At 58.8% G+C, this 46016-nt stretch carries 39 protein-coding genes and 1 tRNA gene; 24 read left to right on the forward strand and 16 right to left on the reverse strand.

The features are described from left to right. The 3 genes from BF99_RS0112190 to puuE all read left to right on the forward strand — a co-directional run. Window positions 1-1110, forward strand: a 1110-nt coding sequence (locus BF99_RS0112190) for a molybdopterin molybdotransferase MoeA (protein ID WP_038098250.1), incomplete at its 5' end; no start/stop codon positions are given. Next, window positions 1107-1592, forward strand: a complete 486-nt coding sequence (locus tag BF99_RS0112195; RefSeq protein ID WP_025771077.1) for a molybdenum cofactor biosynthesis protein MoaE — start codon at window positions 1107-1109, stop codon at window positions 1590-1592. The genes BF99_RS0112190 and BF99_RS0112195, both read left to right, overlap by 4 nt. Window positions 1593-1922: 330 nt before the next feature. Further along, window positions 1923-2849 (forward strand): allantoinase PuuE, encoded by a 927-nt coding sequence (gene puuE / locus BF99_RS0112210; protein ID WP_025771078.1) that lies wholly within the window; start codon window positions 1923-1925, stop codon window positions 2847-2849. 83 nt (window positions 2850-2932) lie between these two features. Here puuE and BF99_RS22060 read toward each other — a convergent pair whose 3' ends face one another. The 4 genes from BF99_RS22060 to bmt all read right to left on the reverse strand — a co-directional run bounded on the left by BF99_RS22060 (window position 2933) and on the right by bmt (window position 7924). Further along, the gene (locus BF99_RS22060; protein WP_051482899.1) at window positions 2933-3964 is read right to left on the reverse strand and encodes a hypothetical protein; all 1032 of its coding nucleotides are present in this window, start codon (window positions 3962-3964) and stop codon (window positions 2933-2935) included. A gap of 1180 nt (window positions 3965-5144) precedes the next feature. Then, window positions 5145-6119, reverse strand: a complete 975-nt coding sequence (locus BF99_RS0112230; protein ID WP_156013297.1) for a hypothetical protein — start codon at window positions 6117-6119, stop codon at window positions 5145-5147. A gap of 44 nt (window positions 6120-6163) precedes the next feature. Beyond that, on the reverse strand, window positions 6164-6595 hold the full coding sequence (locus BF99_RS0112235) for a hypothetical protein (RefSeq protein WP_025771082.1): 432 nt from the start codon (window positions 6593-6595) through the stop codon (window positions 6164-6166). 276 nt (window positions 6596-6871) lie between these two features. Further along, window positions 6872-7924 (reverse strand): betaine--homocysteine S-methyltransferase, encoded by a 1053-nt coding sequence (bmt, locus tag BF99_RS0112240; protein ID WP_051482900.1) that lies wholly within the window; start codon window positions 7922-7924, stop codon window positions 6872-6874. 594 nt (window positions 7925-8518) lie between these two features. On the opposite strand from bmt, the gene BF99_RS0112250 reads away from it, so the two are divergent. From BF99_RS0112250 to BF99_RS0112305, 7 genes are all read left to right on the forward strand, one after another. Beyond that, window positions 8519-8959 carry a 4Fe-4S dicluster domain-containing protein gene (locus tag BF99_RS0112250; protein ID WP_025771084.1) on the forward strand — a complete coding sequence of 147 codons (441 nt, stop codon included), beginning with the start codon at window positions 8519-8521 and terminating at the stop codon, window positions 8957-8959. Between the two features lie 76 nt (window positions 8960-9035). Then, window positions 9036-10862: an aldehyde ferredoxin oxidoreductase family protein gene (locus tag BF99_RS0112255; RefSeq protein ID WP_025771085.1), complete on the forward strand. Its 1827-nt coding sequence runs from the start codon at window positions 9036-9038 to the stop codon at window positions 10860-10862. A gap of 155 nt (window positions 10863-11017) precedes the next feature. Next, window positions 11018-11290 carry a hypothetical protein gene (locus BF99_RS0112265; protein ID WP_025771086.1) on the forward strand — a complete coding sequence of 91 codons (273 nt, stop codon included), beginning with the start codon at window positions 11018-11020 and terminating at the stop codon, window positions 11288-11290. 286 nt (window positions 11291-11576) lie between these two features. Beyond that, window positions 11577-11831, forward strand: coding sequence for a hypothetical protein (locus BF99_RS0112270; RefSeq protein ID WP_025771087.1), 255 nt, complete (start codon window positions 11577-11579; stop codon window positions 11829-11831). A gap of 537 nt (window positions 11832-12368) precedes the next feature. Then, entirely contained in the window at window positions 12369-15329 is a 2961-nt protein-coding gene (locus BF99_RS0112285; RefSeq protein WP_025771090.1) for an FAD-binding and (Fe-S)-binding domain-containing protein, read from the forward strand. Window positions 15330-15538: 209 nt separating this feature from the next. Then, window positions 15539-16405, forward strand: coding sequence for a TauD/TfdA dioxygenase family protein (locus BF99_RS22065; protein WP_025771091.1), 867 nt, complete (start codon window positions 15539-15541; stop codon window positions 16403-16405). Between the two features lie 235 nt (window positions 16406-16640). Beyond that, window positions 16641-19133 (forward strand): efflux RND transporter permease subunit, encoded by a 2493-nt coding sequence (locus BF99_RS0112305; protein WP_038098263.1) that lies wholly within the window; start codon window positions 16641-16643, stop codon window positions 19131-19133. A gap of 45 nt (window positions 19134-19178) precedes the next feature. Here the strand turns inward: BF99_RS0112305 and BF99_RS0112310 are convergent, their stop codons facing one another. The 3 genes from BF99_RS0112310 to BF99_RS0112320 form a co-directional block, all read right to left on the reverse strand. Then, the gene (locus BF99_RS0112310; RefSeq protein WP_081759251.1) at window positions 19179-20084 is read right to left on the reverse strand and encodes an ABC transporter ATP-binding protein; all 906 of its coding nucleotides are present in this window, start codon (window positions 20082-20084) and stop codon (window positions 19179-19181) included. Further along, a complete protein-coding gene (locus BF99_RS0112315) occupies window positions 20081-20710 on the reverse strand; it encodes an ABC transporter permease (protein ID WP_081759254.1) in 630 nt (209 codons plus the stop codon). Before BF99_RS0112315 ends, BF99_RS0112310 begins: the two co-directional genes overlap by 4 nt. A gap of 119 nt (window positions 20711-20829) precedes the next feature. Beyond that, window positions 20830-21855 carry an ABC transporter substrate-binding protein gene (locus BF99_RS0112320; protein WP_197019130.1) on the reverse strand — a complete coding sequence of 342 codons (1026 nt, stop codon included), beginning with the start codon at window positions 21853-21855 and terminating at the stop codon, window positions 20830-20832. Window positions 21856-22573: 718 nt separating this feature from the next. On the opposite strand from BF99_RS0112320, the gene BF99_RS0112335 reads away from it, so the two are divergent. The 5 genes from BF99_RS0112335 to BF99_RS0112360 all read left to right on the forward strand — a co-directional run bounded on the left by BF99_RS0112335 (window position 22574) and on the right by BF99_RS0112360 (window position 27028). Then, complete coding sequence (locus BF99_RS0112335; RefSeq protein WP_025771099.1) at window positions 22574-23845, forward strand: PQQ-dependent sugar dehydrogenase; 1272 nt, start codon at window positions 22574-22576, stop codon at window positions 23843-23845. Window positions 23846-23919: 74 nt separating this feature from the next. Further along, complete coding sequence (locus BF99_RS0112340) at window positions 23920-24252, forward strand: c-type cytochrome (protein ID WP_025771100.1); 333 nt, start codon at window positions 23920-23922, stop codon at window positions 24250-24252. Between the two features lie 209 nt (window positions 24253-24461). Next, the gene (locus BF99_RS0112350) at window positions 24462-25571 is read left to right on the forward strand and encodes an S-(hydroxymethyl)glutathione dehydrogenase/class III alcohol dehydrogenase (protein WP_025771102.1); all 1110 of its coding nucleotides are present in this window, start codon (window positions 24462-24464) and stop codon (window positions 25569-25571) included. Window positions 25572-25583: 12 nt separating this feature from the next. Further along, window positions 25584-26429 (forward strand): S-formylglutathione hydrolase, encoded by an 846-nt coding sequence (fghA, locus tag BF99_RS0112355; RefSeq protein WP_197019132.1) that lies wholly within the window; start codon window positions 25584-25586, stop codon window positions 26427-26429. Between the two features lie 101 nt (window positions 26430-26530). Further along, on the forward strand, window positions 26531-27028 hold the full coding sequence (locus BF99_RS0112360) for a hypothetical protein (RefSeq protein WP_156013298.1): 498 nt from the start codon (window positions 26531-26533) through the stop codon (window positions 27026-27028). A 102-nt stretch (window positions 27029-27130) separates the two neighbouring features. Here the strand turns inward: BF99_RS0112360 and BF99_RS0112365 are convergent, their stop codons facing one another. Next, window positions 27131-27493 carry a putative quinol monooxygenase gene (locus BF99_RS0112365; protein ID WP_025771106.1) on the reverse strand — a complete coding sequence of 121 codons (363 nt, stop codon included), beginning with the start codon at window positions 27491-27493 and terminating at the stop codon, window positions 27131-27133. Window positions 27494-27788: 295 nt separating this feature from the next. On the opposite strand from BF99_RS0112365, the gene BF99_RS0112375 reads away from it, so the two are divergent. Then, complete coding sequence (locus tag BF99_RS0112375) at window positions 27789-28367, forward strand: hypothetical protein (RefSeq protein ID WP_156013299.1); 579 nt, start codon at window positions 27789-27791, stop codon at window positions 28365-28367. On the opposite strand, the gene BF99_RS22070 is transcribed toward BF99_RS0112375, so the two are convergent. From BF99_RS22070 to BF99_RS0112410, 4 genes are all read right to left on the reverse strand, one after another. Further along, window positions 28348-29364 (reverse strand): alpha/beta fold hydrolase, encoded by a 1017-nt coding sequence (locus BF99_RS22070; protein WP_197019131.1) that lies wholly within the window; start codon window positions 29362-29364, stop codon window positions 28348-28350. The two genes, BF99_RS0112375 and BF99_RS22070, sit on opposite strands and share 20 nt — an antisense overlap. 253 nt (window positions 29365-29617) lie before the next feature. After that, the gene (locus BF99_RS22545) at window positions 29618-30574 is read right to left on the reverse strand and encodes a quinoprotein dehydrogenase-associated putative ABC transporter substrate-binding protein (protein WP_081759252.1); all 957 of its coding nucleotides are present in this window, start codon (window positions 30572-30574) and stop codon (window positions 29618-29620) included. Further along, window positions 30571-31092, reverse strand: coding sequence for a c-type cytochrome (locus BF99_RS22075; protein WP_025771112.1), 522 nt, complete (start codon window positions 31090-31092; stop codon window positions 30571-30573). The genes BF99_RS22545 and BF99_RS22075 overlap by 4 nt, the downstream gene beginning before the upstream one ends. Before the next feature lie 495 nt (window positions 31093-31587). Continuing rightward, the gene (locus tag BF99_RS0112410) at window positions 31588-33402 is read right to left on the reverse strand and encodes a methanol/ethanol family PQQ-dependent dehydrogenase (protein ID WP_025771113.1); all 1815 of its coding nucleotides are present in this window, start codon (window positions 33400-33402) and stop codon (window positions 31588-31590) included. Between the two features lie 712 nt (window positions 33403-34114). On the opposite strand from BF99_RS0112410, the gene rplM reads away from it, so the two are divergent. The 3 genes from rplM to BF99_RS0112440 all read left to right on the forward strand — a co-directional run bounded on the left by rplM (window position 34115) and on the right by BF99_RS0112440 (window position 35389). Further along, entirely contained in the window at window positions 34115-34567 is a 453-nt protein-coding gene (gene rplM / locus BF99_RS0112425; RefSeq protein WP_025771117.1) for a 50S ribosomal protein L13, read from the forward strand. A 122-nt stretch (window positions 34568-34689) separates the two neighbouring features. Then, entirely contained in the window at window positions 34690-35082 is a 393-nt protein-coding gene (gene rpsI / locus BF99_RS0112430; protein WP_025771118.1) for a 30S ribosomal protein S9, read from the forward strand. Window positions 35083-35315: 233 nt separating this feature from the next. Continuing rightward, window positions 35316-35389, forward strand: a tRNA-Gln gene (locus BF99_RS0112440). A 305-nt stretch (window positions 35390-35694) separates the two neighbouring features. On the opposite strand, the gene BF99_RS0112445 is transcribed toward BF99_RS0112440, so the two are convergent. Next, window positions 35695-36357 carry a 2-hydroxychromene-2-carboxylate isomerase gene (locus BF99_RS0112445; protein ID WP_038098273.1) on the reverse strand — a complete coding sequence of 221 codons (663 nt, stop codon included), beginning with the start codon at window positions 36355-36357 and terminating at the stop codon, window positions 35695-35697. Between the two features lie 194 nt (window positions 36358-36551). Between BF99_RS0112445 and BF99_RS0112455 the strand changes: the two genes are divergently transcribed. The 4 genes from BF99_RS0112455 to aroC all read left to right on the forward strand — a co-directional run bounded on the left by BF99_RS0112455 (window position 36552) and on the right by aroC (window position 40593). Beyond that, window positions 36552-38006: an amidase gene (locus BF99_RS0112455; RefSeq protein WP_025771121.1), complete on the forward strand. Its 1455-nt coding sequence runs from the start codon at window positions 36552-36554 to the stop codon at window positions 38004-38006. Between the two features lie 31 nt (window positions 38007-38037). Next, window positions 38038-38256, forward strand: a complete 219-nt coding sequence (locus tag BF99_RS0112460) for a hypothetical protein (protein WP_025771122.1) — start codon at window positions 38038-38040, stop codon at window positions 38254-38256. A gap of 255 nt (window positions 38257-38511) precedes the next feature. Beyond that, entirely contained in the window at window positions 38512-39465 is a 954-nt protein-coding gene (locus BF99_RS0112470; RefSeq protein WP_081759253.1) for a TatD family hydrolase, read from the forward strand. Window positions 39466-39474: 9 nt separating this feature from the next. Further along, window positions 39475-40593 carry a chorismate synthase gene (gene aroC / locus BF99_RS0112475; protein ID WP_025771125.1) on the forward strand — a complete coding sequence of 373 codons (1119 nt, stop codon included), beginning with the start codon at window positions 39475-39477 and terminating at the stop codon, window positions 40591-40593. Between the two features lie 225 nt (window positions 40594-40818). On the opposite strand, the gene BF99_RS0112480 is transcribed toward aroC, so the two are convergent. The 3 genes from BF99_RS0112480 to tldD all read right to left on the reverse strand — a co-directional run bounded on the left by BF99_RS0112480 (window position 40819) and on the right by tldD (window position 44098). Further along, complete coding sequence (locus BF99_RS0112480) at window positions 40819-41742, reverse strand: hypothetical protein (protein ID WP_025771126.1); 924 nt, start codon at window positions 41740-41742, stop codon at window positions 40819-40821. Window positions 41743-41794: 52 nt separating this feature from the next. Continuing rightward, window positions 41795-42445, reverse strand: coding sequence for a YaaW family protein (locus BF99_RS0112485; protein WP_156013300.1), 651 nt, complete (start codon window positions 42443-42445; stop codon window positions 41795-41797). 201 nt (window positions 42446-42646) lie between these two features. Continuing rightward, window positions 42647-44098 (reverse strand): metalloprotease TldD, encoded by a 1452-nt coding sequence (gene tldD / locus BF99_RS0112495; protein WP_025771129.1) that lies wholly within the window; start codon window positions 44096-44098, stop codon window positions 42647-42649. 266 nt (window positions 44099-44364) lie between these two features. Here tldD and BF99_RS0112505 point away from each other — a divergent pair, with 266 nt between their 5' ends. Continuing rightward, window positions 44365-45678, forward strand: a complete 1314-nt coding sequence (locus BF99_RS0112505; protein ID WP_025771130.1) for a homoserine dehydrogenase — start codon at window positions 44365-44367, stop codon at window positions 45676-45678. Window positions 45679-46016 lie beyond the last annotated feature (338 nt).

The following is a 46016-nucleotide window of genomic DNA, read 5'->3' on the forward strand; positions in this document are numbered from 1 at the left end:
GGGGACGTTCCAGGTCACGCCAATAGCGCGATGGACGGCTATGCGGTCCGCACCGCCGATATCCCGGATCGAGGCGAGGCGATCCTGACCGTGGTGCAAAGAATCACGGCGGGGTCGGCAGGCGAGGCGCTCGCCCCCGGCGAAGCGGCCCGTATCTTCACCGGCGCTCCGATCCCCGAAGGGGCCGACGCCATCGCCATTCAGGAGAACTGTCGGCGAGAAGGCGATAAGGTCATCGTCCCCGCTCCGCTGGCGGCGGGCACCTTCGTGCGTCCGCGCGGGAACGATATTAGGGCCGGGGATGTCGTGATCGCCGAGGGCGCTCGCATCCGTCCGCAGGAAATGGGGGCGATCGCATCGTTAGGCGCCGACACCGTCGAAGTCCGGAGACGGATAAGGGTTGCGATCCTCGCCACCGGTGACGAATTGCGCGAGCCCGGCGAGGATTTGGCTCCCGGGCAGATCTACAACTCCAATCGCTTCACCCTGATCGGCCTGCTAGAGCGAGCCGGATGCGACATCGTCGATCTCGGGGTCGTCGCCGACCGTATCGATGCGACCTGCGATGCCCTTCGCACCGGAGCGAGCCGCGCCGATGTGCTGATCACCACCGGCGGGGTTTCGGTGGGCGAAGAGGATCATATTCGGCATGCCGTGGAATCGATGGGCGAGATCTTCATCCGCAAGGTTGCGGTTCGCCCGGGAAAGCCGATCGTCCACGGACGCATCGAGCAATGCGACCTGATCGGACTGCCCGGCAATCCGGTCTCCACCCTCGTGGGATTTTGCCTCTTCGTGCGCCCCTTCCTCCTGTGTCGATCGGGGGTCGATGCCGCACGCGCCTTCCCGATGCCGATCCCCGTCCCCGCCGATTTCGCTTGGCCCGTCGCCCAAAGCCGTCGGGAATTCGCCCGCGCTCGACTGATCCCGAGCCAGGGAAATTCCCCGACCGGGCCCGACATGCCAAGAGCGGAAATCCACCCCCGACAAGGATCCGATGTCCTCTCGGCGGCGACATGGGCCGGCGGTTTGGTCGAGATCCCCGAGGGGCGTACCCTTGTCCCCGGCGATATGGTGCTCTATCACTCCTTCGGAGATCTCCTCGATTGACCCCTTATATCCGCATCCAGCAAGCGCCCTTCGATGCCGGTTCGATCATCGAGGATACCGGCCGCAGCACCCCCAAGACCGGGGCGGTCGCCGCCTTCGTCGGGCGGATGCGCGATATCAATGTCGGGAACGAGATCGCGCAAATGACGCTGGAACACTACCCCGGGATGACCGAACGCGCCATCGAGGGCATCTGCCAAGAGGCGTCCGAACGCTGGGATCTTCTGGATATCCGCGTGGTGCACCGAACGGGGACGATAAAGCCGCTCGATACCATCGTCCTCGTGGCGGTCGCAAGCGCCCACCGGCAAAATGCCTTCCTCGCCTGCGAGTTCATCATGGACTTCCTCAAAACCCGCGCCCCCTTTTGGAAAAAGGAAACCACCGAGGACGGCACCGAACACTGGGTCGAATCCCGCACAAGCGACGACTTGGCCGCCGAACGATGGCATGAGCGAACATCATCCGGATTGCGAAGATAAACACCGAGCGGCGAAGTGCTCAGCCCACAAAAACGACAATCCTTCAATATAGCAATCCCCCTCGAAATACCTGCCCTCATCGAGGCGATTCGAATATCGAAAATATCCCGAAATATCCTTATCCGCCATGGCAAGAACGATCGTTCCAATCGATCTATTTCGGCATGAACGGCACAAGCCACAACCTTCTTTCAAGCGATGCGTCAAGATCGAATGACAATGGATTCGGGTATATCCTGACGCGGTTCAAGGCATCATCGATCCCCGGCCCCCAGCCCGCCGAAGCGATGGTTTCGGCATATTGAAAATTCACTTCACAAGGTCATCGCCATGTCTTCCTCCGATTCCTTCTTGCAGGACTATCCCCGCGATATGGTCGGCTACGGCCGCAATCCGCCTCATCCTCGCTGGCCGCAGGGCGCGAAGATAGCGGTGCAATTCGTCATCAACTACGAAGAGGGGGGAGAGAACTGCATCCTGCACGGCGACCCGGCATCCGAGACATTTCTTTCCGAGATCATCGGGGCCCAACCCTTCGTCGGGCAACGACATCTCAATATGGAATCGTTCTACGAATTCGGCTCGCGCGCCGGATTTTGGAGATTGCACCGGCTGTTCACTTCAAGGGATTTACCGGTGACGGTCTACGGGGTCGCGATGGCCTTGGCGAGAAACCCCGAGGCCACCTCGGCGATGGTCGAGGCCGGATGGGAGATCGCAAGCCACGGCTGGCGTTGGATCGACTATCAAAACCTGAGCATCGAGACCGAGCGAGAACACCTCGATCGAGCCATCGAGGTACAAACCCGGATCACCGGCGAACGCCCGCTCGGTTGGTATACCGGTCGCTGCAGCCCCTTCACCCGCCGGCTTGTCGTCGAGGAAGGCGGCTTCGTCTACGACTCCGATTCCTACGCCGACGATCTTCCCTACTGGACGAAAGAATTCGGGCGGGGGCACCTCGTCATCCCCTATACCCTCGACAACAACGATATGCGTTTTGCCACCGCTCAAGGATTCAACTCCGGCGATCAATTTTTCGCCTACCTCAAAGACTCTTTCGACGTGCTCTACGCCGAGGGTGTGGATTGCCCGAAGATGATGTCGATCGGATTGCACTGCCGACTCGCCGGTCGCCCGGGACGCACCGCCGCTCTCGCCCGCTTCCTCGATTACGTCGCCAATCACGATCGGGTTTGGGTGTGCCGTCGCATCGACATCGCTCGTCACTGGCAAGAACATCATCCTTGTCCATAGCAAGAAGGCGCCCGGGATAAAAGCGGCGGAGAGCAAGCCGCCGCGTTGAGCCTTGTATTCCAAAAAACCCGGGATGCCAAGCCTTAGGATGAATGAAAGAAAGCGAGATAGATGGAGACCGCCACGGAAGCAGCGGTGATCAACACCATCGTCTTGCTCACTTTCCATTTCCTCTCGGATTTCCGACCCATCAAGTAGCCCTCGATCTTGGAAATTTGGGTCTGCATCTCCATCAGAGTGTCATTGATTTTGTCGGCGAACTTGTCGAACTTTTCATCGGATTTATCGGCGAACTTGTCGAACTTTTCGTCGATCTTATCGACTAACTTATCAAACTTTTCGTCGGATTTATCGAATCTTTTGTCGACACTCTTGGCGGCTTTATCGAACCTTTCATCGACACCATCGGTGAGTTCGTCGAATCTTTCGTTGACCTTGTCGAACCTCTCGTCGACCTTGTCGAACCTCTCGTCGACCTTGTCGAACCTCTCGTCAACCTTGTCGAACCTCTCGTCAACCTTGTCGAACCTCTCGTCAACCTTGTCAACGAACCTATCAAACCTGTCGTCGGATTTATCGAGCCTTTTGTCAATGTTATCGGCGAATTTATCGAACCTTTCATCGACACTCTCGGTGAGTTTGTCGAACCTTTCGTCGACCTTGTCGAGTCTCCCATCGACCTTGTCGAACCTCTTTTCCAACCACTGCCTATCGAGATTGGGATCCATCGCTATCACCTCGGTGTCGTATGTCTCTTTAGACGATTGAATCAATGCCGGGTTTGCGGCGTCCATCGCTCGGTAGGATATACCGGACTCGTCGGTGATACCCACAAAATCGACATCGAGCCTGACCATGATATCGACCGAGCCTTTCCCGTTCCATTCCCACTTCACCTTCACATCTTCTTCTTCGATGTCGAAATTCGTTTTCCATTGGCCAATCCTACTGCGCAGTATATCCCCCATTTCGCACTGTGACGACTCGACGCTGATATGACAAAAGCACTCGTTATCGAAGCAGCACGACTTCCTACCTTGCACCGTCAGAGAACCCGACTCCCTCAATCCATCTTCCAATGCGTTGAACAGCATCAATGCTCGACCGCGATCCATGATGAATCTCCTTGCCTATCTTTGAAGCCGATTCCCGATCACCCTCTTGGAACTCACTCGCTCTCGCTCTTGTCGTTCCGGCATCGCTGGTGATACTCTCAAAAATTGAATTCTCTTTACAACGCCATCACGTCCTCTTCTCGGATATCCTTCGTTGCATCCTTGAACCAACTCCCGGTTCGTCCAATACACTTGCTCCTTGATTGATACCGACAGTCGAATTCGCCCGGATCGTCTTCGCTCGGGTGGAAATTCCTTCGGCTAGCATCTCATTCACCATCGCAATGAAATCTTAGTGTAGCATTTAAATTACTCTCGATGATCGAAATAACCTCATATTTTTTTCGAATTGCACGATACGAATAACCGTTGCAAAACATATTGCAAATGCTTTTCAACACCATATACCGCATCCTCTCGCAGGCTTGCCTCAGCCTGCACTGCAGTTGGGGTTTGCTGCGAAATATCCTCTTAAAGGGCTTACAATAAAATCTAAACGACTTATGATAAAAAACAACGAAACATATAATACATTTGTGTCAATGAAATCTGCACCATGATCTTTTCGATTTTATTTCACCTGGTCTAGCAAGCGATCATCGAAGCAAGGTATTTCTTCCTTCCATCGGCCTTTGGTGAAATAAGTGATATAAAGAATCTAAACAGATACAAGACATCGATAGCGAACTTCGATATCGAATACATCTATATAATTTCAATACGATCGGATAATCAGATTGCGTATCCGAGTCGATTCCTTGGCCAAATCTTAGCCTGCTTCGGAAAGATATATCATATTGAGATATATCAAAAATTTATCCATATAAAATTCAGAGTTTCAAAAATACATAAAGAGCCACCGATAATGTTACCCTATGTCAATTTATATTTTGTCTTGGGCATCGGTCGGCCGCATAAATCGCTTCGGCGTCTGATCGATTTTGCCGGCATCATTTTAGTAATAACTATCGAGATCATGATTCTTTTTCATTGCCTTGTCGATATCATCCAAACCATCCCAAACCATCAAGAACGATATCAATGAGGGAGGGATATAGAACGCTCTTTGATCAATTAGATAATCATTTGTCGCCGGGTCTGCGAAAGCATTCACAGACCCGGCGACAAATTAGCAAAGCCGAAATCCACTAACCCAGCATAACGACATAATCCCTATGTTTCAGATAATCAACTTTCGCGTCCGAGTCAGTACTTTGGCCGAATCACTGCTCAGATTGCCGGCATCATCCAAAATGGGGGTACTTAATATGCTAACGACACCACGTACCAAAGTGCCTGCTGCAGAAAATCGATCCAAATCCTCGGAGCGAGAGGAGTCGAAGTCATCGGGATCGATCTTTTTCATCGCCACCTTGGCGCGATCGGAAAGACCTTTTAGGACCTTCTCCAACTCGTCTACACGCTTCTTCGATTTTTCCATGAGATCGCGCAAAGTTTTCAGTTCTTCGCAAGCAATATTGACCTTGCACTCATCATCGCGAGCCTGCGATAGTGCCTTCTGACCCTGCGTAGCGAGCACGAGACCGCCCACAAGCATGGCCGGGACCAACACGACTCCTCCGAGGACGAAAGTACCCAAGGCCACGCCACCCCCACCGCTCGCGAGCGTCCCGCCCCCAAGCCAAGCCAGTGTAGCGGACTGAGCCGCGGCGCCGCTCAATGAACCGATGGAAGTGCCGGTGCCGGCCGATGCAAAGAGACCCACAAGGCCCACAGTGGCAGTCGAAGCCGTCCCTCCGGCCGTCGCCGCGGATGCCGCACCGCCCAAGAGAGCATTGGCATGTTCGATGATTCCACGATATTCACGGATCTCGGTCGGATTGATCCGAAGATCGTCAAGCAAATGTGCGTCTCGGCTCCGGCCCTTGAGATTCAACTTATCAAGCAAGCGCAAAAATTCCCCCACGGTATCGTGCGCAACTTCGATCTGCACCTTACCGTAGTCATCGGCATGGCGCATGAATCGCTTACGCGTATCCTCGGTCTTGTCGACATTATTGTCGTAACGATCCTTGGCCTTGCGACTCTTTTCTTTGGCTTTGTAAGTGTCATCGAAACCCTTCACGCCCTTGTAGATACCATAGCCACCAGCGGCTACACCAACGGCGAGCCAGACGATAAGAGGGATTGGCATGGGAGACTCCTTTATGAATCGAGTGGCAAATGATGAAGAAAGGATCAAAGATCAAAGGGTTCTTCCGGGCGATCTTCGATATGACTCCTCAGATCTTTTATATTGGCGAAAGGATTGTCTTTGACGATCTCGGTCAGCGCATCGGTGAGTTTGGTCACCGCCTCGTTATTGTCCTTGGACAGTGCTTCGTCCAAGAACACAAGCAAGCCATCAAATATCTTGGCTCTCTCTTCGAAGGATCGATCGAGTGCCTCGATGATGATATCTCGCTCGCTTTGGATACGGGCGATGGCTTTGCGCTCCTCGAAGCGGATCTCCTCTCTGCGGGTACGCTCCCGCTCTCTGGTATCGAGGTAGTCGAAGAATTTCTCAGTGATCTCCCGTATGGGAGCCGTGGGATCAAGAGCTGCACCGGCCTTTTGAGCCAACGCTTTTCCCGTGTACTTGGCAAAGAATCGCTTATTTTTGAGATCCATTCATGCCTCCCCAAGATCGCAGATATACCGTCATCTCGATCAATCGATGAATCCAAAATACCGATTTCATAGAATACTAAAAAAAAAAAAAAAAAAGTCAATATTCGTATTCCAGATCGATTCTTGCTGTATCCATTTTGGTTTCATGCACTTCTTAACGCCAAGGGCCGAGCGCATCCGGCGTGGCGGATATCGGACAACCAGCATCATCATCTTGCTTAGGTAGCGCCTAGGGGATATCTCTACTTCTACGAATGCTTTTTATCGGTCTCCGGATCAAGACCGTCGGCGGCGACGGCGCTTTGGGGGGGCGTCAAGGGAGATGTCGTTCGTATCGCCTTGAAGTTGGGCTTGGGCGCCCGAGGTGATGCTGCCTAGTTCGTGGATGACCGCTTCCAAGTCCGGGGGCGGACCTTTGGGGTGGTTGTCGAGGGCTTCTCGCATCGCTTTCAGGTGGGTCGGGGTGGTGCCGCAGCAGCCGCCGATGATGCGGGCGCCGGCATCGAGGGCGAGGCAGGCGTAGCGGGCCATCAGTTCGGGGGTGCCGTTGTGGACGCTTTTTCCGTCGACGAACTCCGGGATGCCGCAGTTGGCCTTGGCGGTGATGGGGATTTCCTCGGCGCAGGCCTGCGCAAGGCTGATGACCCCCGCCAATGTTTCGGCGGGGCCCAAGCCGCAGTTGGATCCGAGGGAAATCGGGGGATGGGGCAGGGATCGGCAGAAATTCACGAAGGCCGTCGGGGAAATCCCCATCATGGTGTGTCCGTGGGTATCGAAACTCAAGGTGCAAACGGTGGCAAGGCCGGTCGTGGCGGCACCGGCCAGAGCCGCTTCGACCTCCTCGTAGGAGGACATCGTTTCCACCCAAAGCAAATCGGCTCCCCCGGCTTTCAAGGCGCGAGCTTGGGCTGCGAATATCTCGCGCGCCGCCTCGGGTTCGAGTGTGCCCAAGGGGGCGAATATCTCACCGGTCGGGCCTATCGAACCCGCAACCAGTGTCCCTTGCGAACCGGCGGAGGCTGACTCCTTGGCGATACACGCCGCCGCTTGGTTCAGCTCCTCCACTCGATCTTGCGCCTTATGCAGTGCAAGGCGGCAGGCGTTGGCCCCGAAGCTGTTGGTCAAGATGATATCGGCTCCGGCCTCGACGAATCGACCGTGCAGATCGGCTATTCGCTCGGGGCGCTCGATATTCCAAAGCTCGGGGGCATCCCCGGGGGGAAGGCCGGCTTGGAAGAGATTGGTGCCGATGGCTCCGTCCGCCAACAGGAAGGATCGCTCTTGCAACCGCCTTTCAAACGCAGACAAGGGATGTGATTCTTCGTTCATGTTCTTGCAGATTCACTCGACGACGGCACCCGGGGGCACCCGATACCCGATGCGAATTATGCGAATTATCGGCATCGAGACCCTTCCGATCCGACTCGGAGGCTCCGTTGCCGCTCCCGACAAGAGCATATCCTCATGAATCGCCCGAATCGAGATGTCCGAATCCGAGGCGATTCGAAGCGACTTTCGTATGATTTTCCCGATTCCGCCGCCCGCAATGCGGTGAGATCGTGTCGGCAGTATACGCTTTGGGATCGAGATCGAAGCGGCATCGACCCTAAGGGATACCGGATATCACGATGGCTACCCGGGCCAAACGAAGATCGTCCCCGACCGAAGAGTCATGAGCGCTTAGGGCAATCCATTACGGATTTTTGCCTGCCGGCGCGCGAGCGAGACGATGATTCGCCATCGAATCGCCGCCTTTGGATACCGCTGCGCTTCGACCTGAAAAAGCGCCGCCGAATCGCTATACTTGCCACCTTGGAAGGATCATTGAAAATATCGGGCTATCCTCGCGCGCAGCGATCTTCCGCGCATCGACGCATCACCGAAAAATCGGCCCCCGCACACCGCCCCCATCGGAAAAACGCCATGCACAAAAGCCTGCTGATCGACCCCCATAAATGCACCGGCTGCCTGCAATGCGAACTGGCCTGCTCCTTCGAGCATACCGGTGCTTTCAACCCCGCCCGATCGCGTATCAAAGTCTTCGAATTCGAGCATGGGGCGCTTTCGGCCCCCTACACCTGCACCCAATGCGAAGAGGCATGGTGCATGCATGCTTGCCCCGTGGACGCGATCTCGATCAATTTCGCAACCGGCGCCAAGGAGGTCGATGTCAATCTTTGCGTCGGCTGCAAAGTTTGCACCACCGCCTGCCCCTACGGCACCGTCAACTACCACGCCGACAGCGGCAAGGTCGTCAAATGCGATCTGTGCGGCGGTCGCCCGCAATGCTCCGAGGCCTGCCCGACCGGCGCGATCATCTATGCGCAACCCGAAATGCCGAGCGTGGCGGTGAGCGCGGCCTAAAGCCTCGGGCCGCGAAAAGCCCGAATCGGTCCGAAGCGGAAAATCCTTCGCGCCTTCGATAAGGAGAATTCCTCAAATGGGATGGCAAAAAAGAATCCTTAGAGTCGATCTCACCGCCGGCACCTGCACGCCGGAGCCGCTGAATATGGAATGGGCCCAAGCCTACCTCGGCGAACGCGGTTTGGCCGCCAAATACTTGAAGGAATCGATGGATCCGAAGGCGGATCCGCTCTCGCCGGAAAATGTTCTGATCTTCGCCACCGGCCCGCTCACCGGCACCATGGCATCGACCAGCGGACGCTATGCAGTGGTCACCAAAGGTCCGCTGACCGGGGCGATCGCATGCTCGAACTCGGGCGGCAAATTCGGCGCCGAGCTCAAATTCGCTGGCTACGACCTGCTCATCATCCATGGCCGAGCGGAACGCCCGGTCTATCTGCACATCGTCGACGACAAGGTCGAGATCGTGGATGCCGAGCCCTTGTGGGGAAAGAGCGTTTGGGAAACCGAGCGGTGGCTGCGCGATCAACACCGAGATCCGCAGATCAAGGTCGCCTCCATCGGTGTCGCCGGGGAGCGACTGGTGCGCTACGCCTGCGTGATCAACGATCTTCATCGCGCCGCCGGTCGTTCCGGGGTCGGCGCGGTGATGGGGTCGAAGAACCTCAAAGCGGTGGCGGCCCGCGGCACGAAGGGTGTGAGGGTCGACGATCCGCGCCGCTTCATGGAGGCCGTCTCGCAGACCAAGGCCGTGCTGTGGGATACCGGTCATCGGCGCGGGCTGGAAAAATACGGCACCCTCCCGATGATCGACAACCAGCATGAGTTCGGGGGGCTGCCGACCCGCAACTCCCTCGATGTGCAGTTCGATGGCACCTCGAAGATCAACGCGCGGGCGATGCGCGCCGTCGGCGAGGACGGGCATCGCAATCTCGTCACCAACAAGGCTTGTTTCGGCTGTACCATCGCCTGCGGACGCATCGCGAAGATCAATCCCAATCACTATACGGTGGTCAACCGCAAGGAATACCAGATCGCTTCCGGGGGTTTGGAATACGAAACGGCTTTCGCCTTCGGCGCCGAATTGGGCATCGACGATATCGACGCCCTGACCTTCGCCAACTTCATCATGAACGAACAGGGGATGGATCCGATCTCCTTCGGCGGCACCTTGGCGGCGGCGATGGAACTCTACGAGATGGGAGTCATCACCGACGCCGATACCGACGGCGTCCCCTTGCGCTTCGGCAATGCACAGGCCTTGACGATCATGGCCGAGAAAACCGGCAAATACGAGGGTTTCGGTCAGGTGCTGGCGATGGGATCGAAACTGATGGCGGAAAAATACGGCCATCCCGAGGTCTCGATCACCATCAAAGGGCAGGAGATCCCCGGCTACGACGGCCGCGCCCTGCAAGGAATGGGACTCGGCTACGCCACCTCCCCCCGCGGCGCCTGCCACCTCAAACACGATCTCTTTCATGAGGATATGAACAGCGGCGAGATCACCGGCAAGGGCAAAGCCGAACGCTGCAAGGTCACCCAGGACGAGGTCGCGGCGGTGGATTCGACCGGGCTTTGTCTGTTCACCACCGGGGCATGGAAAATGGATGCGTTCGCTCGTCAACTCGATGCCGCCTGCGAGGGCGGGTGGACGACGAAAAAACTCGAAGAGGTCGGCGAGCGCATTTTCAATCTGGAACGCACCTTCAATCTCGCCGCCGGTTTGACCCGCGCCGATGACACCCTACCCAAGCGCTTTCTCGAAACCCCGGCGCCGAGCGGCACCGCCAAAGGCAAGGTCAGCGAATTGCCGATGATGCTCCCCGCCTACTATAAAGAGCGCGGCTGGACCGAGGAGGGCATTCCCACCAACGAGACCTTGGATCGTCTGCGGCTTTGAGCGCCCGCCTTGGGCCGACAGCGAAGCCAATCATCGACAAGTCATATCATGAACGCAGGGGATCGTTTCGATCCCCTGTCGCTTTTTCGCATCGGTGCACCGATCACGCAAGGCTTTCGATAGAGACCGATATCGAACAATTCGAGGAATCAATCATGAAAGTCACGGTCAGCGCCTCGATCATATTGGAAGACTATCTCCCGACCACCGATACCGATGGTCATAACGAGAACGATGAACGCATCATCACCCTCGATGTCCCGGCGGACAGCGGGGCGCTCGACGTGATGAAAGCGGCGGGGATCCCCGAGGATATCACCCCTTTGATCTCCCTCAACGGCACCATCATCCCTCTCGGTCGACAATCCGAGCAGGTCATCAACGAAGGCGACCATCTCCATTTCATGCCGAGTCTCAAAGGCGGCTGATCCTTGGGCCAACGATCGCGACCTGCTTTTATATCGAAAAACCGAAAACCTTGAAAGGGATATGAACGAATATCGATAAAGGAGGGCGAAGCGATCACCTGAAATGACAAGATCGATGACTCTCCTGTCGATGAGGTGGGACATCGGTCAAAAGACAGCGAGGAAGGGATGATGGAAGGGTAGATCGTGTCGGCAATACGGTGTAAAATGCCCGAAGATAAAGGATGGATCGAGTGAAACAGGCGCCGGATTCCCCCGCAGGAAGCAAGCGACGAGGTAAGGTCTCATGAGCGAAGAGAAAAGGATCGACCGTCTTGAAAAGGTCTGCGATCAAAATACCAAAGAGATCGGTGAACTTCGTCTGATCATGACGGAGACCCTTTCGAAGATCATGATCGATAACGCAGAAACCAGAGAAACCCTTCATAAAGGCTTTTCCAAGCTATCCCGGGACAATGCCATTCTATCGAGATGGCTCATCGCCGCTTCCGCCGTCGGCGGGGCGGTTGCGGGCATCATCGCGATCCTCTTCGGGAAATAGTCTTCGGCCTCGCTCTTCCCTCCTTACGATAGCCCCCTTCCGAGAAAGCCATTGCCTTCATCGATCAAGCGGACGGCTCTTTTTATCCCGCTTGATTCGTCGATCTTGTCTTTTTTGCGTCGATATTCCCGACGATAACTCCCGCAGAAGAACGCATTCGATCCGGTGAAATCCCGGCCGCCGATCGATATCCGAGCGGATTTCCGATAAATCCCGATGGCGCGGACCCGAGCGCGGATACAACGGATTCGGCAGCCCCATCCCGCCTGATCGATACGGATTTCACTCGGCCCGCCTCTAGGTGGACTGCTGCACGGATTCGAACTTGCACGGGATGAAAGGATCGCCCGTTTTTGGATCGATCCCCGTCCTTCCTTTCGTCCGCCTCGCCACGCAATCCCTTTATCATCCTTTGACATCGGATCCGAATCGGCCTTTCGGAAAAGCCCCGATGCAAGGGGTACACTTTCAGCGTTTCGGTCGGCGAGTCCGCGAGCCGACAAGCCTTATGAACTTGGAAGGACGGATAGACGAAAGATGAGGCATCGAGCGCAACTTCGTCCGGGAAATCCCGGGCTCGCCCGGCTTTTCGAGCGAGAGATCGAGGGGGAAACGCTCTTCGATCCCGCTAGCCGAGGGCGCTATGCAACGGATGCGTCCATCTATCAGATCGAACCTTTGGGGGTGGTGGTTCCCCGCCATGTCGAGGATATCCGTCGCACCATCGATATCTGCAAGGATGCGGGGGTGCCGGTGCTACCTCGAGGGGCGGGTACCTCGCAATGCGGCCAAACGGTGGGCGAGGCGATCGTCGTCGATACCGGCAAATACCTCGACCGGATGCTCCACCTTGACGAGGAATCGCGCCGGGTGCGGGTCGAACCCGGGATCGTTCTCGACCGCCTCAACGCTCTTTTGAAACCGAAGGGTCTGTTCTTCCCCGTCGATGTCTCGACCGCCAGTCGAGCCACGATCGGGGGGATGACCGGAAACAACTCCTGCGGCGCCCGTTCCATTCGCTACGGCAATATGGTGCATAACGTCCGCGCCATCGATGCGATCCTGGCCGACGGCAGCACGCTGCACGCCCGCGAAATACCCGAAAATCTCTCGGGGAACGAAAGCCATCTCGACCTGATCAAGCGTCTGCGGGCGCTGGGGGCGCAAGAAGCCGAGGAGATCGAAAGCCGCTTCCCCAAACTCCTGCGCCGGGTCGGCGGCTACAACATCGACAGCCTCGTGCCTTCGAACGATACCCATAATCTGGCTCATCTATTGGTCGGCTCCGAAGGCACCTTGGGATTTTTCACCGCAGTGGAGCTCGACCTGCAGGCGATCCCGACCCATCGGATGCTCGGGGTCTGCCACTTCCCGACCTTTTACGAATCGATGGAAGCCGTGCGCCATATCACCGCCCTCGATCCGAGCGCGGTGGAACTCGTCGACCGCCGTCTGATCGAACTTGCGCGGCAGATCGAGCTCTTTCGTCCGACGGTGGAGCGCTTCGTCAGCGGCGATCCCGATGCCCTGCTGCTGGTGGAATTCGCAGGGGAGGATCGCGACGATCTGATCGCCAAAATCAACGATCTGGACGAAAGGCTGGCGGATCTCGGCTTCCCCGATGCCGTGGTCAAGGCGGAGCGGGACTCTTTCCAATCTGAGATCTGGGAGGTCCGCAAGGCCGGTCTGAACATCATGATGTCGATGAAGGGGGACGGAAAGCCGATCTCCTTCGTCGAGGATTGCGCGGTCCGATTGGAAGATCTTGCGGAATACACCCGCCGCTTGGATGCGATCTTCGCCCGCCACGGCACCCGCGGCACTTGGTATGCCCATGCCTCGGTCGGTACCTTGCATGTGCGCCCGATCATCGACCTGAAAGTCCCCGAAGGGGCTCGCACCATGCGCGCCATCGCCGAGGAATGTTTCGAGATGGTGCGCGAATACGAGGGTTCGCACTCCGGCGAGCACGGGGACGGAATCGTGCGCAGCGAGTTCCACGAGGCGATGTTCGGGGCTCGGCTCGTGGCCGCCTTCGAGGAGGTCAAAAAGACCTTCGATCCCCGAGGATTGTTCAACCCCGGCAAGATCGTGCAGCCCGAAAAGATGGACGATCGCACCCTCTTTCGCTACCCGCCCGACTATCGCCACCCGCCTTTGTCGACGGGGCTCGACTGGTCGGGCTGGGGCGGCTTCCAGCGCGCGGTCGAGATGTGCAATAACAACGGAGCCTGCCGCAAGACGAATCCCGGGGTGATGTGCCCCTCTTTTCGGGCGACCGCCGACGAGCGCCACCTCACCCGAGGTCGCGCCAATACCCTGCGCTTGGCCATGAGCGGTCAACTCGGCGCCGACGGGCTCGTATCGAGGGCGATGGACGAAGCCATGGACCTGTGCGTCGGCTGCAAGGGCTGCAAACGGGAATGCCCCACCGGGGTGGACATGGCGCGGATGAAGATCGAATACCTTCACCAGCGTCGCAAGCGATACGGTTCGAAGATGCGCGATCGCCTGTTCGCTTTCCTGCCGCGCTATGCGCCGTACGCCGCCGCTTTCGCCGGGGTGTTGAATCTGCGCAACCGCATTCCGATGCTGGCGGCATCGCTCGAGATGGCGTGGGGGATCGGCAAAAAGCGGCCGCTTCCGAAGTGGCGGCGCGATCCCTTCCTGGCACTCGAAGAATCGAGCGGCGATGAGGGGTCGATGCCTCCTCGGGTGTTTCACCGCGCCACGCTTGCCCGCTCGGCGACCAAGAGAACCCCCCGAGACGAGGTGGTCCTTTTCGTCGACACCTTCAATACGTGGTTCGAGCCGGAAAACGCCCGCGCGGTGAAAAGGGTGCTTCGAGCGGCGGGGGTAGAAGTCCATTTGGCCACCCCGCCCGAGGGCGAACGCCGCCCCCTTTGCTGCGGTCGCACCTTTTTATCGGCCGGAATGCTCGACGAGGCTCGACACGAAATGTTGCGCTCGATCGCGAGCATGACCCCTTTCATCAAACGCGGGGTGCCGGTGGTCGGGCTCGAACCCTCGTGCATGCTGACCTTCAAAGACGAGGCTTCGGCCTTGGGCGTGGACTTGGGGGGCGAGGCGGAGAATTTCCTCCTCTTCGAGGAATTCCTGGGCAGAAACGAACCCGATATCCCCCTTGAGAGTCTGGGGCCGCGCCGTGCCTTGCTCCACGGCCACTGCCATCAAAAAGCCTTCGGGATCATGCCCCGGGCGGAGGCGACGTTGCGGCTCGTCCCCGACCTCGAAGTGCAAACCATTCCCTCCGGCTGCTGCGGCATGGCGGGCTCTTTCGGCTACGAAGCCGCGCACTACGATATCTCGATGAAGATGGCCGAGCTCGATCTGCTTCCGGCGATCCGAAAGGCGAAGGACGACGCCCTGATCGTCGCTGCGGGAACCAGCTGTCGCCACCAGATCGCCCACGGCAGCGGACGAACGGCGCTTCATCCCGGACGGGTGCTCGAAATGGCCCTTCGATCGTCGAAGTGAAGGAACGAACCTCCCGAAGGCTCGGAAGGGGATCTCGAAAATGCGGTGAACTCGCCTCCCGATCAAGGCATCTCGCCTTGCGTCAATGGGGCGAAGAGATCGATCCTTGAGCGAGGCTCTTTCCGATTCTCGAAGGCTCGGCCGAGCGAGGGCTTGGAACGCCGAGCGACTTGCAAACTTGCAAATCAGCCAAAAGGAGCCGAAAACGAATGAGCCGGATCGCTTTCGAACCTCTGCACGATGAATTCGGGGCTCGCGTCCTCGGGGTGGATCTCGTCCTCGGTCTTCGACCGGATATCGTGCAATCCATCCGCGAGGCTTTGGACACTTGGTCTTTGCTGTGCTTTCCCGACCAAGCGATGAACGACGATGCCCATCTCGCCCTCACCCGTCATCTCGGCGAGCCCGAAGCCGAGCACGTCACCTTGGGGAGCACCGGCAAGGTGGTGTATTTCGGTACCGTCGGCAATGTGGCCGACGACGGCAGCAAGCAAGATGCGGTGCACCCCCGCACCCGCTACCAAACGGGCAACGAGCTTTGGCATTCGGACTCGTCCTTCCGGGCGGTACCGACCCTTTACTCCATCAACCATGCCTACGAGGTCCCGGGCGAGGGCGGCGGAACCTGCTTCGCCAGCATGCGCACCGCTTGGGATCGGCTGCCCGAAAAGACGCAAGATGACATCGAGCCGCTTCGGGTGATCCACGATTATGTCTTTTCTCGTACGCAGGTCGCACCGGTGAACTTGGCGCATGCCGCCTCCCTTCCCCCGGTGGTGCATCGGCTGGTGCGGCGCAATCCGGCCAACGGGCGCAAGAACTACTATGTGGGATCCCATGCCCGCTCCGTCCTCGGCTGGACTTGCGGGGCCAAAAGCCGAGAACTGATCGACGATCTCATGGATCGAGCAACCAGAAGCGAGCATGTCTACACCCATCCTTGGAAGGCCGGGGATACCGTGATCTGGGATAATCGTTGCCTGTTGCACCGAGGGGCGGGCTACGATGCCGACCGGTGGCGGCGACGAATGCGCCAAACCCGGGTATGCGGAGCCGGTCCGACGCTCGAGGAGTGATCGCCGGGCGTCGATGGGCGAGGGCTCGACACATCTCGCTCGACCCTCATCACCGCCTTCGACGAGTCCGAAAAAGCCTCGATCTCGATCGCCGAAAAGCCCGAGGCTCGATCAGGGCGAGATGGCGACGACGATCCGTCATCGATGATCGACGCTCGAAGCCTTGACCCGAAGCCGCCACCGAGACGATCGAGCGATCCGACGATCTTCCGGCCATCGCTTGCGGATTGATATCTTGACCTCCACCCTCTTTTCCCTTTACCGACGTCTCGTATTGGCGCATCCCGGGCGGACGCTGGCGCTGCTGATCGTCTTGCTCGTCTTTTCCGCTTGGCAGGCTCGGCACTTCACCCTCGACGCCTCCGCCGACTCCTTGTTGCTGGAATCGGATCCCGACTACTTGGTCTTTTCCGATGTTCAGGCGCGCTACTCGCAACAAAGCCCGCTGATCATCACCTTCACGCCGAAAACGGGCGATGTCTTCGACGAACCCGCCCTTGCCACCTTGCGCACCCTGCGCAAGCGGCTGCGCGAGATCCCGGGGGTCGCTTCGGTCTTCTGTCTGCTCGATGTGCCTTTGGTGGGATCCGCCCAAGGCCTCACCGGTCTTGCGAGCATCGCCGCCAGAGGGCTGCGCACCCTCGACGACCCCGAAGTCGATCGCGCTTCGGCCCGCAAAGAACTCCTCGAAAGCCCCTATTTCAGCGAATACGTGATCAGCGCCGATGCCCGCACCACCGCCATCAGCATCATTCTGAAAAGCGATGCGGCCCACACCGAAGCCATCGCCGAACGCGACCGACTACGGCTCGCCGAGAGCCAACGATCGCTTTCGAGCGCCGAGCGCGCCGATCTCGCACGGATCGAGGAAATCGTCGATCGAGGCAATCGCCGCTCGGCGAAGGAGCGCCGAGATCGCATCGCAACCATTCGGGGGCTGCTCGATGAATTCGAGAACGCCGGGGAGATCCACCTCGGCGGCGTACCGATGATCGTCGACGACATGATCACCTTCATCCGCAACGATCTAGTGGTCTTCGGGGTCGGCGTCGCCCTTTTCATCGCCTCGATGTTGGGGTTGATTTTTCGCTCTTGGCGCTGGATCGCCCTGCCGCTTTCGGGTTGCATCATCAGCGGGCTGGTCATGATCGGCGGGCTGGGATTTGCGGGATTGAAGGTGACGGTGATCTCGTCGAATTTCCTCGCCTTGATGTTGATCATCGCCCTGTCGATGCATATCCATCTTGCGGTTCGTTATCGCCAGCTCCATCGGGACCGACCCGACGCCTCCCATCGGGAGCTGGTCGAGCAGACCGTCCGGCGCATGGCCAAGCCTTGCCTCTATGCGGCATTGACCACCATCATCGGCTTTGCTTCGCTGGTGTTCAGCGATATCAAGCCGGTCATCGACTTCGGGCTGATGATGAGCGCCGGACTCTTGGTGAGTTTCGCCGTCGCCTTCACCGCCTTTCCCGCCCTCTTGCTGTGGATCGGCAAAAGCCCCGAGCCCTCCTCGACCGCAACCGTCGGCTCTCGCCTCACCCACGATCTTGCCCGAATCGCCAAGCGATATCGCAAGGCGACGATCCCGATCGCCGGGGGATTGTTCGCGCTGTCGATCATCGGCGCCTTGCGACTCGATGTGGAGAACAGCTTCGTCGATTATTTCGGCGAGAACACCGATATCCACCGGGGGCTTTCGCTCATCGATCGCGAACTGGGCGGAACCACTCCCTTGGAAATCCTGCTCGATCTGGACGAGGGGCGGATCTTCGACGACGAACCCTCGCCGAGGCCGCAAAATGCCGAGGAAAAAGCGGCCAAGGCCACCTATTGGTTCACCGGCTTCAAGATCGATCGCATCAAGGAGGTTCACGACTGGCTGGCGAAGCAAGAGGGGGTCGGCAAGGTGCATTCGCTGGCCTCGCTGATCCGGGTGCTGGAAAAGGTCAACGGCGAAAAGCCCTTCGGCGATTTGGAACTGGCGCTGATCTACAAGATGGCGCCCGATGAAATCAAAGGGCTGATCGACGACTATGTCGATGTCTCGCAGGACGAGGCCCGAATCGTGCTGCGGATCGAAGATACCGCACCCGATCTGAAGCGGCGGGAATTGTTGGAGCGGATCGAAACCGGATTGGCCCTCGAGTTCGAACTCGGACCCCGAGACGTCACCATCAGCGGATTGATGGTGCTTTATAACAATATGTTGCAAAGCCTCTTCGTTTCCCAGATTGCAAGCCTAGGCGCGGTGTTGATCGGCGTGGGGCTGATGCTCCTTGCGCTTTTTCGCTCGCCGACGATCGCCCTGCTCGGACTCCTGCCCAACCTGCTGGCCGCAGGGGCGGTGCTGGGGACGATGGGATTTTTATCGATCCCCTTGGATCTGATGACCATCACCGTGGCCGCCATCACCATCGGCATCGCCGTCGACAACGCCATCCACTACCTCTATCGCTTCCGCGAGGAATTCGCCCGCGGCGGCGACTATACGAAAGCCCTGTACATCTCCCACGGGAATATCGGACGAGCGGTGTTCTACAACTCCGCCGCCATCGTCTTCGGTTTCTCGATCCTTTTATTGTCGAATTTCCTGCCCACCATCCACTTCGGATTGCTGACCGGCTTGGCGATGGGCATCGCCTTGATCGCGACCTTGACTCTCCTGCCCTCGCTGATCCTCCTTCTAAAGCCCTTCGGGCCACAGCGCAAAGTCGCCGCCGAGTGAATCCGAGCGAACCTTGGCGATATCGGCTATCCAAAACCTGAGGGTTCACCCGGGGCTCGCTTCCTTGCCCACCCCTCCGGCGAGCAATCCCGGGTGGTCGGCCAAGAGCCTTGCCCGCATTTCGGATACCGCCGGATCGCCCGAACCCCGAGGATGCGGCAAGTCCACCGCCTGTTCGTAGACGATCCTTCCCGGGCGAGGGGCGAAAAAAAGGATGCGATCGCCGAGCGAGATCGCCTCCGTCAGATCGTGGGTCACGAAAAGGACGGTCGTTCGGTATCGACGCCATAGATCGTGCAGGCATTCACGCAACCGCCACGCAAGGGGTTCGTCCAAGGAGGCGAAGGGCTCGTCCATCAATAGCAGGGTCGGGCGGGCATGAAAAGCGCGGGCGATGGCCACCCGGCGTTGCATCCCCCCCGATAGTTTGGCGGGCAAGGCATCTTCGAAGCCCCCGAGTCCCGCTTCTTCGAGCAAGGCCAATGCCTCTTGGCGATCGGCCTGGCCCCCTCGAGGACGCACCAGTTGCACATTGTCCAGAGCATTGAGCCACGGCATCAATCGGGGGCTTTGGAAGACATAGCCGATCCGCTCTTTCGCATTCGATGCTCGTGCATTCGATACTCGTACATTCGATGCTTGGGGCGAACCTGCCGATAATGCCGAGGGGCCGATATCGAGACGGCCTTCGAAATCCCGATCCAACCCCCCCACGATATTGAGCAAGGTGGTCTTGCCCGCCCCGGAAGGACCGACGATGACCACGAACTCCCCGGGGTCGACGACGAACTCGATGCCCTCGAGGGCGAGGGTCGGCGGATCGCGAAAGCGTTTGCGATCGATGACGAGTCTGATAGCGCTTCCCGACACCGCCGAGCCGGCGGCCTCGAAGCCACGGCGATTGGGATCGGGTTCGTCCGGCAAAGAGGGGTTCGAGGCGGCGTCGCTCATCGTCGCCAACCGCCGAATTTTCGATCCAGCGGTCTCATCACGAGGGATTCAAGGGCGAGGATGACCACGGCGAAGGCGATGGTATAGGCCAATATCCCTTCGATATCGAAGAACTGAAAGAAGGTGCCGAATTGGAAGCCGACACCGTCGCTGCGACCCAAGAGCTCGACCACCAGCACGATCTTCCAGATCAGGGCCAAACCCGATCTCGCAGCCGCCATCATATAGGGGGCGAGCTGCGGTAGATAAACCTTGGAAAAGGTGCGAAAGGGACCGATTCGATAGACCTGCGCGACCTCCATCAACCCGCGATCCACCGCCTTGGCTCCCTCTCGCACGGTAACCACCACCGTGGGGATCTTGTTCAAAGACACCGCCATCACCGCCGCCACCTCGTTGAGCCCGAACCAGACGTAGCACAAGATGATGGTGACCAAGGCGGGGATATTGAGGCCCAGAATCAGCGCACTGTCGAGGGCCCGATCGATACGCAAGGAGCTCCCCATGGCCATCGCGATGGCGGTCCCCACCGCCATCGCGATGGCGAAACTCGCCGCGACCCGGCCCAGCGTGATCGACAGATGGTGGCCGAGGTCGCCGCTTGCGCCTTCCTCCCACAACCGCATCGCCACCTCCAAAGGTGGCGGTAGCAGATCGCCGTCGACGATCCACGCGATGATCTGCCACCCGGCGACGATGACGAGGAGCGATAAGGCCCGCAGCCAAGGAAGCGAGTCCGAAGCGATCAGTTCACTCTCCGCGGCAATTCGAAGCCCTCCCAGAAGGTGCCGGGGCTCAGGGAATTGCGGGCACCGACCAGCTTTTCCCCGCCCTCGCGCGCCAGCACATCGAAGGTGCGAGCCGCGGCCTGCCTATCCTCGGCGTCGAAAGTATGCGGCACCCCGGCACGCCAGGCATCTCGTAGCGTGCGGGCGGTGGCCGCATCGGGAGCCTTCATTTTCGGAGCGAGCCGCTCCCATTCGGCATCGGAATCGAGCATCAGTCGCTTGGCGGCGTAAGACGCCCGCAAAAAAGCGGTCAGGGAATCCGTATTTTCCTCGGCGAAGCGGCGAGAGAATACCCAGCCGAGCAAGGGAACGGGACGATCGATGCCCAGCTCGGGCAAGATTTCGCTGACCGAGACCAACTCTTCGAAGCCCATGGCCCGCAACCTTGCGTTGTAGTGCCAAAAATTGAGCACCGCCGGTAGATCGCCCTTGCTCGCCAGTTTGTTCAGCAAAGGCGGAGCGCCGAAGGTCGGCTCGACCATGGCCGCAAGATCGATGCCCCGGGATTTCGCCAAGGCTTGGACCAACAACCAGCTTTTATCGACCGGGCCACCGGCCACTCCGACTTTCTTCCCCGCCAAATCGGTCAATGCGCCTATTTGCGCCTTCGGATCGACCATCAATCCCCCGACGGCCAAGGAATAGGGCACGAAGGCGTAGTCCCTTCCCTCGGCCCGCTGGCGCGATACCCAGATCCAGTCGGTGACGATCACATCCGTGCCGTCGCCTTGGAGGGCGACGGAGGTCGCCTGCTTCGAGCCGAGCTCCACCACTTCGAGGTTCACGCCCTCTTTGCGATCGAGCTCGTGGGTTTTGATGACGTCGAGTTCCCACATCACGGTGCCGAATTTGAGCACGCCCACTCGGATCTGCGGATCGTCCGCCTGTGCCGGCAGCGACCCAAAAAGAGCGACCACGGCGAACGCTCGAAGAGCGTGCAACCAAGAAAAGCGTAAGCGTCTTCGTATCATGAGTCGTTGCATGGAAAATTCCTCCTATCTCGGTCGATGGGATCGAACGATGCAATCGAACGATGTCATCTAAATGATGCGATGATCGAGCGATGCGATCGATATATCGCACAGCGCGCGCTCGTCGACGAAAAGCGTTTGCGCAAAGCATCGAACGAGCGCATCGAACAAGCGTATCGAAAAGAAAATCCGATTTTCCGATCGGATACCCTTAAAATCCGTTGTCGAGATCCGTTGTCGAAGTCCATTGTCGCGAGCGAAGCCACGCACCGATCCCGTATGGTCGGATGTGATCGGCATGATCGACGATCCGCACCGGCACCGTCTTCCACGGCCCTTTTTCCGCCTTCGATGGGCTTCGAGATGAATCCCGCCGATGCGCGCAAGCCGATGCGCACGACAGGCTCTTATCATACAAGGCTTGTCTTGTACGGGGCTTGTCGGTTCTCGAAAAGCGATCCGAAAATAGCGTGATCGGTTGCGAAAAGGTACGATAGGCATCGACATTGCGCGCTTGTCGGGATTTGTCTTTTCGTATCGATAATCCGGCAAGCGCCCCTTCGCCGTCGAAAGACCCCGCCCATCGGCGAGAAAGACTGACGTTACAAGATTCCTTCCGCCGGCGGGCGAACGATCCGGATCCAAGCGGGTGGGCGCTCGTTTCTCGCTTTGCCCCTTGGAACACTCCATCCGGTGCATCTTCGAGCACCTTTGAAAGAGACCTAAGATCATGAAAAGGAAAAATCTCGAGTCGACTCCCAAGTCGAGATGGCTTGCCCTCGCCGGTGCCTTCGCCTTCGGCGTGGGTGCGGCCCAAGCGCAATCCAATCTCGACAAGCTCAGCCAGTTCAAAACCACCGGCGTCGAAGAGTTCGAGGTCATCGAGCAGGATACCGAATTCGCGCAAGCCATCCGCGAAACCTTGGAGCGCATCCGGCTACCCGAGGGCTTCGAGATCGATCTCTACGCCATCGTTCCCGATGCCCGTCATATCGCCGTCGGCCCCCAAGGGGTGGTCACTTTCGTCGGCACCCGCAAGACCGATGTTTGGGCGGTAACCGATCGAGACAAGGATCGAGTCGCGGACGAGGTCAAGCGCTTTGCGCCCTCGATCGACTTCACCATCCCCAACGGACCTTGTTTTTCGAGAGACGGTTTTCTCTATATCGCCGAGCGAAATCGCGTGCTCCTTTTTCCGGCGGCGGAGTTCTTTTATGAAAGCCCCGATGTTGCGGCCTTCAATGTCGTGCCCCAAGGAGAGCTGATACCGGTCGATGAAGAGAGCTACAACCACAGCGCTCGCGTGTGTCGAATCGGCCCCGACAACAAACTCTATATATCGCTGGGACAACCCTTCAACGTCCATCCGCAAGAGAAGATCGCCTTGTATGACGAGATCGGCATCGGCGGCATGATTCGCATGAATCGCGACGGCACCGAGCGCGAGGTCTATACCTACGGCATCCGCAACTCGGTGGGGCACGATTTCAACCCCGCCAACGGAGAGCTGTGGTTCACCGACAACCAAGTGGATGGAATGGGCGACGATATCCCGCCGGGGGAGCTCAACCGGCAAACCGAGATGGGGCAGCATTTCGGCTTTCCTTGGTACGGCGGCGGATCGGTGCGCACCAACGAGTACAAGGACGATACCCCGCCGGAGGGAATCGTCATGCCGGAGGTGGAAATGGACGCGCACGCCGCCGACCTCGGGATGACCTTCTACAACGGCCGGATGTTCCCTGCGAAGTATCGCGGCGGGATCTTCTCTGCGCAGCATGGCTCTTGGAATCGCACCGTTCCGATCGGGGCCCGCGTGATGTTCACCGCCGTCAACGCCGACGGCTCTGCGGGTGAGACGATGGTCTTCGCCGACGGCTGGATCGGCGATAACGGCGAATACCTCGGCCGGCCGGTGGATGTCGCCCCGCTCCACGACGGCTCCATCCTCGTCTCCGACGATTTCACCGGTGCGCTGTACCGCATCTCCTACCGGGGATAGCATCCTTGTTCGCCGACTGCAAAGCAACCGGCATCGCTACCGGCATCGAGGCGGCTTGTCGACGAGTCGCCTCGATGACCTTGAACGCCGCCGCGATCGTCGTGTTGGCGGCGTTCGGTGCCGGGGGCGTTCAAAGCGCTCATGCCCAAGACGCCGATGCCGGTCGCATCAAGGCTAGGATGTGCCAAACCTGTCATGGTCTCGATGGCATCGCCAAGATCCCGTTGGCCCCGCATATCGCCGGAGAAAGCGAGATCTACCTGCGCACCCGCCTCGAAGCCTATCGCTCCGGCGATATGGAGCATGAAATGATGTCGCTAATCGCCAAACCCCTTTCCGACGAGGACATCGCCGATCTCGCCGCTTGGTACGCCTCCGTTCGCATCGATGCGCAAATCCCCGAATGAGGATCGCACGAGCGTCTCGATGTCGAGGTCGTGCGCTTTTTCGGCAACGAGCGCAACCGAACGAGAACGCACTTGGCGCTTGTCTTCTCGCCTTCGTCCACCCGATCGCCTGCGAGCATCCGACGGCCAAGGGACGCCCTTGCCCATCGTTTCGCCTTATCTAGCGCATCGAAGACAAGCCCGATACCCTTTATCAAGGAGAATTCGAAATGCAAACAAGAGCCGCCGTCGCCTTGGAAGCCGGTAAACCGCTTTCGGTGGAAACCGTCGAACTCGCCGGACCCGAAGCCGGTGAGGTGGTGGTCGAAATCAAAGCCACCGGGATCTGCCACACCGACGAATTCACCCGCTCCGGGGCGGATCCGGAAGGCATCTTCCCCGCCATTTTGGGTCATGAGGGCGCCGGGGTGGTCGTCGACGTCGGCAAGGGGGTGAACAGCCTCGAAGTCGGGGATCATGTCATCCCGCTCTATACCCCCGAATGCCGTCAGTGCGAATACTGCCTGAGCGGAAAAACCAATCTTTGCCAATCGATCCGGATCACCCAAGGACAAGGCTTGATGCCCGATGGCACCAGCCGTTTCCGGATCGGGGGCGATGCGGTCTATCACTACATGGGAACATCCACCTTCTCCAACTACACCGTGGTGCCGGAAATCGCTCTGGCGAAGGTGCGCAAGGACGCCCCCTTCGAGAAGATCTGCTATATCGGATGCGGGGTTACCACCGGCATCGGAGCGGTGATCAATACCGCCAAGGTCGAGCCGGGGGCGAACTGCGTGGTCTTCGGGCTCGGCGGGATCGGCCTCAATGTCATCCAAGGGCTGCGACTGGCGGGGGCGGATATCATCGTCGGGGTCGATACCAATCCCGGCAAACGCCCCTTGGCCGAGCAATTCGGCATGACCCATTTCGTCAACCCGAAGGAGGTGGAGGGCGATCTGGTGCCTTTTCTCGTGGATATCACCAAGGGCGGGGCCGACTACTCCTTCGAATGCATCGGCAATGTCGATGTGATGCGCCAAGCCCTCGAATGCTGCCACAAGGGTTGGGGGGAGAGCATCATCATCGGGGTGGCGGGGGCCGGACAGGAGATATCCACCCGTCCTTTCCAGCTGGTCACCGGGCGCGTATGGCGGGGCACCGCTTTCGGCGGCGCCAAGGGGCGCACCGATGTCCCGAAGATCGTGGACTGGTATATGGACGGAAAAATCAATATCGACGATCTGATCACCCATACCATGCCGCTCGACGATATCAATCGGGCTTTCGATCTGATGCATTCGGGCGAATCGATCCGCAGCGTCGTCGTCTATTGAGGAGGCTCGATGATGGAAGTCCTCGCCGAACACCGCTGCCATGAGGGCGTACAGGGTTTTTATCGACACGATGCCCGTACGACCGCCACCTCGATGCGCTTTGCGGTCTACCTTCCACCGGCGGCGCAAGATCGATCGGTGCCGGTGATCTACTATTTGGCGGGACTGACCTGTACCGAGGAAACCGCCACCATCAAGGCCGGAGCGCAAGCCCATGCCGCCCGGCTCGGGCTTGCTCTGGTCATGCCCGATACCAGCCCTCGAGGGGCGAATATCGAAGGCGAAGACGATGATTGGGATTTCGGGACCGGCGCCGGCTTCTACCTCGATGCCACTTCGGATCCGTGGTCGAGAAACTATCGGATGTATTCCTACATCACCGATGAACTGCGCGAGTTGGTGGCATCGCGCTTTCCGGTGCTCTACGATGCCACCGGGATCTGCGGACATTCGATGGGCGGGCACGGCGCCTTGGTCATCGCCCTTCGCAACCCCGATGCCTACCGCACGCTCTCGGCCTTCGCTCCGATCTGCGCCCCGATGCAATGCCCTTGGGGAGAAAAAGCGTTCTCATCTTATTTGAAAGACGACCCGTCGGCCAAAGAGCGATACGACGCCGTTTCCCTGATATCGAGCGGCGCGCGTTTCGAAGGGGAGATCTTGGTGGATCAAGGCGAGGACGATCCCTTCTTGAAATCCCAGCTGCACCCGCATCTGCTGCAAGAAGCCTGCGAAAAGGCCGGCCTCGATCTGCAGCTGCGCCGTCATCCGGGATACGACCACGGCTACTATTTCATCCAAAGCCTCATCGGCGACCATCTCGAGCACCACGCTCGGGGGCTCGGCGCTCGATCATGATGCGCAAGATCGAGTCCCGGCTGCGACATCGCTCGATCGGCGCCCCTTCCCTTTCCATCTCTTTTTTCCTTGTCTCTTTCATTGCCCGGCGATACCAGACCATGACCAAGACCCTCAAAAACACCCTGCTCGCTCTTGGCCTCGGCCTACCGCTGATTTGCGGATCCGCTTATGGCGAGGAGGTTCCGAGTTATATCCTCGAGTCGATCCGGATCAAAACCGAGGATCCGCAGCAGATGAATTACCGCCTCTATGTCAAAGATCGATGCCCGATCGATACCGTCGAAGCGCGTCGGATCGTTCGAGGCATCATCGCCGACGGCGGCATCGAGCCGGTGCAGGAAACCCTCGCCGACGATGGTATCTATCTGCTGATGGCCATCGACTGCATCCCCGACGAGGGGGAAATGCTGGTCTACCGGATCGGAACGATGTTCGGATGGGTGCAACAAGATCAAGGCGTGCCGCCGGCACCGGCGTTGATCGGCTGGCCTTTCGGCTCCTTCGGAAGCGGCGATAGCGAGGCCTTGCTCGAAGTCTTCGAAGAGTCGGTGGAAAAAGCCGTGAACGCCTATCGATCGGCCAACGAAGGGGCTTGAAAGCTCTCGGCGAGGCCCGTTATCAAAAAACCCCGCCCCCATCGCCTGCGATCGAACGGCGATGGGGGGGGGGGGATCAGCCGAATAAAAAGGGGGAAAGAATCATCGGCGAAAGCCGTATTCCAGTACGAAAAAACTCGCCCCCAAGGAGGAAAGCGGCCCTCGCAGCTTGTCGATCTCGGCCTGCGGGCCGTGGACCTCGATGCGGCTGAAAGACGATATCTTCGATGACTCCTCGATCAACGATCCGACATTCTTCAAATGCGCCAGCAGCGCGTCGGCGTCGACATACCCTTCTCGACAATGAGCGGTGTTGCCGTCGAAGGAAAATCCGTAGTAGAGACATCCCTCCTCTTGCTGTGTTTTCGCCACGAATCGCTCGCACAGTGCCTTGAACTCATCCATGCGATCGGCTTGTACGGAGAAATAGGGCACGATCGTGCAGCAGGTATCTTGGGTGGCCATCTTCCAACCTCCTTGTGTGTTGTGTGGTTTATCAAAAACAAGTCATCCGGATCGAAATCGAACCGATAGGCCGATATCGGGGTCGGTCGAAATTCACCCCCGAAAAAAGCCATCGATCTCGTCATCGAGAACGAAGGAAAAAGGGTGGTTTTTCAAACGAAGACCTCGAGCGAGCGCTTGTTCGAACCATGTCCTCGAAGTCTTGAGGGATGATACTTCGTCTTCGAAGGCTCGCTTTCGAAGCGCGGGCGATCGAAGCGGATACCCGAGCGGCGACCATGAGCGGAGAAATCGAATGAACGAAAAAAGGATATTTCGAGGAAAAGAATTTCGCTTTGCAAGACACCTTGCGAAGTATCTTGCAAGCTATTCATCGATCTTTTTGCTCCTTGCCGCACTCGGCGTCCCCGCTTTCTTCGCAAGCGCCGACGAAACGAAGGTTCTGCTGACCGGCACCGCCTCGGATAAAGACAACGAAGCCATCGACTTTCGGATCGTCGCCAAGAGCCGGAAAGATCCGATCGGCGGACGCATCCACCTTGCACAATCCGAATACGAGATCATGCGCATCAGTCGGCACGGACTGATCGGGGCTCGCCGCTTCATCGACGGGGGGAGCGCAAAAGAGCGCCATGCGGAATTCCTCGTCTTTTCCTCCTCCTTCAACGATCAAAAGGCGACCGGCGATCCTTGGGTCGCCGCCGATGATATCTACGGCTGCGATCAACCCTACAACGCCTTCATCGCCGTCTACCGCATCGAAGGAGAGGAGGCCGTCAAAGCCATCGGGGCGATTCCCTACGGTCGCCTGACCGAAGATTCGTCTGCCTCGGCGCAATCGAAGATCCTTTGCTTCACGGCGTTTCCGCCTTAGGGCTTTTCGCTGCCGATGGAGCATCCGGGGGAGCGTCGGTTTTCATGCGCATCCAAACCCGCTCGATCGCGGCCACGACCGCCTCGGGACGATCGAGATGGATATGATGGCCGCTGCCCGATACCACTTGCAAACTCCCGGCGGGCATCGTCCGGGCGAGTCGGCGCTGCAGATCCAGCCAGAGGGCTTCCCCTCCTCTTTGCCCCTTCGAACGGGCCGATCCTTTCTCGGCCGATTCGTCGATCGACCCATCGGCCGACCCCTCGATTGATCCCTCCTTCGCCGAATCCGCTTGAAGGATGGCATCTCGTACCAGCACCTCCACCGGCACCTTCGGCGGCGGGCGGGTCGAAAAAGCGACCTGCGATGCACTCGTGCGCAGGTTTCCGAGTTCGGAATAAAGGGCGCCGACGCTTTTCGGAGCCAGAGCGAAGCGTTGCGCCGGCGATCTGACCGATGCGGGGAGAGAATCGGGGATGCGCTGATAGTTGGCGATGATGAATCGACGGCCGGTCGGGGCGGCCGGGGTTCCAAGCCCCGCCCGGGTCCGCGCTCGGAATTGATCCTCGTGGGCGGCATCCACCAAGACCAACCCCACCACGAGTTCGGGGTGGCGGGCGGCAAAAAGGCGGATCGAAAAACCGCCGAAGGAATGGCCGACCAAGATATATGGCGGGGGGATTTGCGCTTGCATCAGCAAGGCGTGAAGTTCGGTGGCGATCCGATCGGCATCTCGAGGCTCAGGGCCGATATCGCTCCAACCATAGCCCGCTCGATCGTAGCTGCAAGTGCGGGCGAAGGCGGAGACCCGAGGCTGCACCAATACCCAGTCGAGCGAGGTGCCGCCCAAGCCGGATTCGAGGATCACCGCCCCCTCGCCTCGACCCTCGCAGTGCAGATGCAAGCGATGGCCCCCGATATCGATCAGCTCCCCCGGCGGAAGTCCGTCATCGGAAAGGGCATGGGCGAGGGGCGAAAAGGCTATCGCAACCAGCAACGCCTTGAACGCAAAGCGATAAAGGCATAAGAAATCTGCGAGAAAAGCAAGAAGGATCCCGCTTGAAGCCTTTCGCCCTCTTTCGAAGGAAGGACCGATACCTTTGGCGGCCATCGATTCGGTCGGTTGGATAAAGCGTAAAAGGAACAGATCGGCCCGATGATCGATCATCGAACGAAAAACGCTCGGATGCCGCATCCGAATGACATCACCTGCGTGCGCTATCGCAGCACCTTGGATCCAAGACGAATATCTAAAGCCCTTTGTCGCTCACCAAGGGGACCTCGTGCTTGCGCAAGATGGCTTCGATCTCGTCGGCATGGCGATCCAGCAGAGCCTGCAGCTCCTCTTTGCGCTCTTTGTCTGCGAAACGCACCCCGGCGGAAATTCCGAAGTGCATCCGCATCCCCGGCTCCGAGGGCATCGGGATCACGACGATCGGCTTGTCGGGATTGCTGCGTTTGAAATGCCCGGCGATGGGCCCCCACATGAAGGTGAAGTCGATCTTTCCCTCCAGCAGATCCTCTTGCTCGGGCTGACCGGGGCGCTCGTTCGGATCGCCGCTTTGCGAGGCGTAGGCAACCTCGATGCGATCCAGCAAATCGTATCGACTCAACCACATCGTCCCCGGGTTGCGCTCGGCGAGGCCGAAGCGCAGGCGATCCCGACGCTCGGGAGCCAGTGCCTGCAGATCTCGGGCGGTGCGAATATCGTCATAGCCTCGCCCCTTGATATAGACCAAGGCGTAGGTGGAGTGGTAATAAGGGCGGGTGGTGATCGCCAGTTCGTATCCTGAGGGCAAGCCCATGACCACATCGCATCGATAGTCTCCGCCTTCGCTGCGGGCCCTGAGGGTATTGCGGATGAAACCCATTCGCTGCGGAAACCATGTGTACTCCACCGGCAGATCGAGGCTCTTTGCCAACAACGATGCGATCTCGTTTTCAAAACCCTCGCCCCGCTTATTGGACCACGGAAGGTAATGCGGGTCGGCGCAAACGCGAAAAGCGGTGCGATCCTCGTGCTCGCTTGCATGGCCCCCAGCCGTCGCTACGAGGAGCGCAAGGGCGAACGACAAGACGAGTTTCGACCGAAAACCGCCCCCGCTTCTTTCATGGCAAGAGGCGAGTCGATGCGAAGACGGCGGCGATGAGGGTGAAAGGGCCACCGCCTTCGAAAAGATTGGATGGGATGAAGAAAGAGCGCTCATCGGTCGTAGCGCTCCAAACGTCCTGCGGGCAAGGTCCCGTCGGCTCGCGCCATCAAATAGGCATAGAGCTGATCGATGTACTTCATGACATTGGGATTTTCCTTCCACGCCGGCATCACCCCGACCTGCCCCTGGTAGCCGTTGGTGACCACCTCGACATAGCGAGCGTGATCGATCTCGAGCATCTTGTCGAGCAGACTCGGGGCGATGGTGCTACCGGTACCGTCGAGACCATGACAAACCTGACATTGGCTGAATGCACGATATCCCCGAACCAGCCATAGATCCACTTTGCACTTTCCATCCTCGCACTTTATATGCTCTTTGTACGAGGGAGCGGAATCTTGGGCAAGCGCAGGCAAAGCGGGGAAGAAAAACGATCCGATGGCCACCACCATCCCGACCAGTGGTGCGAGGATTGCCTTGCCGGCGAGACGCCGCTTAGGGTCGATAGCCGATGGGAACGCACCCGCCGGCGATGATTCGCAGATACGCCGAATCGCAAGATTGATGTGCATCACGAGAGATCCTTGTCTTTGAGTTCTTGGGCTACTTTCTTACTGCGATCTTTATCTCCTGCCGATGCTTCGTCGGATTTGCCCGGCGCCTTGAAATCGGATTTTTTACGCCGCTTTCGGAAGGAAAAGACACCGGGAATGATCGCGACGATCGAGGCCTATCGATAGTAAGGAAATTCAACGATTCAACGGGGCCGATGGCGGGCGCAGATCGATGCGATCGAAAAAAGACTCGAGCCGAGATTCCCGAATCGAAGCGTCGATTTCGTCTGCGAAGGCCAAGGAGCGAGCCGAAAGGCATCGTCCCAAGCGAGCATCCAGAAGAACTCCCGTCGGCTCGCCCTTCGCTCTTCCAAGATACGCCGATATGCGTCAAGAGCGGAGATCGGATAGCGACAACACGGCGGATTCGATAAAAACGATCATGCGGCTCCATTTCCACCGGAGCCGCATGATCGAAATGCGCATTGCCGAGTATGCCCGATCGATATCGGATCAGCCCGGCAGGGCGAAGACCGTCAACACCCCACCCAACTGGGTGTGTCTGCTCAATGCCTTGTAGGCCCCGACAGCACCGAGACCCTCGCTATCCCCTTCGAGACCGGCCGCCATGCCGATGCCGGCCCAACCGCCGATGCCGGAAAGGATACCGATGTACTGCTTGCCGTTGTAGGTCCAGGTATTGACATTGCCGATGATCCCCGAGGGGGTTTTGAAGCTGTAGAGCTCCTCTCCGGTATGGGCATCGACCGCTTTGAGATGACCTTCCAAGGTCCCGTAGAACACCACATCGCCCCCGGTGGCCAAGGCCCCGCTCCACACCGAGAATCTCTCGGGCAAGGACCAGACGATCTCGCCCTTATCCGCATCCCAAGCGATGAAGTTGCCCAAGTTGTCGGTGCCGTTCTCCATCACCCGGCCTGCAGGAAACATGCTCAACGTCGCACCCACATAAGGCTGACCGGCAACATAGTCCACCTCGAAAGGCTCGTAGTCCATGCACACGTGATTGGTGGGAACATAGAACAACCCGGTGCGCGGCGAATAGGCGGAGGGCTGCTGATCCTTGGTGCCCAAAGCGGCGGGGCAGATATTGGGGGTGTTGACATCCTCCCCTTGCTGGTCGGTGCTGTACTGCGCCACCACCTGCGGCCGTCCGGTCTTCATGTCGACATGGGTCGCCCAGTTGACCGCCGGATCGTATTTCTCGGCGACCAGCAACTCGCCGGTAACGCGATCCAAGGTATAGGCGAAGCCGTTGCGGTCGAAGTGCACCAGCACTTTTCGCATCAAGCCATCGACTTCCATATCGACGAGGATGTTCTCGTTGACCCCGTCATAATCCCATTCGTCATGCGGCGTCATCTGGTAGACCCAACGCGCCATCCCGGTATCGGCGTCACGAGCGAAGATGGTCATCGACCACCGGTTATCGCCGGGGCGCACCACCGGATTCCAAGTGCTGGGATTGCCGGTACCGTAATAGACGAGGTTCAGATCCGGATCGTAGGTGAACCAGCCCCAAGTCGTGCCACCGCCGATCCTCCACTGATCACCCTTCCAAGTCTTCAGGCTGGAATCCTTTCCGATCGGCTTTAGCATGTGGGTGGTCTTTTCCGGATCGACCAACATCTCGTCATCCGGGCCGGTGCTATAGCCCTTCCAAGCCATGCTCCCGTCATCGATGTGGTAGGCGACGAGGAAGCCCCGCACCCCGTACTCGCCACCGCTGATCCCGGTATAGACCTTGTCGCCGACGACGATCGGGGCGTTGGTGTTGGTCTCGCCCTTCTTGGGATCGCCGTTGACCACGGACCAGATCTTCTTACCGGTGCGGGCATCGAGAGCGACCAGCGTGGTATCCGCTTGCTGGAGAAAGATCTTCCCCTCGGCGTAAGCGAGACCGCGGCTGACCGTATCGCAGCACATCACCGGAATGGTGGCGGCCGCATCCTGCTTCGGCTCGTAGATCCAGTTGATGCTCTGGTCGGCGAGGTTGATGGAGAAAACCTTGTTGGGGAAGGGGGTATGGATCCACATGGTATCCCCGATGACCAGCGGTCCGCCCTCATGGCCGCGCAGCACACCGGTGGAAAACGTCCAAGCGACCTGCAGATCGCCGACGTTCTCCTTGTTGATCTGCGCCAAGGGGCTATAGCGGGTTCCGTCGTAGGTCCTGCTCCACATCGCCCAGTTATTCGGGTTGGAAGTGATCGACATCACATCGTCGTTCGCCGAAATCGCAGCCGGCAGGGCCACGAGAGCCCCCAGCGTTCCGGCGGCGACGTATTTCATGAATCTTCCGATCATTTTTCTCTCCTCGATCTTGCTTGGTGTTTTCGAGCATCGCACAGCGCCGTACCGCTTGCGACACTCGTCTTGTGCTTGCAGGCCACGAAAGGGGATCTCGAGAGCACCGAGGAAATACGAAAAGGGGTTCGAGAACTCTCATTGCCTTCGATATCGACATTGCTTGATATCGAGGCATCGACCTGCCATTGGAACGGCCCACATCGAGGCCTCGAAGCTTTCGCACAATCTTTCCGATGCGATGCAAGACGGACAAGGCCTTTTATTGCCGGTGCTTAGGATACCCGAATACGAGCCCCTGTCAAAACATCGCCCGTGAGTATCCGCCTGCGATCGCCGAAGGAACGAACCGGCGCTCGTGCGATACCGAATCCTCGCCGGACGTCGATCGCTCGATGGGCGATCGTGGAACGATTCTTCGGATTCCAAACACCGAACGGGGCATCGGTCGAGCCTTGTTAGAGACCCGCTCGTTCGAGACCCGGGCGATTGACACCATCTTCTTATCGACTACAATTGCGTGCTCGGTATCCTTGTCGATCGCCTGATCGAGAAAGGGTTTTGCCGAGCCTCGGGGTCGAGAACCTCGGTCAAGCGAAAAGCCCTTGTCGGATTTGCCGACGGATGAAAAAGCCCGTCCAAGACGATTTTCGAAAAAACGCAATCGTCTTGGGTCGGCGTCAACCCACTACCTTGAAGGACCTTGCCTTTCATGTCCGTTTTCAGCGTCAACACCTTCAGCGCCAAGCCTCACCAAGTGGAGCGCAAATGGTTCGTCGTGGATGCGACGGAACGTCCTTTGGGCCGCTTGGCCAGCGAGATCGCCAAAAGACTTCGCGGCAAACACAAGCCCGAGTACACCCCGCATGTCGATACCGGCGATTGCATCATCGTCATCAATGCCGCCAAGGTGAGGCTGACCGGGAACAAGCGAAGCCAAAAGACCTATTACCGGCATACCGGCTATCCCGGGGGGATCCGCGCCACCGGTTTCGAAAAGATGATCGCCGAAAAGCCCGAGAAGGTGATCGAGATCGCGGTCAAAGGCATGCTGCCCAAAGGTCCGCTCGGGCGCACGATGTTCCGCAAACTGCGGGTCTACAAGGGATCCGATCATCGCCACGAGGCGCAACAACCCGAAGCCCTTTCGCTCCCCATCCGATAGCGACCGGGGCGAACCGAAACGATCTGAACTTCGGGGATCTTGCGAAAATGCGAAAAGCCCGAAAACGCCCGCCCCCTTTTCACGCCCCCTTCACGAGCGCAAACCGACGGAATCCGTAAATCATGCGAACGAACGAGAACTACGGCACCGGCCGCCGCAAAACATCCACCGCCCGGGTCTTCATCTCCCCGGGAAGCGGTCGCATCACCATCAATCGTCGGCCTTTGGATAGCTACTTCGGGAGGCAAACTTCCCGGATGGTGGTGCGCCAGCCCTTGGAGACGATCGGAATGATTGATCATTTCGATATCGAGGTAACGGTGCGAGGCGGCGGAAGCAGCGGTCAGGCGGGGGCGATTCGGCACGGCATCACCCGGGCGCTGATCCAACGCGACGAGAGTCTTCGCCCTGCGCTTCGCCGGGCCGGCTTCGTCACCCGCGACGCCCGCGAGGTCGAACGCAAGAAGGTCGGTCTGCACAAGGCGCGCAAGCGGCCGCAATATTCGAAGCGGTGATCGAAGGGCTTTTCCTCGGCGGACGGGCTTTTTTCGGGGATCGATATCTTTGAAAAGCGACGGCGGCGATCGAACCCGGGCGAAGGCTCTTCGTTGCCCGAAGCGAATACCGCCGCCGGCATAAGCCGGAACAAGCCCCGTTCTCATCGTCAAGCCTTATGCCCGCATCGATGCTGCGCCTCTTTGCGGGTTCCTTCGGCGCCGAAACCCCAAACGGACTCGGCCTTGAATTTTGGGGAATCGTCTAACGGTAGGACAGCGGACTCTGACTCCGCCGGTCCAGGTTCGAATCCTGGTTCCCCAGCCAATCTCATCGCCCCACCCCAAAGAGACCGAGCGAGGAACGCTCGGAACGCTTTGGGGCGAGCCTTCCTTCGACTCCCCCATCATCATCATCGATCTCCTAGCCTGTCCGGCTAGCCTATCGGAATGCGATCACCTTCCGCCTAGGCCAAGCCGGATAATCATCGGCCGCAATCGGCCGCCAAGCGATCGCTCGCAGCCTCGCCGATGGCTCTTTTTCCCCGATGATCTTGCCGAGCCTGCCCTTCGAACCATCGCTCGGCCGGAACGATGTCTTTTTGTAACCCCGCAGGCGCCCGCCGATATTGTCTAAGCCCCTTTACGACGAGCTGATGCCTGCAGATCGCGCAAGATCTGCATCTTGGGGCTATTGAAAAGATCGGGGGCGGCGAGATAGTCCAACAGCATATCCGTAGCATCCTCGCCCCAAAAAAGCGTCTCGCCCGAACGAAAAGTGGGCACTCCGAAGACCCCGCAGGCGATCGCCTCTTCCGTGGAGTCATGCAAGGCCTGCTTGACTTGGGCCTTCGAAATCAACGCATCGGCCTTCTCGACCGTCAAGCCCTCGACGCCTGATCCTTGGGCACCCAAGCCCTCGATCAAAGATTCCCAACCCTCTTTGCCGTCGATCCCGATACCGTCTCGCCAGATATGCTCGAAAACCCTACGCACCGTCTCTCGATCGTTGCCCAAGGCGATGCAAAGCCGCAAGGCAGGCAAGGGATTGAAAGGGTGGGTCGGCGGAAAGCGCATCGGGATTCGGTGCCGGTCGGCAAACCACTGCGAATAACGATAGGTATGCAAGCGCTTGGACTCGATCTCGACCGGCCCCTTATGCCCGTGATGATTCAACAACCCGGCGAAAAGAACCGGTCGACAGCGAATCTCCAACCCCTCGGGGAGGCGATCGAAACGCGCCATTTGCAGGTAAGCGAAGGGCGAAACGACATCGAAATACCAATCCAAGTGCATGACGGAAGGATCCTCGTTGCTTGACCTCAAAAAAGAATGCGCGGATTTTTCTCGGGCGAGACTCGATTGCCCAGCGCCTTGAGATGCGCTCCACGATCAAAAGGGCTCGGATAAAATGCGATCTTTCGATGTTTGAGTCTCGCAAAAAATTCGCACCGATGCACGAGATTGTCACCGATACCAAAGGGGCAGCGATGAGTTCGAACCGAAGCGATCTATACCGACTCGATGCCTGCGAAGCGGCGAGGATGCTCAAGGCCTGCGAAGTTTCACCTAGCGAGATGGTGGAAGCCGCCGCCGCTCGAATCGAAGCGGTGGAGCCCCATATCAACGCTCTGCCGACCACCTGCATCGAACGCGCCCTCGATCACGCCCGGCGCATCGAAAAGGGACAGGCCCCCAAGGGACGCTTGGGCGGCCTGCCGATCGCGATCAAGGATCTCAACCCGGTCGCCGGGGTGCGCACCACTTACGGCTCCCCCATCTACACCGACCATATCCCCGAAACCTCGGATGTATTGGTGGAAAAAGCCGAGGCCGACGGCGGGATCGTCATCGCCAAATCCAACACCCCGGAGTTCGGAGCGGGGGCGAGCACGTTCAACGAAGTCCATGGCAAGACCTGCAACCCTTGGAATACGAGCCGCTCCGTCGCCGGCTCATCGGGCGGGTCGGGGGCGGCATTGGCCGCCGGCGAAGTCTGGCTCGCCCAAGGATCCGACCTCGGAGGCAGCCTGCGGATCCCCGGATCGTTCAACGGCGTGGTCGGATTGCGACCCTCCCCGGGCCGGGTGGCCCGCGGCATGCGCGGCCCCTACGGGGGGTCGATCTTCGACACCCTCGCGGTGGATGGCCCGATGGCGCGCACGGTCGCCGATTGCGCCTTGTTCCTCGACACGCTAAGCGGGGTTCATGACGAGGATCCCCTCTCCCTACCCCTTCCGGCCACCTCTTTCCATGCCGCGGCCCGTCTCTCGCAAGCCCCGCGACGAGTCGGATTCAGCCGCGATCTCGGCATCGTCCCCGTCGATCGGGAAGTGGCCGATATCTGCGAAGCGGCGGTCAAGCGTTGGGCGCAAGAGGGGGTCGAAGTCGAGGAGGCCAAACCGGATTTTTCCGAATCCATCCGGAGTTTCCAGACCCTGCGCGCAGCCTTTTTCGCAGCCTGCCACGCCGATCACTTGGAGAACCATCGGGATCGACTCAAGCCCGAAGTGATCTGGAATATCGAAAAGGGGCTTGCGATCGATGCCGCCGAAATCGGGCGGGCGGAGGTCGCTCGCAGCCGCTTGGTCGCAAGCGTCGCCCGGTTTTTCGAGCGCTTCGATCTGCTGCTCTGTCCGACCGTGCTGGTACCGCCCTTCGATGTCGATGTGCGCTATGTCGAGGAGGTCGAAGGCCAACGCTTCGACAACTACGTGCACTGGCTGGCCCTGACCTTCGCCATCACCCTCACCGGTTGCCCCGCCCTCTCCCTTCCGGTCGGCCTGACCGCCGATGGGCTGCCCGTGGGTCTGCAGATCATGGCTCCGGTGCGGGCCGAAGCCACCTTGCTCTCGGCTTCGGCGCATCTCGAAGGCTTGCCGGGGTGTGCGAAAATGACCCCCGTCGATCCCAAGGACGCCGACGGGCGGATCCTTCTCGGCTAGATCCTCGGTCGATCCGATATCGAATCCGACGATGCCCCGCAAACCGAAACCCCGACCGATTCGGGTTTTACGATTGACCGACGCCGAACGCAAGGACCGTATCAGGCTCACCATCGATATGCCTCGATCCTTGCACCAGAAAGTCAAGGAACGAGCCCGCCGCCCCCGCCCCGAGGATGGGCTGGCGTCGGGCTCGATGCGGAATTTCATCATCGAGGCGATCAAGGACAAACTCGAAAACGAGTCCTGATCCCCTCGCCGAGCGACGGGGCTCGAAGGCAGTGCGAGGGCAGTGCGATGGCAGTGCGAATGCGGGGCGAGGGCGCATGGCACCCTCATGATTTGCATGATCGCGGGGTCATGATCGCGCTCTCGGCTTCGAAGGATCGCCCCTTATCGAGAACTCGATCGGGGATATCGCAACGCCCGGCCCGATCCCCCCTTGCCCACCCACCGACAAAAGAGATCGACCGATGAAACGACTCGCTGCGAGCCCGGATCAAAGATGAACCCCGAAAAGGATGCCCTCGTGATCGAGTCTTTGATCGATATCGGAGCGAACCTTTCGCACGAATCCTTCGCAAAAGACCTGAATGCGGCGCTCGAACGCGCCCACTTGGCGCAGGTCCACCGCATCGTCATCACCGGCGCTTGCGAGGCATCGAGCATCGAGGCCGCGAACATCGCCCGCCGCGCCCCAAAACGCCTTTTCTCGACCGCCGGAGTGCATCCGCACCACGCCAACGAATGGCACGCTCGTAGCGATCAAGCGATCGAGAGGCTCATCGAAGGGGACGAGGTGGTGGCCATCGGGGAAACCGGCTTGGATTTCAATCGCGACTTCTCCCCCCGAGCGAAGCAGGAATACGCCTTCGAGGCCCAACTCGAGTTGGCGCAATCCCTCGGGCTGCCCGTGTTCTTGCACGCCCGAGACGCCTTCGATCGATTCATCGCGATCCTCGGTCAGTGGCGCCACCGACTATCCAAAGCGGTCATCCACTGCTTCACCGGCAATGCCCGCGAACTCGATGCCTGTCTCGATCTCGATCTCCATGTCGGCATCACCGGCTGGATCTGCGACGAAAGGCGCGGCCTGCATCTGCGCGAGATCATCGATCGAATCCCCGAAGATCGCCTGATGATCGAAACCGACGCCCCCTACCTTCTCCCCCGCGACCTCGATCCCGCCCCCGATTCAAGGCGCAACGAACCGATGCACCTTCCCCATATCCTGCATCGGGTGGCGAAGTCGATACAACGACCGGCGGCCGAGGTCGCCCGCGCCACCACCGGCAATGCGCAGGATTTTTTCTCGCTGCCCGAGTTGGATCCGAGCGAAAACTTGCATCCGATCCGCTTGGATCCGATCCATCCGGAATCTTCGACGCCTTCGCCTTCGCAAAGCGCAGCCCGAGCACCCGGCGACACCCGCCCCCACAGCGGCGCGCCGGATCGTTAAAATCGCACCATGTCCGGCGGAAATACGATCGGCGAGGCCTTTCGCGTCACGACCTACGGTGAAAGCCATGGGCCGGCAATCGGCTGCGTGATCGACGGCTGCCCGCCCTCCCTCGCCTTGGATGCCCACGATATCCAACACGACCTCGAACGCCGACGCCCCGGGAAATCCCGCCACACCACCCAACGGCGGGAAAAAGACTTGGTAAGAATCCTCTCCGGCGTCTTCGAAGGCCGCACCACCGGCACCCCGATCCACCTGCAGATCGAGAACGAAGACGCCCGATCGAAGGACTATCGCCTCATCGAAAAGACCTTTCGCCCCTCGCATGCCGATTACGGCTATCACCATAAATACGGGATCCGCGACCACCGCGGCGGGGGACGCTCGTCGGCAAGAGAGACCGCGGCCCGGGTCGCCGCCGGGGCGGTGGCGAAAAAATATCTGCGCGAGCGGGCGGGGATTTCCGTGCGAGGCTACCTCAGTGCACTCGGCCCCTTGCGCCCGATCGCATTCGATTGGGACGAGGTGGAGCGCAACCCCTTCTTTTGCCCCGATGCAACGATGGTCGAGGAAATGGAGCGCTTCATGGATGCGCTGCGAAAATCCGGCGATTCCATCGGCGCCCGCATCGACGTGGTGGCAAGCGGCGTACCCCCGGGGCTCGGAGAGCCGGTATTCGACCGCTTGGATGCCGACCTCGCCCACGCCTTGATGAGCATCAACGCCGTCAAGGGGGTCGAAATCGGCGCGGGATTCGATGTGGTGGAGATGCGCGGCAGCGAAAATCGGGACGAGATCACGCCGCAAGGCTTCGTATCCAATCACGCCGGCGGAATCTTGGGCGGGATATCGTCGGGTCAGGATATTCGCGCAAGCATCGCCTTGAAGCCGACTTCCAGCCTACGCTTGCCCGGCCGCAGCATCGATATCGAAGGACAAGCGGTGGAAGTGGTCACCCACGGCCGCCACGACCCTTGCGTCGGCATCCGCGCCACCCCCATCGCCGAGGCCATGACCGCCATCGTCCTGATGGATCATTTCCTGCGCCACCGAGGACAAAATGCCGACGTCGTCCCGAGCGCCCCGGTAATCCCGGCGACCATCCCCGATCCGGATAAAACCTGAAATTCCGATCGCCTCGCCGGATCGCCGAGCGAGCCCGATCATCGAATGGCATCGCTATCGAATCCATACTTTATGAATATTCGCAATCGCCGGTAATCTCGGCTTCGAACGCTGCCACACAAAAAACCGAATCTGTCTTTTTAGCGAGAGCACTTCCAAGGCGGGAATGCGCAGAACTCGTCGATACCGTTGCAAAGAGACACGATACTTGGCATCGTCTCGATATTATGATGCGGGCGGCAAAAGGTTTCGCCTGATCGGTGCATGCACAAGGCACTTAACCTTATTGGCGCTCGGATCGAATTCGATGATATTCGTTTCGCCTTGAATAAGGGCGAGTTGTAAGTTCAAAGACTCGTCGGCGGCGATCTTGAGAGCCTTGTTGCATTCGAATAACTCGGGCAGGCGGCCAATAGATTCAATTTCTTTACAGGATCTGGGTCGTCGTTTTTTATTCATCTTGCATTCAAGATGATCGATGGTCCTAAGTGCTTTTTCAAAGGGGTTTACAATAGATGCCTCCGTCGGAAATTGGTTGAGTATCCGTACGATTTGTCCTTGAGCGATCGTAGCTTTCACCAAAGAAATGGCAATATCCTTCACTAAGTCAAAATGCTCAAGCAGTTCGCCATGGTGTCGTGTTTGTATCCAATGATTTGCCGAGGCCATGCCTTTTATGATCTCGATTTGAGCGGTTTGCAGAAGATGTTCTCGATTCGATGACACCATCGCTTGGTCAAAGAGCTCGAAACCTTGCAAAATAGGATAAAGGGAGACACCCCGAAACAGATCTTCGCGAATATCGTTGACGCGATCGAATAATTGCTGTAGTTGATCGATGCACCGAAGAATCTGATTTTCTATCTTTTCGAGTTTGTGATAAATAGCGACCCCCAGTGCTAAGTTCACGGTCGACATGGCAAAATTGACAGATGTCACCGATCCCGCCGATTTTGCGAAATTAATTGCATTCCCAATCATTCCTTCCACTTCATCGGGTGGAGTGATATTTGCCACATCCAGCCATTTTACCACTTTATTGCTTTGTGCTTCCAATAGATTGCCACTCCTGATAATATAATCTCCCGATTTATATCCATCAACCATCCAATCTTCAAGAATGAATTCAACTTTATAGCCAAGAGCCATTTCCAATACTCCTTGTCTTTTATTAATGAATCAAAAAAGATCAAGTATTGCTCTAATCATCTGGATGATAAAGCCTGTGATATCCTAACTCAACCACGGTATGTACGGTTTTACGATATGCCGGTCCTGCAAAATCAAAAACGGTCCATATTGCCAAAATGACATTCAGGCCGGGCACAAACATCGCCGCAAAACGAGCACTGATCGCAACTCCAGCAGCTTTGGCGATGATCGACCTGATTAATGGACCGATGACACCACGCAAAGCAAACATCGCTCCTATACCTCCAATACGCATGGCGTTTAGGAGCTGGTCTTTTTTGAGATTCGGATCGATTTTAATAACCTGCTCAAAGACTTCTTCTTGTTCATCCTCGCTGAGCTGACTCCAATATTTTTCGGCAACGAATCCCAATATCGCCTCCTCCATTTTCTTGACGGATGAAGCATCGGATACTTCAACCCCAAGCTTTTCTGCAACGTCTTTGACGATTTCCTTGTACGGAACGCCCTTTCCCCATCTGAATAGCCAATTACAGATGGTGTTGCCTCCATCCAAGCAAATCTCGCTAGCCAGTTCGTCGGGGCCTTTCGAAGGTTCGATTCCGTGGCGTTCGTAAAGACCCTCGAGATCCTTCGCACCATCCGGCAAGTTCGAGATACGTCGCAACAAAGGATTGAGATCGCGATCGAAATCGGACATTTCGGCACCTTTTTTATGAATTGACCGAGCGAATCGGGCTCGCAACTAAAAATCAAAACCGACGGCTCGCAGAATCTCGCTCCGAAACTCTCTTTTGTCAACTCCATCAAATACGATGCCCACAACTATCAAGGTGCTTCCAATCTAAGCGGCGATAGGGATTTCATCCATCGTATTGCATCTCGAATCCGCCCCGCCCCCTCATTCTTCGAGCGAGGTGCCCCCGACGGTCAGGCCGTCGATGCGCATCGTGGGCTGCCCCACGCCTACCGGGACCCATTGTCCGCCCTTGCCGCAGTTGCCGATTCCGGTATCGAGTTGCAGATCGTTGCCGACCATGCTGACCCGGGTCAGCACCTCCGGGCCGTTGCCGATCAGGGTCGCTCCCTTGACCGGGCGGGTAATGCGGCCGCCCTCGATCAAATAGGCCTCGGTGGCGGCGAAAACGAATTTGCCGGATGTGATATCCACCTGCCCGCCGCCGAACTGCACCGCATAAAGCCCTTTATCCACCGATTCGATTATCTCCCTTGGATCCCGATCTCCCGCCAACATATAGGTATTGGTCATCCTCGGCATCGGCAAATGGGCGTAGGATTCGCGCCGCCCGTTGCCGGTGGGAGCGGTGCCGGTCAAGCGGGCATTGAGCTTGTCTTGCATATAGCCCTTCAAAATGCCGTTTTCGATCAAGGTGGTGCAACCGGTCGGGGTTCCCTCGTCATCCACGCTCAAAGAGCCACGCCGCCCGGGAAGACTGCCGTCATCGACGATCGTGCATTGATCGCTTGCCACCCGCTCGCCGATCCTTCCCGAAAAAGCGGAGCTGCCCTTGCGATTGAAATCCCCTTCGAGGCCATGCCCGACCGCCTCGTGCAGCAAAACCCCGGGCCAACCGGGGCCGAGAACCGTCACCATCGTCCCTGCGGGAGCGGGGTCGGCATCCAGATTCACCATCGCCTGACGCACCGCTTCATGGGCATACTCTTGCACCCGCCCCTCTTCGAGGAAATAGCGATAATCGAAACGCCCGCCGCCACCGCTCGAAGCCTGCTCGCGGCGGCCGTTGCGCTCCACGATCACCCTCACCGCCATCCGCACCAACGGCCGCACATCGGCGGCGAAGGTGCCGTCGCTCGATACTACGAGGATGCGATCGTGCTCCGCCGCCAAACTCACGAGCACCTCGCTCACACAGGGGTCGACACGGCGGGCTTCGGCATCGACCCGCTCGAGCAAATCGATACGGGCGCGCTCGTCGAAGCCATCGATGGGATCGATGGCCGGATAAAGGCTCTCGCGGTCACGATCGCTTCGCCATACCTGCAGGCTCCCCTCGCCGCCGCTGCGGGCGATTTTGCGCGCCGCCTCCGCCGCCGCCGCCAACGCCTTCGGGGCCACCTCGTCCGCATAGGCGAAACCGCTCTTTTCGCCGCTGACCGCTCGCACCCCGAAGCCCTGCGCGATACCATGGCTGCCATTCTTGACGATACCGCCCTCGAGCATCCAAGACTCGGATCGAGTCGATTGAAAGTAGATCTCCGCCTCGTCGAGACGGTGCTCGAGCAAGCGGCCCAAGGTCGCTTGGAGATGATGATCCTCCACCCCTTTGGATGCGAGAATTTCATTGCGGACGATATCGAGTGATTCGCTCATGTCATAGCGTTCCTGCCGAAGAAGGGTCCAAGACGGGATCGAGGCTCGTCGAAGGCGATCCGACCCATGACCCGAGGATGGCGGTTCGAGCCTTATTAAGGGCGAAGGGGCCGGAAGGCTTTGGTACGATCTCTTACGAGCAACTTACGAACAGCCTAGGATAGCACTTCGGCGCAAGCGAACCGCCGAATTGCTCGACATTCGATGATCGTTCGCTTTTCGATCGCCGGCGATCATCATCGCAACCATGGAGATGAATTCGAATCATGCAACCGGTCCGGATAGGCTTACTCGGTTTGGGAACGGTCGGAGGAGGCACCGTCAACGTCCTTGCGCGCAATGCCGAGGAAATCGCCCGCCGCGCAGGAAGGGCCATCGTGGTCGAACAAGCCGCGGTGCGGTCGATGGAGCGAAATCGGATCTGCTCCCTCGACGATATCGCGCTGACCACCGACCCCGAAGCGGTCGTGCGCAACCCCGAGATCGACGTGATCGTCGAGCTCATCGGGGGCACCGAACCGGCGCGCTCTCTGGTCCTGACCGCCATCGATCACGGCAAGCATGTGGTGAGCGCGAACAAGGCGTTGATCGCCACCCACGGCAACGAGATTTTCGGCGCCGCCGGAGAGAAAGGAGTGATGGTGGCCTTCGAAGCGGCGGTGGCCGGAGGCATCCCGATCATCAAGACCCTGCGCGAAGGGCTATCCGGCAACCGCATCGAATGGCTGGCGGGGATCATCAACGGCACCAGCAATTTCATCCTGACCCGGATGCGCGAAAAAGGAGCCTCCTTCGCCGAGGCCCTCGCCGAGGCGCAGGAACTGGGCTATGCGGAAGCGGATCCGACTTTCGATATCAAGGGCGTCGATGCCGCCCACAAACTCTCGATCCTCGCCGCCATCGCCTTTGGCATGCCCATCGATTTCGATCGCGTCCATACCGAGGGCATCGACGACATCACCACCGAGGATATCGGCTACGCCGAGCAACTCGGCTATCGCATCAAACATCTGGGCATCGCCCGCCGCTCCGACGAGGGGGTGGAGATGCGGGTGCATCCGACCTTGGTGCCGGAGCGCGACCTGCTTGCCAATGTCAACGATGTGATGAATGCGGTGCTCATCAAGGGGGATGCCGTGGGGCGCACCTTGCTCAACGGAGCCGGGGCCGGGGCCGAGCCGACGGCCTCGGCGGTGGTGGCGGATCTGGTGGATGTGGTTCGCACCCTGACCACGGATCCGAATCACCGCGTCCCCCACCTCGCCTTTCAACCCGATGCCCTGACCCCGATGCCGCTGCTTCCCATCGAGGAAGCCCGCACCTCCTTCTACCTGAAAATGCTGGCATCGGATCGCCCCGGGGTATTGGCCGATATCGCGAAGATCCTGGGCGAATCGGGGATCAGCATCGAAGCCGTCGTACAACCGGAGCCCCCCAAGGGGGCATCGCTGGCCAAACTCGTGATGCTCACCCACCGCGTCCGCGAGGGACAAGTGCGCGCGGCGGTGGCCAAGGTGGAGGCCTTGCAGGTAATCGAGGGCAGCGTGACATCCATCCGCATGGAGCGCTTGGATGATTGAAAGGGCGCACCCCGCCCTGCTCTTCCGAACCCGAGCGTGCATAGCCTTCCTACCGAACCTGCACCGAAGACATGAAGAACCCGAACCTTGGAGCACGAACGAAGCCACCGAAATACCCCGCCGGATCGACGAGCCCTCGCGGAATGACGAGCGTTCGGAGCGATCTTCCTCGATGAGGCGATCTCGGCGATGCCTGAAAGCAAGGCTCACTCATCCCGGAGTCAAGCATCGAGCAAGGGTGATCATAAAATCACCCTCGCAAGCGAAGAGCCTGCGAGGGTGATATGACACCGGAAGCAAAACAGCGATTATCGTGCGAGTCGAGTCGTTTTGATCGA

The sequence above is a fragment of the Thioalkalivibrio sp. HK1 genome (assembly GCA_000583135.1).
In the GTDB taxonomy this organism is placed as follows: Bacteria; Pseudomonadota; Gammaproteobacteria; order HK1; family HK1; genus HK1.

What these genes read in the sequence shown, in the direction of transcription:
- puuE (WP_025771078.1), top strand. Translation starts at nt 1,923, where the DNA reads ATGTCTTCCTCCGATTCCTTCTTGCAGGACTATCCCCGCGATATGGTC.
- BF99_RS22060 (WP_051482899.1), bottom strand. Translation starts at nt 3,964, where the DNA reads ATGGATCGCGGTCGAGCATTGATGCTGTTCAACGCATTGGAAGATGGA.
- BF99_RS0112230 (WP_156013297.1), bottom strand. Translation starts at nt 6,119, where the DNA reads ATGCCAATCCCTCTTATCGTCTGGCTCGCCGTTGGTGTAGCCGCTGGT.
- BF99_RS0112235 (WP_025771082.1), bottom strand. Translation starts at nt 6,595, where the DNA reads ATGGATCTCAAAAATAAGCGATTCTTTGCCAAGTACACGGGAAAAGCG.
- bmt (WP_051482900.1), bottom strand. Translation starts at nt 7,924, where the DNA reads ATGAACGAAGAATCACATCCCTTGTCTGCGTTTGAAAGGCGGTTGCAA.
- BF99_RS0112250 (WP_025771084.1), top strand. Translation starts at nt 8,519, where the DNA reads ATGCACAAAAGCCTGCTGATCGACCCCCATAAATGCACCGGCTGCCTG.
- BF99_RS0112255 (WP_025771085.1), top strand. Translation starts at nt 9,036, where the DNA reads ATGGGATGGCAAAAAAGAATCCTTAGAGTCGATCTCACCGCCGGCACC.
- BF99_RS0112265 (WP_025771086.1), top strand. Translation starts at nt 11,018, where the DNA reads ATGAAAGTCACGGTCAGCGCCTCGATCATATTGGAAGACTATCTCCCG.
- BF99_RS0112270 (WP_025771087.1), top strand. Translation starts at nt 11,577, where the DNA reads ATGAGCGAAGAGAAAAGGATCGACCGTCTTGAAAAGGTCTGCGATCAA.
- BF99_RS0112285 (WP_025771090.1), top strand. Translation starts at nt 12,369, where the DNA reads ATGAGGCATCGAGCGCAACTTCGTCCGGGAAATCCCGGGCTCGCCCGG.
- BF99_RS22065 (WP_025771091.1), top strand. Translation starts at nt 15,539, where the DNA reads ATGAGCCGGATCGCTTTCGAACCTCTGCACGATGAATTCGGGGCTCGC.
- BF99_RS0112310 (WP_081759251.1), bottom strand. Translation starts at nt 20,084, where the DNA reads ATGAGCGACGCCGCCTCGAACCCCTCTTTGCCGGACGAACCCGATCCC.
- BF99_RS0112315 (WP_081759254.1), bottom strand. Translation starts at nt 20,710, where the DNA reads ATGCGGTTGTGGGAGGAAGGCGCAAGCGGCGACCTCGGCCACCATCTG.
- BF99_RS0112320 (WP_197019130.1), bottom strand. Translation starts at nt 21,855, where the DNA reads ATGCAACGACTCATGATACGAAGACGCTTACGCTTTTCTTGGTTGCAC.
- BF99_RS0112335 (WP_025771099.1), top strand. Translation starts at nt 22,574, where the DNA reads ATGAAAAGGAAAAATCTCGAGTCGACTCCCAAGTCGAGATGGCTTGCC.
- BF99_RS0112340 (WP_025771100.1), top strand. Translation starts at nt 23,920, where the DNA reads ATGACCTTGAACGCCGCCGCGATCGTCGTGTTGGCGGCGTTCGGTGCC.
- BF99_RS0112350 (WP_025771102.1), top strand. Translation starts at nt 24,462, where the DNA reads ATGCAAACAAGAGCCGCCGTCGCCTTGGAAGCCGGTAAACCGCTTTCG.
- fghA (WP_197019132.1), top strand. Translation starts at nt 25,584, where the DNA reads ATGGAAGTCCTCGCCGAACACCGCTGCCATGAGGGCGTACAGGGTTTT.
- BF99_RS0112360 (WP_156013298.1), top strand. Translation starts at nt 26,531, where the DNA reads ATGACCAAGACCCTCAAAAACACCCTGCTCGCTCTTGGCCTCGGCCTA.
- BF99_RS0112365 (WP_025771106.1), bottom strand. Translation starts at nt 27,493, where the DNA reads ATGGCCACCCAAGATACCTGCTGCACGATCGTGCCCTATTTCTCCGTA.
- BF99_RS0112375 (WP_156013299.1), top strand. Translation starts at nt 27,789, where the DNA reads ATGAACGAAAAAAGGATATTTCGAGGAAAAGAATTTCGCTTTGCAAGA.
- BF99_RS22545 (WP_081759252.1), bottom strand. Translation starts at nt 30,574, where the DNA reads ATGAGCGCTCTTTCTTCATCCCATCCAATCTTTTCGAAGGCGGTGGCC.
- BF99_RS22075 (WP_025771112.1), bottom strand. Translation starts at nt 31,092, where the DNA reads ATGCACATCAATCTTGCGATTCGGCGTATCTGCGAATCATCGCCGGCG.
- BF99_RS0112410 (WP_025771113.1), bottom strand. Translation starts at nt 33,402, where the DNA reads ATGATCGGAAGATTCATGAAATACGTCGCCGCCGGAACGCTGGGGGCT.
- rplM (WP_025771117.1), top strand. Translation starts at nt 34,115, where the DNA reads ATGTCCGTTTTCAGCGTCAACACCTTCAGCGCCAAGCCTCACCAAGTG.
- rpsI (WP_025771118.1), top strand. Translation starts at nt 34,690, where the DNA reads ATGCGAACGAACGAGAACTACGGCACCGGCCGCCGCAAAACATCCACC.
- BF99_RS0112445 (WP_038098273.1), bottom strand. Translation starts at nt 36,357, where the DNA reads ATGCACTTGGATTGGTATTTCGATGTCGTTTCGCCCTTCGCTTACCTG.
- BF99_RS0112455 (WP_025771121.1), top strand. Translation starts at nt 36,552, where the DNA reads ATGAGTTCGAACCGAAGCGATCTATACCGACTCGATGCCTGCGAAGCG.
- BF99_RS0112460 (WP_025771122.1), top strand. Translation starts at nt 38,038, where the DNA reads ATGCCCCGCAAACCGAAACCCCGACCGATTCGGGTTTTACGATTGACC.
- BF99_RS0112470 (WP_081759253.1), top strand. Translation starts at nt 38,512, where the DNA reads ATGAACCCCGAAAAGGATGCCCTCGTGATCGAGTCTTTGATCGATATC.
- aroC (WP_025771125.1), top strand. Translation starts at nt 39,475, where the DNA reads ATGTCCGGCGGAAATACGATCGGCGAGGCCTTTCGCGTCACGACCTAC.
- BF99_RS0112480 (WP_025771126.1), bottom strand. Translation starts at nt 41,742, where the DNA reads ATGGCTCTTGGCTATAAAGTTGAATTCATTCTTGAAGATTGGATGGTT.
- BF99_RS0112485 (WP_156013300.1), bottom strand. Translation starts at nt 42,445, where the DNA reads ATGTCCGATTTCGATCGCGATCTCAATCCTTTGTTGCGACGTATCTCG.
- tldD (WP_025771129.1), bottom strand. Translation starts at nt 44,098, where the DNA reads ATGAGCGAATCACTCGATATCGTCCGCAATGAAATTCTCGCATCCAAA.
- BF99_RS0112505 (WP_025771130.1), top strand. Translation starts at nt 44,365, where the DNA reads ATGCAACCGGTCCGGATAGGCTTACTCGGTTTGGGAACGGTCGGAGGA.